This is a genomic window from Methylobacterium sp. C25 (assembly GCF_021352225.1).
In the GTDB taxonomy this organism is placed as follows: Bacteria; Pseudomonadota; Alphaproteobacteria; order Rhizobiales; family Beijerinckiaceae; genus Methylobacterium.
The window spans coordinates 113613-170056 of record NZ_JAAUVI010000003.1; the positions used below are offsets into that span (position 1 = coordinate 113613).

General features: G+C 67.0%; 51 protein-coding genes and 1 tRNA gene (1 of these 52 only partly in view). 15 read left to right on the forward strand and 37 right to left on the reverse strand.

Annotation, left to right across the window (positions count from 1 at the left end; genetic code table 11):
- Positions 1-397: 397 nt before the first annotated feature.
- Together HCU64_RS10375 and gshB are read left to right on the forward strand one after the other, a co-directional pair.
- The gene (locus HCU64_RS10375; protein WP_233383786.1) at positions 398-694 is read left to right on the forward strand and encodes a hypothetical protein; all 297 of its coding nucleotides are present in this window, start codon (positions 398-400) and stop codon (positions 692-694) included.
- 53 nt (positions 695-747) lie between these two features.
- The gene (gene gshB / locus HCU64_RS10380; protein ID WP_233383787.1) at positions 748-1695 is read left to right on the forward strand and encodes a glutathione synthase; all 948 of its coding nucleotides are present in this window, start codon (positions 748-750) and stop codon (positions 1693-1695) included.
- A gap of 6 nt (positions 1696-1701) precedes the next feature.
- Here gshB and HCU64_RS10385 read toward each other — a convergent pair whose 3' ends face one another.
- The 5 genes from HCU64_RS10385 to HCU64_RS10405 form a co-directional block, all read right to left on the reverse strand.
- Entirely contained in the window at positions 1702-3303 is a 1602-nt protein-coding gene (locus HCU64_RS10385) for a Na+/H+ antiporter (protein ID WP_233383788.1), read from the reverse strand.
- A gap of 80 nt (positions 3304-3383) precedes the next feature.
- Positions 3384-5006 carry a cation:proton antiporter gene (locus HCU64_RS10390; RefSeq protein ID WP_233383789.1) on the reverse strand — a complete coding sequence of 541 codons (1623 nt, stop codon included), beginning with the start codon at positions 5004-5006 and terminating at the stop codon, positions 3384-3386.
- A 96-nt stretch (positions 5007-5102) separates the two neighbouring features.
- The gene (locus HCU64_RS10395) at positions 5103-5558 is read right to left on the reverse strand and encodes a hypothetical protein (RefSeq protein ID WP_233383791.1); all 456 of its coding nucleotides are present in this window, start codon (positions 5556-5558) and stop codon (positions 5103-5105) included.
- 134 nt (positions 5559-5692) lie between these two features.
- Entirely contained in the window at positions 5693-6094 is a 402-nt protein-coding gene (locus HCU64_RS10400; protein WP_233384265.1) for a DUF2147 domain-containing protein, read from the reverse strand.
- A 125-nt stretch (positions 6095-6219) separates the two neighbouring features.
- Positions 6220-6867, reverse strand: coding sequence for a hypothetical protein (locus tag HCU64_RS10405; protein ID WP_233383792.1), 648 nt, complete (start codon positions 6865-6867; stop codon positions 6220-6222).
- Between the two features lie 204 nt (positions 6868-7071).
- Here HCU64_RS10405 and lexA point away from each other — a divergent pair, with 204 nt between their 5' ends.
- Positions 7072-7800, forward strand: coding sequence for a transcriptional repressor LexA (gene lexA, locus HCU64_RS10410; RefSeq protein ID WP_233383794.1), 729 nt, complete (start codon positions 7072-7074; stop codon positions 7798-7800).
- Here the strand turns inward: lexA and HCU64_RS10415 are convergent.
- Complete coding sequence (locus HCU64_RS10415) at positions 7797-10082, reverse strand: ComEC/Rec2 family competence protein (protein WP_233383795.1); 2286 nt, start codon at positions 10080-10082, stop codon at positions 7797-7799. The genes lexA and HCU64_RS10415 overlap by 4 nt on opposite strands.
- Before the next feature lie 163 nt (positions 10083-10245).
- Between HCU64_RS10415 and gltX the strand changes: the two genes are divergently transcribed.
- From gltX to HCU64_RS10435, 4 genes are all read left to right on the forward strand, one after another.
- Complete coding sequence (gene gltX, locus HCU64_RS10420; RefSeq protein WP_233383796.1) at positions 10246-11643, forward strand: glutamate--tRNA ligase; 1398 nt, start codon at positions 10246-10248, stop codon at positions 11641-11643.
- A 199-nt stretch (positions 11644-11842) separates the two neighbouring features.
- The gene (locus tag HCU64_RS10425; protein WP_233383797.1) at positions 11843-13132 is read left to right on the forward strand and encodes a citrate synthase; all 1290 of its coding nucleotides are present in this window, start codon (positions 11843-11845) and stop codon (positions 13130-13132) included.
- A gap of 794 nt (positions 13133-13926) precedes the next feature.
- Positions 13927-14340 carry a hypothetical protein gene (locus HCU64_RS10430; RefSeq protein ID WP_233383798.1) on the forward strand — a complete coding sequence of 138 codons (414 nt, stop codon included), beginning with the start codon at positions 13927-13929 and terminating at the stop codon, positions 14338-14340.
- Positions 14341-14479: 139 nt separating this feature from the next.
- Positions 14480-14884: a VOC family protein gene (locus HCU64_RS10435; RefSeq protein WP_233383799.1), complete on the forward strand. Its 405-nt coding sequence runs from the start codon at positions 14480-14482 to the stop codon at positions 14882-14884.
- Positions 14885-15041: 157 nt separating this feature from the next.
- Here the strand turns inward: HCU64_RS10435 and dnaE are convergent, their stop codons facing one another.
- Positions 15042-18563 carry a DNA polymerase III subunit alpha gene (dnaE, locus tag HCU64_RS10440; protein ID WP_233383800.1) on the reverse strand — a complete coding sequence of 1174 codons (3522 nt, stop codon included), beginning with the start codon at positions 18561-18563 and terminating at the stop codon, positions 15042-15044.
- 883 nt (positions 18564-19446) lie between these two features.
- On the opposite strand from dnaE, the gene HCU64_RS10445 reads away from it, so the two are divergent.
- The 3 genes from HCU64_RS10445 (at position 19447) to HCU64_RS10455 (ending at position 21335) form a co-directional block, all read left to right on the forward strand.
- A complete protein-coding gene (locus tag HCU64_RS10445) occupies positions 19447-20022 on the forward strand; it encodes a hypothetical protein (RefSeq protein WP_233383802.1) in 576 nt (191 codons plus the stop codon).
- Between the two features lie 60 nt (positions 20023-20082).
- Entirely contained in the window at positions 20083-20676 is a 594-nt protein-coding gene (locus tag HCU64_RS10450) for a PAS domain-containing protein (RefSeq protein ID WP_233383803.1), read from the forward strand.
- A 419-nt stretch (positions 20677-21095) separates the two neighbouring features.
- A complete protein-coding gene (locus HCU64_RS10455) occupies positions 21096-21335 on the forward strand; it encodes a hypothetical protein (RefSeq protein ID WP_233383804.1) in 240 nt (79 codons plus the stop codon).
- A 63-nt stretch (positions 21336-21398) separates the two neighbouring features.
- Here HCU64_RS10455 and HCU64_RS10460 read toward each other — a convergent pair whose 3' ends face one another.
- The 22 genes from HCU64_RS10460 to HCU64_RS10565 form a co-directional block, all read right to left on the reverse strand.
- The gene (locus HCU64_RS10460; protein ID WP_233383805.1) at positions 21399-22109 is read right to left on the reverse strand and encodes an ABC transporter ATP-binding protein; all 711 of its coding nucleotides are present in this window, start codon (positions 22107-22109) and stop codon (positions 21399-21401) included.
- Positions 22110-22125: 16 nt separating this feature from the next.
- Positions 22126-23337: a lipoprotein-releasing ABC transporter permease subunit gene (locus tag HCU64_RS10465; RefSeq protein WP_233384266.1), complete on the reverse strand. Its 1212-nt coding sequence runs from the start codon at positions 23335-23337 to the stop codon at positions 22126-22128.
- Between the two features lie 359 nt (positions 23338-23696).
- Complete coding sequence (gene proS / locus HCU64_RS10470) at positions 23697-25022, reverse strand: proline--tRNA ligase (RefSeq protein ID WP_233383806.1); 1326 nt, start codon at positions 25020-25022, stop codon at positions 23697-23699.
- 431 nt (positions 25023-25453) lie between these two features.
- Positions 25454-26785 carry a sugar MFS transporter gene (locus HCU64_RS10475; RefSeq protein ID WP_233383807.1) on the reverse strand — a complete coding sequence of 444 codons (1332 nt, stop codon included), beginning with the start codon at positions 26783-26785 and terminating at the stop codon, positions 25454-25456.
- A gap of 248 nt (positions 26786-27033) precedes the next feature.
- Positions 27034-27378 carry a DUF1467 family protein gene (locus HCU64_RS10480; protein ID WP_442785949.1) on the reverse strand — a complete coding sequence of 115 codons (345 nt, stop codon included), beginning with the start codon at positions 27376-27378 and terminating at the stop codon, positions 27034-27036.
- Positions 27375-27779, reverse strand: a complete 405-nt coding sequence (mce, locus tag HCU64_RS10485) for a methylmalonyl-CoA epimerase (RefSeq protein WP_233383808.1) — start codon at positions 27777-27779, stop codon at positions 27375-27377. The genes HCU64_RS10480 and mce overlap by 4 nt, the downstream gene beginning before the upstream one ends.
- 111 nt (positions 27780-27890) lie before the next feature.
- Positions 27891-29564: a ribonuclease J gene (locus HCU64_RS10490; protein WP_233383809.1), complete on the reverse strand. Its 1674-nt coding sequence runs from the start codon at positions 29562-29564 to the stop codon at positions 27891-27893.
- Positions 29565-29582: 18 nt separating this feature from the next.
- Positions 29583-30362: a biotin--[acetyl-CoA-carboxylase] ligase gene (locus tag HCU64_RS10495; RefSeq protein ID WP_233383810.1), complete on the reverse strand. Its 780-nt coding sequence runs from the start codon at positions 30360-30362 to the stop codon at positions 29583-29585.
- A gap of 4 nt (positions 30363-30366) precedes the next feature.
- Complete coding sequence (nuoN, locus tag HCU64_RS10500) at positions 30367-31809, reverse strand: NADH-quinone oxidoreductase subunit NuoN (RefSeq protein WP_233383812.1); 1443 nt, start codon at positions 31807-31809, stop codon at positions 30367-30369.
- Positions 31806-33341, reverse strand: a complete 1536-nt coding sequence (locus HCU64_RS10505; RefSeq protein ID WP_233383814.1) for an NADH-quinone oxidoreductase subunit M — start codon at positions 33339-33341, stop codon at positions 31806-31808. Before HCU64_RS10505 ends, nuoN begins: the two co-directional genes overlap by 4 nt.
- Entirely contained in the window at positions 33341-35398 is a 2058-nt protein-coding gene (nuoL, locus tag HCU64_RS10510; RefSeq protein WP_233383816.1) for an NADH-quinone oxidoreductase subunit L, read from the reverse strand. Before nuoL ends, HCU64_RS10505 begins: the two co-directional genes overlap by 1 nt.
- 49 nt (positions 35399-35447) lie before the next feature.
- Complete coding sequence (nuoK, locus tag HCU64_RS10515; protein ID WP_183503545.1) at positions 35448-35756, reverse strand: NADH-quinone oxidoreductase subunit NuoK; 309 nt, start codon at positions 35754-35756, stop codon at positions 35448-35450.
- A gap of 2 nt (positions 35757-35758) precedes the next feature.
- Positions 35759-36379: an NADH-quinone oxidoreductase subunit J gene (locus HCU64_RS10520; RefSeq protein ID WP_183502728.1), complete on the reverse strand. Its 621-nt coding sequence runs from the start codon at positions 36377-36379 to the stop codon at positions 35759-35761.
- A gap of 120 nt (positions 36380-36499) precedes the next feature.
- A complete protein-coding gene (gene nuoI, locus HCU64_RS10525; protein WP_183502730.1) occupies positions 36500-36988 on the reverse strand; it encodes an NADH-quinone oxidoreductase subunit NuoI in 489 nt (162 codons plus the stop codon).
- Positions 36989-37013: 25 nt separating this feature from the next.
- Positions 37014-38036 (reverse strand): NADH-quinone oxidoreductase subunit NuoH, encoded by a 1023-nt coding sequence (nuoH, locus tag HCU64_RS10530; protein WP_183502732.1) that lies wholly within the window; start codon positions 38034-38036, stop codon positions 37014-37016.
- A gap of 7 nt (positions 38037-38043) precedes the next feature.
- A complete protein-coding gene (gene nuoG / locus HCU64_RS10535) occupies positions 38044-40125 on the reverse strand; it encodes an NADH-quinone oxidoreductase subunit NuoG (protein ID WP_233383818.1) in 2082 nt (693 codons plus the stop codon).
- Positions 40126-40159: 34 nt separating this feature from the next.
- Positions 40160-41461 (reverse strand): NADH-quinone oxidoreductase subunit NuoF, encoded by a 1302-nt coding sequence (nuoF, locus tag HCU64_RS10540; protein WP_233383819.1) that lies wholly within the window; start codon positions 41459-41461, stop codon positions 40160-40162.
- A 4-nt stretch (positions 41462-41465) separates the two neighbouring features.
- Positions 41466-42764, reverse strand: a complete 1299-nt coding sequence (nuoE, locus tag HCU64_RS10545; protein WP_233383820.1) for an NADH-quinone oxidoreductase subunit NuoE — start codon at positions 42762-42764, stop codon at positions 41466-41468.
- Between the two features lie 18 nt (positions 42765-42782).
- On the reverse strand, positions 42783-43973 hold the full coding sequence (locus HCU64_RS10550; protein WP_233383821.1) for an NADH-quinone oxidoreductase subunit D: 1191 nt from the start codon (positions 43971-43973) through the stop codon (positions 42783-42785).
- A gap of 9 nt (positions 43974-43982) precedes the next feature.
- Positions 43983-44645 (reverse strand): NADH-quinone oxidoreductase subunit C, encoded by a 663-nt coding sequence (locus HCU64_RS10555; protein ID WP_233383822.1) that lies wholly within the window; start codon positions 44643-44645, stop codon positions 43983-43985.
- A 5-nt stretch (positions 44646-44650) separates the two neighbouring features.
- Entirely contained in the window at positions 44651-45238 is a 588-nt protein-coding gene (locus tag HCU64_RS10560; protein ID WP_233383823.1) for a NuoB/complex I 20 kDa subunit family protein, read from the reverse strand.
- Between the two features lie 37 nt (positions 45239-45275).
- Positions 45276-45641 (reverse strand): NADH-quinone oxidoreductase subunit A, encoded by a 366-nt coding sequence (locus HCU64_RS10565; protein WP_147044803.1) that lies wholly within the window; start codon positions 45639-45641, stop codon positions 45276-45278.
- Between the two features lie 368 nt (positions 45642-46009).
- Here HCU64_RS10565 and HCU64_RS10570 point away from each other — a divergent pair.
- Together HCU64_RS10570 and HCU64_RS10575 are read left to right on the forward strand one after the other, a co-directional pair.
- Positions 46010-46086 (forward strand) — tRNA-Asp (locus HCU64_RS10570).
- Between the two features lie 211 nt (positions 46087-46297).
- Positions 46298-46801, forward strand: a complete 504-nt coding sequence (locus tag HCU64_RS10575) for a CAP domain-containing protein (RefSeq protein WP_233383824.1) — start codon at positions 46298-46300, stop codon at positions 46799-46801.
- A gap of 81 nt (positions 46802-46882) precedes the next feature.
- Here HCU64_RS10575 and HCU64_RS10580 read toward each other — a convergent pair whose 3' ends face one another.
- The 6 genes from HCU64_RS10580 to HCU64_RS10605 all read right to left on the reverse strand — a co-directional run bounded on the left by HCU64_RS10580 (position 46883) and on the right by HCU64_RS10605 (position 51739).
- Positions 46883-47527: a DedA family protein gene (locus tag HCU64_RS10580; protein ID WP_233383825.1), complete on the reverse strand. Its 645-nt coding sequence runs from the start codon at positions 47525-47527 to the stop codon at positions 46883-46885.
- 70 nt (positions 47528-47597) lie between these two features.
- On the reverse strand, positions 47598-47804 hold the full coding sequence (locus HCU64_RS10585) for a hypothetical protein (protein WP_233383826.1): 207 nt from the start codon (positions 47802-47804) through the stop codon (positions 47598-47600).
- A 306-nt stretch (positions 47805-48110) separates the two neighbouring features.
- A complete protein-coding gene (locus HCU64_RS10590) occupies positions 48111-48911 on the reverse strand; it encodes an ATP12 family chaperone protein (protein ID WP_233383827.1) in 801 nt (266 codons plus the stop codon).
- Between the two features lie 40 nt (positions 48912-48951).
- A complete protein-coding gene (locus HCU64_RS10595; protein ID WP_233383828.1) occupies positions 48952-49650 on the reverse strand; it encodes an HAD-IA family hydrolase in 699 nt (232 codons plus the stop codon).
- A 34-nt stretch (positions 49651-49684) separates the two neighbouring features.
- Positions 49685-50161, reverse strand: a complete 477-nt coding sequence (locus HCU64_RS10600) for a hypothetical protein (protein WP_233383829.1) — start codon at positions 50159-50161, stop codon at positions 49685-49687.
- Positions 50162-50317: 156 nt separating this feature from the next.
- Complete coding sequence (locus HCU64_RS10605) at positions 50318-51739, reverse strand: RluA family pseudouridine synthase (protein WP_233383830.1); 1422 nt, start codon at positions 51737-51739, stop codon at positions 50318-50320.
- 148 nt (positions 51740-51887) lie between these two features.
- Here HCU64_RS10605 and HCU64_RS10610 point away from each other — a divergent pair, with 148 nt between their 5' ends.
- Entirely contained in the window at positions 51888-52349 is a 462-nt protein-coding gene (locus HCU64_RS10610) for a VOC family protein (protein ID WP_233383831.1), read from the forward strand.
- 3 nt (positions 52350-52352) lie between these two features.
- On the opposite strand, the gene HCU64_RS10615 is transcribed toward HCU64_RS10610, so the two are convergent.
- Positions 52353-53633: an Hsp70 family protein gene (locus HCU64_RS10615; protein WP_233383832.1), complete on the reverse strand. Its 1281-nt coding sequence runs from the start codon at positions 53631-53633 to the stop codon at positions 52353-52355.
- A gap of 90 nt (positions 53634-53723) precedes the next feature.
- Complete coding sequence (locus HCU64_RS10620; RefSeq protein WP_233383833.1) at positions 53724-55229, reverse strand: carboxypeptidase M32; 1506 nt, start codon at positions 55227-55229, stop codon at positions 53724-53726.
- Between the two features lie 168 nt (positions 55230-55397).
- Between HCU64_RS10620 and HCU64_RS10625 the strand changes: the two genes are divergently transcribed.
- Both HCU64_RS10625 and HCU64_RS10630 read left to right on the forward strand, forming a co-directional pair.
- Positions 55398-55871 carry a nuclear transport factor 2 family protein gene (locus HCU64_RS10625; RefSeq protein ID WP_233383835.1) on the forward strand — a complete coding sequence of 158 codons (474 nt, stop codon included), beginning with the start codon at positions 55398-55400 and terminating at the stop codon, positions 55869-55871.
- 11 nt (positions 55872-55882) lie between these two features.
- Positions 55883-56444, forward strand: the 5' portion of a protein-coding gene (locus HCU64_RS10630; RefSeq protein WP_233383837.1) for a TetR/AcrR family transcriptional regulator. 5 nt of this gene lie beyond the right edge of the window; only the first 562 of its 567 coding nucleotides appear in the window; the start codon lies at positions 55883-55885; its stop codon lies beyond the right edge, outside the window.

A 56444-nucleotide genomic window follows, 5' to 3' on the forward strand; every position in this document is an offset into this window, starting at 1 on the left:
GCCAGATCAGCACGGCATCGTTAACGGAGAGTTTCCAAGCCGAAATCGAGTCTGTCCCGGCACATGTCTGCAACAGGGGGCGGATGCCCTGCTCGACCGCTGCGATACCGACGATGCAAGCTGCCTCATGTCCTGAAACGGAACGGCCGCGCTGCTCGGCCCGTCTCTTGCATCGCTTAGTTTGCCCAAGGCGGGCGTTTCCTCCCTTCCACTTCGGCCCCGCTTCCCCAGAGCGGGGCCTTTTCGTATCGGCAGAAGCCTGACGATGTGTGTTGCCTGCAAGAGACCCATGCCGCCGATCCGACGTATCCGGCGATCTGGCGTGCTTGCTAACGTCGGGCGGCGCCCGATATGCCGTCTCGAAACGCCATGAGCGCAAGCGCATGAGGACATCAGTATGAATTCGGATCCGGCACGATTCACGAGGCCGACGAAGGGCCTGTCGACGGTTCTGACGATTGCACCACTTGCCTTGCTCCTCGCCGCTACCGGACCTGCCCTCGCGCAGCGCGACGATCCGGGTCTCCAGCTCAACTGCGCGAACGACTTCTTCCGCCTCTGCGCCGGCGTCGATCCGAACAGCTCCGAGGCCGACGACTGCATGAATCGCAACCGTCCCCGTCTCTCAGCCGAGTGCAAGGCAGCCATCGGCGACTATGATCGCAAGTCGTCCGGCAAGCCCGGCAGACGCTAACGCTTCACTCACGGCCGGAGGGGGCCACCTCCCACCAACGACCGAGGATACCCATGGCCCTCACCGTCGCGGTCCAGATGGACCCGATCCAGGCGATCCGCATCGCCGGAGACACGACCTTCGCACTGATGCTCGAGGCTCAGGCGCGGGGGCATCGCCTGCTCTACTACACGCCCGACCGGCTCTCGATGCAGGGGCGGCGCGTCGTCGCCCGCGTCGAGCCGGTGACGGTGCAGGACGTCGAGGGCGCGCATGCCGTGCTCGGGCCGATCGAACGGATCGAGCTGACGCAGGCGGACGTGGTGCTGATGCGCCAGGACCCGCCCTTCGACATGGCTTACATCACGGCGACGCACATGCTGGAGGCGATCACCAGCGAGACGCTGGTGGTCAACAACCCGGCCGAGGTGCGCAACGCGCCGGAGAAGCTGTTCGTCCTCGATTTCCCCGAGCTGATGCCGCCCACCCTGATCTCGCGCGACAGGGCCGAGATCGAGGCCTTCCGCAAGGAGCACGGCACCATCGCGATGAAGCCGCTGCACGGGCATGGCGGCGCCGCCGTGTTCCGGGTGACGGAGGACGATCCGAACTTCGGCTCGATGTTCGATCTGTTCTCTGTGACCTTCCGCGAGCAATGGGTGGTGCAGCGCTTCCTCGACAAGGTTTCCGAGGGCGACAAGCGCATCATCCTGGTCGACGGTGAGCCGATGGGCGCGATCAATCGCGTCCCGGCCAAGGGCGACATCCGCTCCAACATGGTGCGCGGCGGGGCGGCCGGCGCCTCAGACCTCACCGATCGCGAGCGCGAAATCTGCGCGACGATCGGACCGGAGCTGAAGCGCCGCGGCCTGATCCTCGTCGGCATCGACGTGATCGATGGGCATCTGACCGAGATCAACGTCACCTCGCCCACCGGCATCCGCGCCATCAAGCGGCTCGGCGGCCCGGATCTGGCGGTCTCGGTCTGGGATGCGATCGAGGGACGTCTCGGCCGCAGCTGACCGCCGTCAGTGGCCGCCGACTCCCACGGTCGCCAGGCGCTTCAATCGCAGCTCTTCGAGATCCAGCTCGCTTTCGAGTGATCGCAGGACCGAGACGTGAATCTGGTTCTCGCGATGAAGCTTGATCAGCGCATTGCGTCCCGCGCGGTGCGCCAGCAGCGCCGCCTCGAAATGCGCATCGCGGTCGGCCAACCGGCCGATCCCTTCGTCGCGGGTCCAGGTCATGGCGCGGACGCGTTTGCGATACTCCTCGGTGAGCTTGGGATGCAGCAACTCGTCCGAGCCTGCGATCCGGGTCGCCTCGAGCGCATCGAGGCCCGCCTGGGCCACGACGACACGCGCGCCGACGAGATCGAGCGGCTCTGCCGTCGCGCCGCTCGCGGTTTCGAGCTTCAGCAGCTTGATCAGCGGCCCGAGCGTCAGGCCCTGAACCAGTACCGTGAACAGGATGACGGCGAAGGAGGCGAGCAGCACCGCGTCGCGGCCGGGAAATTCGAGCGGCAGCGCCAGTGCCGCGGCGAGACTGACGACGCCGCGCATGCCGGCCCAGCCGATGATGATCGGCATCGCGAGCGGCGGTGAGGGATCGCGCTCGCGCAGGGACCGCGACAGCCATCGCGGCAGATAGGTCGCCGGAAACACCCAGACGAAGCGTGAAACCACGACCACGGCCGAGACGGCGAGAGCCAGCGGCAACGCCTGCCGGAACACCTCGCCCTCGCTCATCCGCTCCAGCACGCCGCGGAGCGCCAGACCGATGAGCACGAAGACGAGCGCCTCCAGCACGTAGACGACGAAGCCCCAGACGGCGACGGCCTGCATCCGCACCTGAGCGCCGAGCAATTCATGCTCGCGCGAGCCCATCACCAATCCGCAGGCGACCACGGCAAGCACGCCGGAGGCATGCACCCGCTCGGCCAGGATGTAGCTCGCCCAGGCGACGAGGAAGGTCAGCACGATCAGGATCAGTCCGTCCGTGATGCGTCGGAAGAGCCAGTTCATGACGAGACCGATCAGAACGCCGATACCGATGCCGCCGACGGCCAGCCACAGGAAACTGGCACCGGCCTCGACCGCGCTGAAGGCGCCGGTCAGCGCGGCTGCGACCGCGAAGCGGTAGAGCACGAGACCCGAGGCATCATTCACGAGGCTCTCGCCTTCGAGGATCGTGGTGAGCCTGCGGGGAAGCGTCAGATGTTCGAGCACGGCCTTGGCGGCGACGGCATCGGGCGGTGACACGATCGCTCCAAGCGCGAAACAGGCCCCCCAGGGCAGCGACGGCATCACGAGATGAGCGACCACGCCGACCGCGAAAGTGGTGAAGGCTACGGCGCCCACCGAGAGCATCAAGATCGGCCGGAGCTCGGCCTTGAAGTCCCGCCACACCGTGAACCAGGCAGAGGATTGCAGGAGCGGCGGCAGGAACAGGACCATGATCAGGTCCGGGTCGAGCTGGACGGCCGGAAGGTGCGGAACGAGCGCCAGCGCCATCCCGCCAATCACGAGCGCCACGGCCGGGGGCAGCCGGAGCCGCGCGGCGGCCAGCGACAGCACCACCGCCAGACCGACGAGGACGAGCACGAGTTCGAGAAGCGCGACGGGGGTCATTGAGACGAGTCTTCCGCTGGCCCCGAGAAGCCGACACGACGCAAAAGCCCATCTGAAATTGCTACGTCAACCGGCCAAGCTCAGGTTTCGGCCCGCGGCGTCGCGCTCAATTCAGTCCAGTCGAACTCCTCCTCCAGGACGAAGAAGGCGTCGTCGCCGATCTCGCCCGCCCGGCGCAGGGCGAGGATGCGCTCACGGGCGGCCTGGATCGCCCGGCGGCGGGCGTCGTCGGCAGGCAGCTTTTCGGGCGCGAGGCCTTCCTCGTGCTCCTCCGCCTCCTCGACCACGAGACGGAACTCCCGCCGAAGCGCCTCGGCGATCTCGGATTCATCACCCTCCAGGCTGAGGATCGCCGCGCCATAGGCCTCCGCCCGGCCCCAGCCGATCTCGTGCCCGACGGGATCGCTGTCCTCCAGCTTCAGCCAGCCGAGCAGCGGGCGCAGTGTCAGCCCCTGGATCACCAGCGCGCCGAGCACCACGGCGAAGGCCGTCAGCACGATCAGGTCGCGGTAGGGAAAGCCGCCATTCGGGCCGCCCTCCGGCAGCGCCAGGGCGCCGGCGATGGTGACGAGGCCGCGCATTCCCGCCCAGGACACCGCGAAGCCGGCGCCCGGCCCGAGATCCGGCGGCTCGCGCCCACCGGCGGCGATCCCCTTCCGGAAGGCCGTCCCGAGATCGAGCACGGAGCTTTCCCGTGAGCGCGACTCCGCCGAGAAGCCGATCCGGCGAATGCCGCTCGCGGGCAAGACCCAGGCGATGCGGACCAGGATCACGGTGAGCAGCACGGAGCCGGCGACGAGGGCGAAGGACAGGTGCTGGGCTGCATGCAGCCGTTCGAGGATCGGGCCGATCTGGTTGCCGATCAGCACGAAGGCCAGCACGTTCAGCACGAAAATCGCCGTGTCCCAGACCGCGTAGGACAGAATGCGCGGACGCGGCGAGGTCCGCTCGGGCGTGTAGCGCGCCACGGTGACCGCGAAGCTGACGACGGTCAGCACGCCGGACAGTTCCACGGCTTCGGCGGCGATCCACACGCCGAAGGCGGCGGCGAATTGCAGGACGATGCTGCTCGCGGGGTCGCGCACCCAGCGCATCGCAAAAAGATAGATCCGGGCGACGAGCGGCCCGGCGATCAGGCTGCCGATCACGCCGAGCAGGAAAGCCGGCGCGACCTCGGACAGGCTGAACTGGCCGGTGACCGCCGCAGTGACGCCGAGCCGGTAAATGAGCAGAGAGGCAGCGTCGTTGAGCAGGCTCTCGCCACGCAGGATCGTGGTGAGCCGATGCGGCAGCGGAACATGTGCCAGCACCGAGAGGGCCGCGACGGCATCCGGCGGCGCCACGATCGCACCGAGGACGATCGCCGCCGAGAGCGGCATCTCCGGAACCAGCAGCTTGACCACGATCGCCACCGCCGCCGTGGTCACCGCCACTGCACCGACGGCGAGCCCGGCAATCGGCCGCCAGTTGATGCGCATGTCGCGCAGCGAGGTCGCATAGCCCGCATCGACCAGGACCGGGGCAAGGAACAGCGCCAGCGCGAGTTCCGGATCGAGCCGCAGGTTCGGGAAGCCCGGCACCAGGGCGAGCACGACCCCGCCGAGGGCGAGGAAGGCCGGGTATGGCGCACCAATGCGCCGCGCCAAACCCGCCAACAGCACGGCACCGACCAGAACCGCGACGATCCATTCGAACACAAACATGTCGAACGGCAGATAGAGCAGTGCAGCCCGCCCGGGAGACGAATCCTTATGTCGCGCACCGCTTCCGGACCGACCTCGATCGGTCCGGCTCTGTGGCTACTTGGCCGGTGCGGCGTCAGGGGCCTTGGCGTCGGGGGCCTTGGCGGGTAGAGCCGCCGGCGGCGCCTCTCCTGCCGCAACCGGCTGAAGCACGTTCTTGGCGATGTTGCCCTCCGGGCCGTACTCGCCGGCCACGGCGATGCAGGACTGCTCGCGATGCAGGGCCATGTCGTTCGACATCATCGTGAACATGCCTTGGATATGGGCCCCGAAAGCCCCGCGCGGCGCGACATCCTCCGCCTTGACGTTCATTTTGGAGAGCAGCGCGTCGAACTCCGGCACACCGATCCGGTAACCGCAGACGTTCGAGGCGGCATAGACATAGGCGGCAAGCGTGAGGGCCTGTGGCGCCGGCGCGTTTCGAATGGGCTTCGGGGGGGCCGCATCCTCCGCCGCCGCAGGAACCACAGCGCCCGCAAGCACGCCGGCGATCAGGAGGTATCGAAGCATCATCGTGGGCTTTCCTCACATCGGGCGGCTTCTTATGAGCCGCTCACAATGCGCCGGACATAGCCCGTGCGCTCGCCGTCCTCCAAGGGACAAGAGCGCGCAGATCGAAGCTCCCCGAGTGGACTGGCGCTCTAGCCCTACTTCACCCGCGTCCAGGTCTGGCTTTTGCACAGCACGCGCAGCACGCAGCCCGAGACCGACAAGCGAACCGCCCCCTTCGGCGTGAGCGATCCCGAATACGTCTTCCCGTCGTTTGGATTGTAGAGTGAACCGCCGAACCCGTCGCCGGTCGGGGTCGTGGCCGTGAGGATCTGAACGCCGACGAGCTTGCGGCTCTTGAGCGCCGGATCGGGGTTGTTGACGTCGAGCCCGGAACCGCTGGTGCTGGCGAGTGTCCCGCAATAGCCCCCGCCGCAGCGCGCGACCCGGACCTTCGCGCCGGACTCGGTAAGCCAGGTGCCGCTCGGATCGCCGCTCGGCTGCGCGAAGGCAGGGTGGATCGCGGTCAGCGAGAGGAGCGCGAGAACGGGGACACGCATGGCGTGACGGGCGATCATGGTTCCTCCTCGGGCCGCATCATATGCGTTGCTCTTGGAGGTATCGGTAGCCCGCACGAACACAGGCATGCAAGCCGGCGCCAGCTCGCCACCGGAGCGGTCGCCGCTCAGCGGTCGCCGCGGGCCAGAACCGCGCCGGTATAGGTCTCGGCCACTTCACAAAAGGGAACACCAGCCGCCGTCGACAGGACGGCCTCGACGTAGAAAAGCTTCCTGTCCGGTCCCGGCATTTCGATATCGGTCGGCGTCCAGAGCATCTTCAGCGATAGATTGCGCCGGCTCGGAGCCAGGGGATGGACGACGCGGCCGAACGGCGTCTGGGTAGTCTCCAGAACCGTGTTCATCTCCGGCGTCAGGCGGCTCGGCACATACCAGTTGTCGGCTTCCGATAGAACATGCTCTCCGCAGGTCAGGCGCACGCGGCGATAGCGGACGGCCTCGTCCGCCCCGATCGCCAGCCTCTCGCGCTGGACGCCGGAGAGCGGCTTGTCCGGCCCCGGAACGCGGACGGCCGTCAGATGCGGATCGATCGCGAGGCCGCGCTCGGCGCACCAGGCCTCCAGGACGGCGGTCGCGCTGTGGGCAGCGAGCAGGCGGGCACTCAGGGTTTCGATCAAGCGCTCGGTCCCGGCCCTCTCGTCGGATGGACGGACCGCGGCGGGCTCCTTGGCGAGGGTGGCCGGCGCGATCGCGGCTCCGCCGACGGACGCCGCGAGGGCTAGCACCGCGATCCGCTTGCCCCGCTCGGCTCTCATGATCCCGTCGGCATCCGCATCCATTGCGCGCCGCAATACGGCGTCCGGCCCGAAACGTCCATCTGCGACGGGGACGCAGCAATGCTCATCGAACAAGCAAACACAGGCGCATAGCCTTGCGGAACACTTGAGGAACGTTTACCGTGTTCGTGGTTTGTTTCGGCGATTTCGCGCTCCGCGATCGCCCTCTCCCAGGTGGCTCGCATGTTGACGCGCAAACAGCTGGAGCTGCTCCAGTTCATCCAGCAGAGATTGAGCGAAAGTGGTGTTCCCCCCTCGTTCGACGAGATGAAGGACGCGCTCGATCTCCGCTCGAAATCCGGCATTCACCGGCTGATCACGGCGTTGGAAGAGCGCGGCTTCCTGCGTCGCCTGCCCAACCGGGCGCGGGCCATCGAAATCATCCGGATTCCCGAGGTCGTCGCGAGCAAGCCGCAGCCTACACATCAGGCGGAGGTGCGCCGGTTCACGCCGAGCGTAGTCGAGGGTGGCCGTTCCAAGGCCATGCCGCCGAAGCCGGCAAACACCCAGATCTTCGATGAGGATGGCCGCTCGGTCATGGTTCCCGTCATGGGCCGGATCGCTGCCGGCACGCCGATCTCGGCCATTCAGAACGAGAGCCATTCGGTCGCGATGTCGCCGGACTTTCTCGCTGGCGGCGAACATTACGCGCTGGAAGTGCGCGGCGACTCGATGGTCGATGCCGGCATCCTGGATGGAGACCTCGTCGTCATCCGCAAGCAGGACACGGCACAGACGGGCGACATCATCGTCGCCCTGATCGACGACGAGGAGGCGACCTTGAAGCGCCTGCGCCGCCGCGGCTCTTCAATCGCGCTGGAAGCAGCCAACCCCGCCTACGAGACCCGCGTGCTCGGTCCTGACCGGGTCCAAATCCAGGGCCGCCTCGTGAGCCTCGTGCGCCGCTACTAAAGCGGTTCGACGGGCGCATCGTCGGTCGCCGGCTCGGACTTGTCGGATGGCTTCTTCGCCCAAGCGGCGAAGCCAGTGGGCGGGTCGGGTGTGGCAGCGGCCGGCTCGGCTGGCGGCTTGACCGTCGAAGCCGCCCGCCATGGCGGTGGCGGGCCGGGTTTTCGGACCGTGTCGAGGACCGGCCCGGTGGGATCGAGCCGGATCGTCACCGCGCCGTGCTCGACGAGAAACGTTCGGTCGATAATCAGCGCGGCCGCGCAGCCCGGCGGAGCGTCCCGGCGGCTGATCAGGATGTCGGCGCGGGCGCAGTCCTCGTACAAGGCCCGCTTGTCCTTGGTAAGCGCGAGTGAACGTCCGTCCACCGTGCGGATGGTGCAGCCGAGCCGGTCGCAGTGCTCGCCCTCCCCCGCGGCCACCTGATCGGGGCGGCGCCCGTCACCATCGGCTTTCAGCCACTGCTCCAGCACAAAATTCGGTGGCTTTCCGAGCACCGCGAGCCGACCGTCGGCACCGCGGACGGCGGCGCCCGCACCCTCTCGATCGATGAAGACATCGTACCGCATCGGCGCCGCCGCGAGCGCCAATCCGGCTAAAGCCGGGACAAGGGCGAGCCAGCGCAGGCGGGACACCGAGAGCGTCGCCACGAGCAGGGCGCAGGCCAGCAGAGACAGGGCAGTTGGGCCGAAGGCCGGCACCACGAGATTCGCCTGGCCGAAGCCAGCGATCCAGCCCGAGATCGCCAGCATGCCGCGCACCGCCTGCCCCATCAGCCACCAGACCGGCTGATCCAGGGCGAAGGGATAGGCGAGAATCCCGACGACCGCGGACGGCATCACCACCAGCGAGACGAGCGGCAGCGTCAGCGCATTGCCGACGATGCCGAAGGGTTGGACGGTCTGGAAGTGGAAGGTCGAGAACGGCGCGGTGGCGATCTGTGCGACCAGGGTCGTCGCCAGCGTCCCGACCACCGCGGTCGCCGCGAAAGACAGGCCGCGGCCGACCCGGCCGAGCCGCTCCCCAGCGAAAAGACGGGCGCTCAGCAGCGGCGAGCAGGCGATCAGACCGGCTACGGCCCCGAACGACATCTGGAAGCTCGGGCCGAGCAGCGCCTCCGGCTCGCGGGCCAGCGCGATCATCGCCGCCAGCGCGAGGTTGCGCATGCTCAGCGCCGGACGATCGACGAGGATCGCGCCAAGCATCACCAGCGTCATGATCCAGGAGCGCTCGGCGGCGACGTCCCAGCCCGAGAAGACGCAATAGGCGGTGACTCCTACCATCGCCGCGCCCGCCGCGATCTTCTTGATCGGCCATGTCAGTGCGAGGATCGGCACCAGGGCCAGGAGCGCCCGGACCAGCCAGAACACCACCCCGGCGGCGAGCACCATGTGCAGGCCGGAGATGGAGACGACGTGATAGATCCCGGCCGCGCGCAGAACGTCGTTGGTCGGGGACGAGATCAGTCCGCGCTTGCCGGTCACCAGGGCAGCGGCAACGGCTCCGGCCTGTCCCCCGGTGGCGTCGGTGATGCGACGGGTGAGCGCGTTGCGCGCGTCGTCGACGGCGGCCGCGAGGCGCAAGCTCCAGGGCAGCGGCTCGGTCGAGGAGATCACGTCGATCCGGCCGGTCAGCGATCCGACGGCGCCGATGCCACGGAAATACGCGTCGCGGGCGAAGTCGTAGCCGCCCGGCCGCGCGGCCTCGGGCGGCGGCAGAAGGCGGGCACTGGCGCTGATCCGATCGCCGGGCCGGATCGCCTGCGCCTTGCGGTAGGAGACGCGCACCCGCGTCGGCCGCGCACCCTCCTCCAGCGAGCCGAGGGCGATGACCTGTACGATGAGCCGCGCGCCTTGCTCTCGCTCGTCGAGCGCCTCGACGAGGCCGGTGATTGGCGCGATCGTGGTGCGTGCGAGGATCGGGCTCGCCACGCTGGAGACGCGATAGGCCGCAGCCGCGAAGCCGAGGAAGACGGCCGCGATGCCGAGCATGAGCGCGAGCGCCGCCGGCCGGGCACGCAGGGCGACCGTCGATGCCAGGGCGAGGCCGGCGCACGCCAGCGGTGCGGCGAGATTCGGCTGCCCCTGCGTTGCGGTGAGCTCGACGAGGATGCCGGCACCGAAGGCGACGGCGAGCCATGGAAACAGCCGCCGCTGGCCGGCCTCCAGGGCGATGGCGCCGGTAAAGCCCTCGCGAAGGTCGCGCAGGATGAGCGAGGGACCCGGCAGTCGGCCGGCGACGTGAGCCGGAAGGCTCCCCGTCGCCGCTGCCGCGCGCTCCCCCGCCATGACATCGTTCCGTCGCGGTCTGAAAGGAGCGCGTGAGGTTTTCTTAACGCATCGGCCCGCGCGTGCTACAGGCGCGAGCCGGATCGGGCTAAGCCCCCCGCCAGATGGCGTGGTCGATCCACAGGTCCGGCCACTTCACCCCTTCCAACAGTCAGCTTTCTCGATGCCGTCCAACGTCGTCACGCGCTTCGCGCCCTCGCCCACGGGCTACCTGCATATCGGCGGGGCGCGCACGGCCCTGTTCAACTGGCTCTACGCGCGCCGCTTCGGCGGCCAGATGCTGCTGCGCATCGAGGACACCGACCGGGAGCGCTCGACCCAGGGCGCCATCGACGCGATCCTCGACGGCATGCGCTGGCTCGGACTCGATTGGGACGGCGAGCCGGTCTTCCAGTTCTCCCGCGCGGAGCGGCATCGCGAGGCTGCGGAATCGCTGCTCGCCGCCGGCCACGCCTATCGCTGCTTCGCGAGCGCAGAAGAGCTGCAGCAGATGCGCGACCTGGCCCGCGCCGAGGGCCGCGCCCCGCGCTACGACGGTCGCTGGCGCGACCGGGACCCGTCCGAGGCACCGGCCGGCGCGAAATCGGTGATCCGCCTGCGCGCGCCGATCGAGGGCGAGACCGTGGTCGACGACGCCGTCCAGGGCCGTGTGACCTGGCAGAACAAGGATCTCGACGATCTCGTCCTGCTGCGGTCCGACGGCACCCCGACCTACATGCTCGCGGTCGTGGTCGACGACCACGACATGGGCGTCACCCAGATCATCCGCGGCGACGATCACCTCACCAACGCCGCCCGCCAGGCGCAGATCTACAAGGCGCTCGGCTGGGACGTGCCGGCCATGGCGCATATCCCGCTGATCCACGGCGCGGACGGCGCCAAGCTGTCGAAGCGCCACGGAGCGCTGGGCGTCGAGGCCTATCGCGACCTCGGCTACCTGCCCGCAGCGCTCCGCAACTATCTCGTGCGCCTCGGCTGGAGCCATGGCGACCAGGAGGTTTTCTCCACCGAGGAGATGGTGGCCGCGTTCGACCTCAAGGCGATCGGCCGCTCGCCGGCGCGGTTCGACTTCGCCAAGCTCGAGAACCTCAACGGTCGCTACATCCGCGAGAGCGGCGATGCCGCCCTGGTCGACGCGATCGAGCGGATCACACCGGAGCCGAACGCGGCCGACCTGCGCGAAAAATTGATCGCGGCGATGCCGGGGCTGAAGGAGCGCGCCAAGACCCTCGTCGAGCTGATCGACAGCGCCTATTACCTCACCGCCGCCCGGCCACTGGCGCTCGACGAGAAGGCGAAGGGCCTGCTCGGCGACGACGCCCGGGAGCGTCTGCGTCTCGCGCTTCCGGCGCTGGAAGCGCTGGCCGAGTGGACCGCTTCGGCCACGGAAGGCGCGATCCGCCAGCTCGCCGAGGCGCAGGGCCTCAAGCTCGGTCAGCTCGCCCAGCCGTTGCGCGCGGCCCTGACCGGACGGGCCACCTCGCCGCCGCTCTTCGACGTCATGGCGGTGCTCGGCCGGGACGAATCGCTGTCGCGCCTGCGGGACCAGATCGGGCAGTGACAATCTTCTCCGATCGTAAAGGTTTCGCAGCGCAACAGACCAGCAGTGCCCTCAGCCCCGTTGCTGGCCGCCGATCGATCCGCTAACCGGGGTCTTCAGTGAGCAACTGCAGCATGGCTGCGGTTCCGCTTCTGTCTGGATCGCCGCAGGCCGGCCTCCGGGCCGGTGCTGCCCGTCGTGAGAAAGGGTCCGCGCGTCCATGAGCGTTTCCGCTAGCTCCATCACCGTCGGCGACAAGAACGTCGAACTTCCCGTCAAATCCGGCACGATCGGGCCGAACGTCGTCGATATCGGCAAGCTCTACGGCCAGACCGGCGCCTTCACCTTCGATCCCGGCTTCACCTCCACCGCCTCCTGCGAGTCGTCGATCACCTATATCGACGGCGACGAGGGCGTCCTGCTCTATCGCGGCTATCCGATCGAGCAGCTGGCCGAGCAGGGCGATTTCCTCGAAACCGCCTATCTGATGCTGTTCGGCGAACTGCCGACGCCCGCCCAGAAGGCCGATTTCGACTACCGGGTCACGCGCCACACCATGGTGCACGACCAGATGAACCGCTTCTTCCAGGGCTTCCGCCGTGACGCGCACCCGATGGCGATCATGGTCGCCTGCGTCGGCGCGCTCTCGGCCTTCTATCACGACTCGACCGACATCTCGGACGAGAACCAGCGGATGATCGCCAGCTTGCGCATGATCGCCAAGATGCCGACCCTGGCGGCGATGGCCTACAAATACTCGATCGGCCAGCCCTTCGTGTATCCGAAGAACGACCTCGACTACACCTCGAACTTCCTGCGGATGTGCTTCGCGGTTCCGTGCGAGGAGTTCCAGGTCAACCCGATCTACGCCCGCGCGCTGGACAAGATCTTCATCCTGCACGCCGACCACGAACAGAACGCCTCGACCTCGACGGTGCGTCTGGCCGGCTCCTCGGGCGCCAATCCCTTCGCCTGTATCGCGGCCGGCATCGCCTGCCTGTGGGGCCCCGCCCATGGCGGCGCCAACGAGGCGGCGCTGAAGATGCTGATGGAGATCGGCACGCCGGACAACGTCGCCAAATACGTTGCCAAGGCCAAGGACAAGAACGATCCGTTCCGCCTGATGGGCTTCGGCCACCGCGTCTACAAAAACTACGATCCGCGCGCGCGCATCATGCAGAAGACCACGCATGAGGTGCTCAAGGAGCTCAACATCAAGGACGACCTGCTCGAGGTCGCCGTGCAGCTCGAGAAGATCGCCCTCGAGGACGAGTACTTCATCGAGAAGAAGCTCTACCCGAACATCGACTTCTACTCGGGCATCACCCTGAAGGCGCTGGGTTTCCCGACCTCGATGTTCACGGTGCTGTTCGCCGTTGCGCGCACCACCGGCTGGATCGCCCAGTGGGCGGAGATGATCCAGGACCCGGCCCAGAAGATCGGCCGTCCGCGCCAGCTCTATGTCGGCCCGGCCCAGCGGGAATACGTGGCGATCGGCCAGCGCGACTGAGGCTGACCGCCGCTTTTTAAGCCCATCTCCCCTCATCCCGAGGGGGTGTGGCTGGGAGGGGCATGCGCTCTCGTCTCCGCGCGAAAAAACGCCGGAGGCATGAATGGGGTGACGCGGGACGCCGCGGAACCTCTTCGACACGCGTGTGATCACGGACACGACCAGGTTCCCCGGCGTCCCGCGGTCCGGAAGCCTTCGTGAAGGGCTGCCGGACCGGCTTTACGTCACGATGTCTTGTCGGTGGTGTCGACCTGTCGCTCAACGATCCCGGGTGTCGGGCTCCGTGAGAAGCCCCCATCCCCAAGCCGTTGCGTGGCACCTCCTTCCGTGCGCGCCGCCTCATAGTGGACGGCGCCGACAGCATCTCGGTGTCGCCCAGGAGGGGTCGGCCAAAGCCCGGCGCATTTCCTCGCCGAACCCCGCCACGACCCGGGCAGACCTTGCGTCGATCCCCCGCCCGAGGCGGCAGCGGCTGAGACCACCGACGCGGGCATCGCTCCACCTCCCTAAGCACCGCGCCCAACCCTGCGATGCCTCCCCGATGGTTCCGGGAAGCGGATTGCGGGAAATGATCACAGAATAGGATTTTTGTCAAGCTGGACGACATGCGTCCCGTCGTTCCTTGGCCAGCGAGATCACGCGCGAACACGGCCACGCCTCCGACGCGGGGCCTCGCCCCTCCCCTGAGCCGTCGAAACTGTGGATATGCCCAGAGCCGAGCCGGTTGTGTCGGCCCGGCACTCTTCGCCTCCAGCGCGTATGGCTACGCTTCGGTTCCGGAGGCGAACTTCGCGATGGACACCAACCGATCCTGTTCACGGGCCGTCCTTGCAATCGGTCTCGCCGTCATCGCGCTTCAGGCCGGCGGCTGCACCAGGGAAACCGCGTCGGCCTCCCCACCCGCCACAGCCGGAACCCCGCGCGAACGCATCGCGGTGCTGGCCCTCAAGCAGGTCGATTTCGGCTCGGTCTCGCTGATCCCGGTGCGCTTCGAGAAGAGCCGCATCGCCGGGCCGTTCGAGGATGGCGGGCGCACACTCTATTGCGTGACCAGCCACATGAAGGGCCGCAGCTTCGGAAAGGGCGAGCGCCCGAAGGCGGTGATCCGCGATGAGGGCGGCGTGCTGAAGATCCTCAGCGACGAGGACGAAGTCTGCGAAGGCCACCGGACAGAGCCGTTCACGGAGCTCGATTCCGCGAAGGGTTGAGTTCGCCCTTCTCCGACTTCCCCCCAATACCCTTCATCCTGAGGATGTGGGTAGGAACGCCGGGTGACGGTCCTCTACCCATCCGGCCAGAGCAGCCCTAATTCCGCGATCACTCCGCCATCGAGACCCGGACACGCGCATGACCGACACGCCGAAGCTGATCCATTCCATGATCCGCATCCGCGACGAGGCGCGCTCGCTCGACTTCTATCGGAAGGCCTTCGGACTCGAGATCGCCGACCGGCTCGATTTCGAGACGTTCACGCTGATCTACCTGTCAAACGCCGCCTCGGGCTTCGAGCTGGAGCTGACGGTCAACAAGAGCCAGAGCGAGGCCTACGATCTCGGCAACGGCTACGGCCACATCGCCTTCTCGGTTGCCGACCTCGACTCCACGCATGAGCGGATCAAGGCCGAGGGCCTGGCGCCGAAGGACATCAAGGAACTCGCCCATTCCAGCGGCGGCAAGGCCCGGTTCTTCTTCATCGAGGACCCGGACGGGTACAAGATCGAGGTGCTGCAGCGGGGGTGGCGGTTCAAGTAAGCACCGCCGTCATTCCGGGGCTCGCCTTGAGGCGAGAACCCGGAATCCAGAAACGCTGACCGATCAAAGTATTGCGGGTCATTTCCGGAGCGTCGGCGGTTCTGGATTCCGGGTTCCGCTGCGCGGCCCCGGAATGACGGTGAAAGGCGCGAGCCCCTCAACTCACCTCCACCTGCACCACCCCAGGCACTGCCCTGAGCGCGCCGGCCACCTGCGGACCGGCCTGATACTTCCCCTCCAGCTTCACCTCGACCTCGCGCTCGCCGTTGTCGAGGATGAGGATCAGCGAGACTTCGCCCTCGCCGCGCATGGTGAGGCGCTGCTTCACCGAGCCCAGCGCCCGGTCGTCGCGCAGGAAGATCCGCATGCCCTTCTGGTGCTTGGCCACCGCCGCATCGAGGGGCTCGGCCGTGGTGATGCGGGCACGCACCTCCTCGCCTTCGAGATTGGCCTGCAGCGTCAGCACCAGCGGCTTTCCGGGCTCCAGGATGTCCCGGTACTGGATCAGCCCCTCCTGAAAGATGATCGCCTCGAAATGGCCGGTGCGGTCCGAGAGCGTGACGATGCCCATCTTGTTGCCGCTTTTGGTGCGGCGCTCGGCCCGGTCGAGCACCGAGGCCGCGACCTTGCCGAAGCCGCCGCCGTTCTGGCGCACCGAGGCGCAGAACTCGGCCCAGCTCTGCACGCGCAGCTTCTGCAAGAGCTCGCCGTACTCGTCGAGCGGGTGGCCCGAGAGGAAGAAGCCGATGGCGTCGTATTCGCGCTTGAGCGTGTCCGACATCGGCCAGAGCTCATGGCTCGGGATGCGCAAAGCGACGCCGGTCGCCGCGACGCCGCCGAACATGTCCTCGATGCCGGTGGTCTCGGCCTCGGCCGCTCCTTGAGCCATCTTCATCATCGGCTCGACGGCGGCCCAGGCATGGGACCGGTCCGGCTCGATGCAGTCGAGCGCGCCACCGGCGATCAGCGCCTCCAGGGTGCGCTTGTTGACGAAGCGCGGGTTCATGCGCCGGGCGAGGCAGGCGAGGTCCTTGAAGGGCGTGTCGCCGCGCGCCTCGACCAGGGACTCGACGGCCGCGCGGCCGACGCCCTTGATCGCGGCCAGTGCGTAATAGATCCGGCCCTCGCGCACCTCGAAGGTCACGCCAGACTCGTTGATCGAGGGCGGCACCACGGTGATCTTGAGCCGCTGCGCGTCCTGCCGGAACTCGGCGAGCTTGTCGGTGACGTCCATGTCGAGGTTCATCGCAGCGGCGAGGAACTCGACAGGGTAGTTCGCCTTGAGGTAGCCGGTCTGGTAGGTCAGCAGCGCGTAGGCCGCCGCGTGGCTCTTATTGAAGCCGTAATCGGCGAACTTGGCGAGCAGATCGAAGATCTCGTTCGCCTTGGCCTTGGTCAGTTCGCGCTCGATGCAGCCCTTCACGAAGCGCTCGCGCTGCGCGTCCATCTCCGAGCGGATTTTTTTACCCATCGCGCGGCGGAGCATGTCGGCCTCGCCGAGCGAGTAGCCGGCAAGTACCTTGGCGATTTCCATCACCTGCTCTTGGTAGACGATGATGCCAAAAGTCTCCTTCAGCACCGGCGCGATCTTTTCGTGCGGGTACCAGGCTGACTCGTTGCCGGCATCGCGGCCGAGCTTGCGCTCGCAATAGACCGGGATGTTGGCCATCGGGCCCGGCCGGTAGAGCGCGACCAGGGCGATGATGTCCTCGAACCGGTCGGCCTGCATCTCGACCAGCGCCTTGCGCATGCCCGCGGATTCCACCTGGAACACGCCGACCGTCTCGCCCCGGCCCATCGGCACGTAGGTGCCCTTGTCGTCGAGCGGCAGCGAGGCGAGGTCGATGTGGATGTCGCGCTGCTTCAGGAGATCGGTGCAGCACCGAAGCATCGTCAGGGTCTTGAGGCCGAGGAAGTCGAACTTCACGAGGCCGGCCTGCTCGACCCACTTCATGTTGAACTGGGTGACCCGCATGCCCGTCTTCGGGTCTCGGTAGAGCGGGACGAGTTGCTCCAGCGGCCGGTCGCCGATCACCACGCCGGCGGCGTGGGTCGAGGCGTGGCGGTGCAGGCCCTCGAGCTTCTTCGAAATCTCCATGAGGCGGCCGACGATCGGCTCCTCCTCGATCGCCTGCTGGAGCTTCGGCTCGCCCTCGATGGCCTGGGCCAGCGTCACCGGATTGGCCGGGTTCTGGGGCACGAGCTTCGTGAGCTTGTCGACCTGGCCGTAGGGCATCTCCAGCACGCGGCCGACATCGCGCAGCACGCCGCGGGCGAGCAGCGTACCGAAGGTGATGATCTGCGCGACCTGACCCTCGCCGTAGCGCTCCTGCACGTAGCGGATGACGCGCTCGCGGCCCTCGACGCAGAAGTCGATGTCGAAATCCGGCATCGAGACGCGTTCGGGGTTGAGGAAGCGCTCGAACAGGAGCCCGAACCGCAAAGGGTCGAGATCGGTGATGAGCAGCGACCAGGCCACCACCGAGCCGGCGCCCGAGCCGCGGCCCGGTCCGACGGGAATGTCGTGGTCCTTCGCCCACTTGATGAAGTCGGAGACGATCAGGAAGTAGCCCGGAAACTTCATCCGGGTGATGACGTCGAGCTCGAAGGCGAGGCGCGCGCGGTAATCGTCCTCCGAAAAGCCCGGCGCGGTGCCGTGCTGTTTCAGGCGCAGCTCCAGCCCGGCCTCGGCCTGCCGGCGCAGCTCGGTCGGCTCGTCGGCGGCGACTTCTTGCGGGACGCCGTCGGCCGCTTCGGCGACGGCCTCCGCCATGTTCGGCGTCTCGCCGGCCCCCACCCGCGAAAAGTTCGGCAGGATCGGCTTCTGCGTGCGCACGCGGACCGCGCAGCGCATGGCGATCTCCACCGTCGCGGTCAGCGCGTCCGGCAGATCCGCGAACAGCGCCTTCATGTCCCCGCGCGACAGGAAGGCGTGCTTCGGGGTCAGCCGGCGGCGGCGCTCGTCCGAGACCAGGCGTCCCTCGGCAATGGCGAGCAGCGCGTCATGCGCGTCGTAATCGCCGGATTTCGAGAAGAACGGCTCGTTGGCCGCGACCAGCCCGAGGCCGTGCCGGTCGGCAAGGCCGATCAGCTCGCGCTCGACGGCGCGCTCGTCGGCAAGGCCGTGACGCTGCAGCTCGACATAGAGGTTCTCCTCGCCGAAGGCCGCCTTGAGCAGGTTGAGGCGGCGCAACGCCAGATCCGTCTTGCCGGCCCGCAGGGCGGAATCGAGCGGGCCGGTCCCGCCGCCGGTCAGCGCGATCATGCCGGCGCCCGCTTCTCGCAAAACCTCGGCCGCGACGCGCGGCGGCTCACCGAGCGGCACGTCGAAATAGGCGCGGCTCGCGAGCCGCAGCAGGTTGCCGTAGCCGGTGGCGTCCTGGGCCAGCAGGACGAGGTTGCCCATGCCCGCGGTCGAGCCGCGCACCTTCGGGTCCGGCTCCTCGAAACAGACCGTGAGTTGCATTCCCGCGATCGGCTGCAGACCCGATCCAGCGGCCTTCTCCGAGAATTCGAGCGCCCCGAACAGATTGTTGGTGTCGGTGAGCGCGAGCGCTGGCTGCTGGTCGGCGACCGCCGCCTTGACCAGATCGCCGACCTTCAGCGCGCCTTCGAGGAGGGAATAGGAGGAGTGGACATGGAGGTGGACGAAGCCGACCTCCTTCAACACACGCGCCATGGGATGCCTTCGTTGCGGCCCGCCACCATCGGCGAGTCTGCCGCTCGGGTCGAGGCTGGCGAGCGGGACGGCGGCGATATCCACCGCGCGTGCCTCGTCCGCATCAGGTCGCGGACCCGGGTCGCTGGCGGAACCAGCGGCGCGATCGCATTCCGCTGTGGACGGATCGCCGGTCGAGGCCGCTGGAAACCATCGCTCAGTGGATCGGCATCAAGGCTACAGCCCAGAGACCGATCGCTCCCGAGAAGAGCCCGAACGCCGTGAATTCGACCAGGCTGGTGAGAAGCTTGTTCCGAACCATGTCTGCGCTTGCTCCCGTTGATGAGCCATCTTTGTTCTTGTTTTGTTCTGTGTAAAGCCTGTGGGTGACGCGACGTTCGGCTGTGGTTAACGGCAAGGGAACCGGCTGATCCGCTGGTCCCGTCGATCCGGATGCGGACTTTCGTCGATGAAGCCGCGGCGCCCCCAACAGGGCAGTCCTCGACCCGTGTACACGCACACAAAAAGCCGAATTGGTCTTCGCACTACGTTCGCGGACAGGTTCCGACCCCAAGATCCACAATGAAACGGCGCCATCAGCACGCGCTCATCAACAAACCGAAGGCGACCATCGGGCAGTAATTGCGACATCAACAAATGTTAATGTCGGAACTTCAGCCCACGCCGCTGCCTGCTTTTTGTCCGTTCAATGTTTCGTCAGTCGCGAAGGCCTCGCATTGACCATCTGATGGTCCGCGCCAAATACCGATGGAATTAGAAGTTGCGAATGCGGTCGCGCGGATCGCTGCCGTGAGGTGGTGCGGTCTCGTATAGGTCGACGGCTGATCGTCGAGGTCATGCCGAACGACGTCACTGGGTCGGGACGTTTGGGAACGGCCGTTCAATGTTTGATATCGATAAGCGAAGCGATCTTACCGTCGCGAGGTCCGACATCCTCGCCGCGCACATGGTCGGCACCTGGCAGTGGGACATCGTGCACGACCGTGTCACCTGCGATCTCACGAATGCGGGTCTGCTCGGCCTCACGCCGCGAGAAGCGAGCCGAGGTGTTCGGTCGCAGCGGATCGTTCAGGCGGTCCATCCGGACGACCGCGACCGGCTGAAGACAGCGACCGCGCCCGCGCGCAGTGCGGGAGGCATGGTCGATCTCGTCCTCCGCACGACCCCGGCACCCGACGTCGTCCGTCGGGTAAACCTTCGCGGCCTGTACGAACCGGATGAGCACGGGGTGATGGTGCGCGGCTACGGGCTTCTGATCGACGTAACGAGCCCACCGGCCGTCGCGGCTCTGCCGGAGGAGGAACCATCCTCGACCCCGGACGAGCCGGTCGCGCGGTCAGCCGCACTCTGCCGCTCGGCCCGCCAGGTGGTTGCCGAGAATGGCACGTTCCGGCTTCGCACGCTGCTCGACATGGTGCTGCTGGAATACGGGCAGATCCTCAAACGCAACGCCAGGTAGCCTCCCGGGGCCAACGGGCGTAGAATTGTCATCTCGCACGAGCGACAGAAAGCGTCTCTCATGGCAGTCACTCTGAAACCCGCGAGAGCGGTCGATCCGGCTCTTCAATCCGCTCTGAACGCGTGCGGCTTCGTCGGCACGTGGGAGACCGATCTCGAAACCAAGACGGTCTATCCGTCCGGAGCCTTCGCCACCTTGATCGGTGTCGACGAGGAGGCTGCACGCGCCGGCATCTCGCTGAACACCTTCCTGGATGGTGTACATCCCAGCGACCGGGAGCGGGTGCACGAGGCCGTGAAGGTCGCCCACAGCACCGCCGGGCGCTTCGAATCCGAGTTCCGCATGGTTGGCGGCACCGGATCCTATCGGTGGGTTGCGGCACGTGGACAGGTCGAGAAGGACGCGCAGGGTCGAGGCTTCCGATGCCTCGGTGTCGCGGTCGATGTCACGGATACGAGAAACGCCGAGAGTCTGCGCGGACCGGACGCCGTCAACATCGTCAATCATTTGGTGGATGCGATGGTGGCCGCACGGGCCCTGATCGGCACGCTCGGCACGCCGATCCTCAAGAACTTGATCGACATGCTGCTGATCGAATTGCAGCGTGAGCTTCGGCGCAGGACGCTGCCGGAGGGTAACAGGCGGCTGCAATAGTCATTTCCGGCACCGCGGATCCGCTAGCGTTCACACGCAAACTCTCGTGCACTCACTGGTTCCGCGGTAGAATATTTTATTCCTTTCCATCCTCAAATCGGATAGTACTTCCAAGTAGTGGCCTTTCCTCGCGAGTTTCATCTAATCTGCTGCCGCCGAAGCATGCGATCGGCGCGACGTTTCGATGGCTTGCGGGCGGAGCGTCACCGGTTCACGACCGAGTCTTCCCGGCCGTCTGCGTTCACGAATGCACGATCAATGGCACCCGACGTGCCCTTGATGTGGTTTTCCGTCGTGAGGGCGGTTCGGGAAACGGTCGTTCAGCGTGCGTTGGATACGAGCCCGGCGACCACTCGCATTTCGGTTGCACAAGATTGAATTTCAGGCAATTGCGATCGCCCATTGTGTAGGAGTCCCGGATGACCGGTGGGAATGGCAAGACCTCACTCGATCGGATCGTGCGTTCGGATTGGACGCGCCCTGAGCCCGATCGCATGAGCATCGGGCCTACGGCAGCGAATGACGGCGACATGGCCTTCTCGCAGGATGCGCGGATGGCTCACGAACTCATCTCGCTGTTTCTGTCGATCGACGACCAGGGCGCGCGCGAGCGCTGCCTGACCTTCGTGCGCGAACAGGCCGAAGGCGGCGAGGAGTGATCGCGGCCTCCGCTTAGCGGCAGAGGAACCCGCTTCGGCGCGCGAAACCCGGCGCGCCCATCGTCAATCCATCTGCTCGATCAGGCCGTCCCGAATCGTCACCCGGCGGTCCATGCGCGAGGCGAGATCCATGTTGTGGGTCGCGATCAGCGCCGCGAGGCCCGAGGCCCGCACCAGCGATAACAGAATTCCAAAAACATGACTGGCGGTGTGCGGGTCGAGGTTGCCGGTCGGCTCGTCGGCCAGCAGCAGGCGCGGTCCATTGGCCACAGCGCGGGCGATGGCGACGCGCTGCTGCTCGCCGCCAGACAGCTCCGCCGGGCGATGGGTCACGCGTTCGGCAAGGCCGAGGAAGCTCAGGAGTTCGGAAGCACGCGCCTTCGCCTCGCCGCGGCCGAGACCACGGATCAGCTGGGGCATCACCACGTTCTCCAGCGCCGAGAATTCGGGCAGCAGATGGTGGAACTGGTAGACGAAGCCCATCTCCTCGCGCCGGATCCGGGTGCGATCGGAATCCGACATCGCCGAGGTCGGCCGGCCGCCGATGAAGACCTCGCCGCCGTCCGGCCGCTCCAGCAGGCCGGCGACGTGCAGCAGCGTCGACTTGCCCGTGCCCGACGGCGCCACCAGCGCGACGAGCTCCCCCGGCCAGATCGCCATGTCGGCACCTCGAAGAATCTCGAGTGCACCCTTGGCCTGCGCGTAGCGGCGCTCGACGCGCGCAAAGAACAGTGCCGGCACCGGCTGCGTGCCGGCTGCCCCTTCGGTGGCCATCGTCGTCGATCCGTGTTCAGCCATACCGCAGCGCCTGCACCGGGTCAGTCCGGGCGGCGCGCCAGGAGGGATAGAGGGTCGCCACCAGCGCCAGGGCGATCGATGTCAGCACGATCGTCGTGACCTCGCCGGTATTCATCTCGGCCGGGATCTCGGCGAGGAAGCGCACCGTCGGATCCCATGCGCCCGGAAAGAGCGTGCGCTGGATCGGCTTGATGTTCAGCGTGAAGACCACCCCGAGCACGAGCCCGGCGAGGCTGCCGACAATGCCGATCAGCGCACCGTTCAAGAGGAACACGCGCATGATTGTGCCGGGTGTCGCGCCCATGGTGCGCAGGATGGCGATGTCGCTCGACTTGTCCTTCACCAGCAGGATCAGGCCGGAGATGATGTTCAACGTCGCCACGATGACGATGAGGTTGAGGATCAGGAACATCACGTTCCGCTCGACCTCCAGCGCGCCGAAGAAGGTCTTGTTGCGCTGACGCCAGTCGGTGAGCAGCACGGGGCGCTCGGCCGCCATTTCCAGGTCGCCGCGCAGTTCGCCGACGGAATCCGCATTGTCGAGATAGATCTCGATATGGCTGACGTCGCCCTCGCGGTTGAAGAAGGCCTGGGACTCGGTGAGCGGCATGAAGACGAAGGTCTGGTCGAACTCGGTCATGCCGATCTCGAAGACCGCCTTCACCGTGTAGGTCTTCTGGCGCGGTGCCGTGCCGAAGGGCGTCGTTGCGCCCTTGGGTGTCGAGAGGGTGATCTGGTCGCCGGATTGCAGGCCGAGGCTGTCTGCGAGCCGCGCACCGATGGCGACGCCGGTGCCATCGTCGAAGCCCACGAGCGTTCCGCTCTTCAGGCTCTTCGAGACGGCGGCGATCTTGTCGAGGTCGGGCGCGCGCACGCCCCTGACCAGCACACCGCTGCCACCGTAGGGCGAGGACGCGAAGGCCTGTCCTTCGACCAGCGGGATGGCCGAACGCACGCCCGCCACCTTCTCGAGGCGGTCGGCCAGATCGCTGTAATCGGTGAGCGCCCGGTCGACCGGCGTGACGAAGACGTGGCCGTTGAGGCCGACGATCTTCGAGAGCAATTCCGAGCGGAAGCCGTTCATCACCGAGAGCACGATGATGAGATTGGCGACGCCGAGTGCGATGCCGATCACCGAGAACAGCGCCACCACGGAAACGCCGCCGCCGCGACGGCGCGCGCGCAGGTAGCGCAGCGCGATCATCCACTCGAAGCCGCAGAAGGGCAGCGTCGCTCCCTTTCCGAGCGAGCCGGCGAACCGCTTCGCCCGCTCGGCGAGACCCGCCGCCCCCTCCATCGTCAATCCCGCCACGTGATGATCCGTCTCGTCCTGGTCGTGAGAGCCGTCATCCGAGGCGGCAAGGTTCGGCATCGGCTCCGCCGATCCGTGATTCAGGATAGGGGAAACCCCGCAATATTGTGGCCGACGGGGACGAAACTGTTGTTTTCGTCACCGTGGGGCAGTCCTGCCACCTTCGCCGCGGCTGATGACGAGGCGCTCGCGAAGCAAGAGACCGATGGTGTTTGCCAAGCCCCCTCGCCAAACGCCGGTCGATGCCGGGTTCAGATGCGCTTGAGTCGCGAGAGCAGGTCGACCGGTGCGATCAGCTCGCGCTCGCCGGTGGCGCGCCGCTTGAGCTCGACCTTGCCGTCGGCGAGGCCCTTCGGCCCGACGATCACCTGCCAGGGCAGTCCGATCAGATCGGCCGTGGCGAATTTCGCACCGGGGCGATCGTCGCGGTCGTCGTAGAGCACGCTGAGCCCGGCGCCCTGGAGTTCGCTCTCGATCTCGGCGCAAGCAGCATCGACCGCGTCATCGCCGACTTTGAGGTTGATCAGGGCGACGTCGAAGGGCGCGACGGAATCCGGCCAGATGATGCCGGCTTCGTCGTGGCTCGCCTCGATGATGGCGGGCACCAGCCGGCTCGGGCCGATGCCGTAGGAGCCCATATGCACGGGCACCTCCTTGCCGTCCGGGCCGGTGACGACGGCCTTCATCGGCTCGGAATATTTGGTGCCGAAATAGAAGATGTGCCCGACCTCGATGCCGCGGGCCGACATGCGCGCCTCCTCCGGCACCTCGGCGAAGACCGCCTCGTCGTGCATCTCGTCGGTGGCCGCGTAATGCGAAGTCCAGGAATCCACCGTGCCCTGCAGGCCGGCGATGTCGTCGAAATCGATGTTCACTGCCGGGATCTCGAAATCGAGATAGGCGCGGTCGCAGAACACCTCGCTCTCGCCGGTCTGAGCAAGGATGATGAATTCGTGGCTGAGGTCGCCGCCGATCGGGCCGGTATCGGCACGCATCGGGATGGCGCGCAGGCCCATCGCCGCGAAGGTGCGCAGGTAGGCGACGAACATCTTGTTGTAGGCGTGCCGGGCGCCGGCCTGGTCGAGGTCGAAGGAATAGGCGTCCTTCATCAGGAATTCGCGCGAGCGCATGGTGCCGAAGCGCGGACGCACCTCGTCGCGGAACTTCCAGGAGATCTGGTAGAGGTTCTTCGGCAGGTCCTTGTAGGAGCGCGCGCTCGCCCGGAAGATCTCGGTGACGACCTCTTCGGCGGTCGGTCCGTACAGGATCTCGCGATCGTGCCGGTCCTTGATGCGCAGCATCTCCTTTCCGTAGGCGTCGTAGCGTCCGGACTCGCGCCAGAGATCGGCCGACTGGATCGTCGGCATCAGGATCTCGATGGCGCCCGAGCGGTTCTGCTCCTCGCGGATGATCGCGCAGACCTTCTCGAGCACGCGCAGGCCGAGCGGCAGCCACGCATAGATGCCGGCCGCTTCCTGGCGGATCAGGCCGGCGCGCAGCATCAGGCGGTGAGAGACGATCTCGGCTTCCTTGGGCGTCTCGCGGAGCGTCGGCAGGAAGTAGCGGGTCAGACGCATCGAAGGCCTATGATGTGCGGTCGGAACGCCGGGCCCTGGCCCGATACGCGCGAGCGCACACAACACATTGCGCCCTGAAAACACAAGCGTTCCGGGGCTACGCAGCCGCGCGGAAGACCATCAGCCGCCTCTCCGATCGTTGATCTTCGGCCCGGCGCATGGCGGCCGAGAACATTCTGTCGCGGTTTGAGCAAAAAAACGCAGCATAACGCTCTAACCCACGTGACAGACGGAAATCTTCTTCCTATAAGCACCGCCGTGATGGTCGCCGCCCAACTTGTGGCAGCGCACGGTCCGAGTCTCGGGAGGAACAAGCAGCCGCCACGTCGCTAGAAGAACGTGAGAGAATATAGGCTGGAATACTTCATATTGCTTAAAGCAAGGCTCAGTGCCTTGCTTTTTTATTTGGGCTGACCTTTGCGGCCGCGCATTCAGGCCGCCAGCGGCTTCGGGGCAGCCCGCTCCCCGGCCAACTCGCCACGCAGATTGCCGAACGCGTAGCCGGCGATGCAGAGATAGCAGGCGACCGGAGCAAACAGCGCCAGGCCGAGGCCGACATGGTCGGCCAGGAAGCCCGTCACCACCGGCACCACCGCACCTCCGACGATCGCCACGCAGACGATCCCCGCGCCCTGTGCCGTCCGCTTGCCGAGACCATCGATGGCCATGGCGAAGATCGTCGGGAACATGATCGAGTTGGCCAGGCCGACCGCGATCAGCGTCACGGCGGCGAGGGTGCCGTGCGACAGGCCGGAGATCGTCGCGAGCGTACCGGCAGCGATGGCACAGCACCCGAGGATCAGCCCGGCCCGCGCGTAACGCAGGACGATGCTGCCGACGATGCGGCCGACGAGGGCGCCCCCCCAATAGAAGCTCAGGAGCCTGCCGGCATGTTCGGGCGTCGCGCCCAATACGTGTGGCTGCTCCAGGTAGCTCACCATCAGCGTGCCGATGGAGACTTCCGCGCCGACATAGAGGAAGATCGCCAGCGCCCCGAGGGCGAGTTTCGGGCGCTTGAGCAGGTCGAGGCCGAGGCCGCGGGTCTCCGTCGCTGCATCTGACTTCGCGGACTCGGTGACCCAGGAGCGCACGATCCAGAAGAAGATCGCCAGGGCGCCGAGTCCGGCGGCGATCACCAGGAACGGCGTCTGCAGCACCGCGGCCTCGGCCTGGCGCGCGCTGGCCAATGCCTCGGCGGAGAGGCTGGCAGGGTCCTTCACCTCGGGCACGTGCGAGAGGATCGCCCAGGCACCGATCACCGGCCCGACCGTGGTGCCAAGCGAGTTGAAGGTCTGCGCCAGCGTCAGCCGGCTGGGAGCCTGCGCCGCGGGGCCGAGCTTGGTCACGAGCGGATTGGCTGCGACCTGGAGGATCGCGATGCCGGAGGCCATCACGAAGAGCGCGAGCAGGAAGATCGGAAACAGGCCCAGCCGCGCCGCTGGCGCGAAGAGCAGGCAGCCGCAGGCCATGACCAGCAGTCCGACCACAAGGCCCCGCATGTAGCCGATCCGCCCCACCAGCACGCCGGCCGGCAGCGAGATCACCGCATAGGCGAAGAAGAAGCAGAACTGCGTCAGCGTGGCCTGGGTGTAGCTGAGATCGAACAGGCTCTTCAGCTTCGGCGTGACGATGTCGACGAGGACGGTGGCGAGGCCCCAGGTGAAGAACAGGGCCAGCATGCAGGGCAGCAAATAATGGTGGCCCACGCTGCCCTCGGGCTCGTCCCCGGCAGGCGTGCTCGCGGCACCCGGCATCGCGGCCATGATCGTCTCCCTACGGCGCGGCCGCGTTCTCCCGACAAAGGGGCGCAACCGTCCGTGGAAGTGTCGAAGTCGGTACCGATCCTGTCAATCAACGATTGAGCGAGCGCCGGTGGCGCTCGTCAGTCCGCGATCGAGGGCTTGCGCAGGCAGGCCGCGATGGCGGCGGCCGATCCTGGGGTGAACCCTCGCGTGAGAGTTGCGGGCTGCCAGGCCGCGATGTCGCCATCGCGCCGCCCGAGTTCGACGCGCTAGAGCCGCGCGAGCGGGAAGACGACGATGGCGATGAAGAAGGCGACGGCGGCAGCCGCCGTCGTGATGAGCGCCTTCTCCCGCAGCCGCGGACTCGCAGGGGCGCCCGGATCCTGTCCCGGCACGATCCGCTCTGGATCGCTCTCGGCGTGGTTTCCGAGCGGCAGGACCGCGAACAGGAAGGTCCACCACAGCACGAAGTACAGGGCCAGCGCGCCGAACACCGTCAGGTCGAAGCCCTTCACGGCCACCAGGACGATGGCCGCGATGGCGACGACGAGGACGACGAGCGTCCTCAGCGTCGAGGCAGTGACCGACAGGAACAAGGCCTTCACGGGGTTCAGACCTGCTCGAGCTCGACCAGGGTGCCGAGGAAATCCTTCGGGTGCAGGAAGATCACCGGCTTGCCGTGGGCGCCGATCTTCGGCTCGCCCGTGCCAAGCACGCGCGCTCCCTGCGCCTTCATCTTGTCGCGGGCGGCGATGATGTCCTCGACCTCGTAGCAGACATGGTGGATGCCGCCGGCCGGGTTCTTGTCGACGAAGCCCTGGATCGTCGAGTTCTCGCCGAGGGGCGACATCAGCTCGACCTTGGAATTCGGCAGCTCGACGAAGACCACTGTGACGCCGTGCTCCGGCTGCGGCAGCGGCTCGGTGACCTTGGCGCCGAGCGTGTCGCGGTAGATCGCCGTCGCCGCGTCGAGATCCTTCACCGCGATGGCCACGTGGTTGAGCCGGCCGATCATCGTCTTTCTCCCTCTCAAGAATTCAGCGGAACCTACAGCCCCTCTCTCCTGTGCGGGAGAGGCTGGCCCGCGAGGCCCCCTCCCCCGATAGGGGGAAGGGTCGATGCCGGGTCAGACCTCCACCACCTGCACGTGGCAGGCGGGCTTCTTGCCCCAGACGTCGTTGAGCGCCGAGCGGATCGCGCGGTCGACGGCGTTCTCGACCGCCTCGGAGTCGCGGCGCTTGCCAGCCGGCAGCCCCGAGAGGGTGCGCGCGACGGTGTCCACCACCGTGTCAATCAGCGGCTCGCCATCGCGGCCACGGTTGGGCATGCCCATGATGTCGACGGCCGGCGTGCCGAGGACCGTGCCACGGGCATCGATCGCGATGGCCACCGAGACGACACCGGCCTGGGCGAGCTTGCGGCGCTCGGGGACGGCGCGGTCCTTCGCATCGATCAGGACGTTGGCGTCCTTGTACAGGCGGCCGGCCCGGACATGCTCGATCACCTCGGGCTTGCCGGGAGCGAGGCGGATCAGGCTGCCGTTGCGGGCCTTCACCACCGTGTCGACGCCCTGGGCGCGAGCGAAGCGGGCATGCTCGTCGAGGTGCAGCGCCTCGCCATGCACCGGGATCGCGGCCTTCGGCCGGGTCCAGGCATACATCGCGGCCATCTCGTCGCGGCGCGGGTGGCCGGAGACGTGGACGAGTTCGGTGCGGTCGGTGATGACCTCGACGCCCATCTCGATCAGGTCGTTGATGATGGCGCCGACATCGCGCTCGTTGCCCGGGATCGCGCGCGAAGAGAAGATCACGCGATCGCCTGCCGTCAGCGAGACGGCGGGATGATCCTCGCGGGAGACGCGGGACATCGCGGCGCGCGGCTCGCCCTGCGAGCCGGTGAGCAGGCAGACCACCTTCTCGCGGGGCAGGTGGCTGAAAGAATCGCCGGGGAGAATGTCCGGCAGGCCGTCGAGGTAGCCGCATTCCTTCGCGACATCGATGACCCGGTCCATGGCTCGGCCCACCGCCAGAACCTGACGGCCACAGGCCTGCGCGGCCTCAGCGACGGCGCGGATGCGGGCGACGTTGGAGGCGAAGGTCGTCACCGCGACGCGATGCGGTGCTTCCTCGATCAGGCGCTTGAGGGTCGCCGCGACCTCGGCTTCGCTCGGGGAGCGGCCCTCACGCACGACGTTCGTGGAGTCGCAGATGATCGCCAGGATGCCCTCGTCGCCGAGCGCGCGGAAGGCGTCGGGCGAGGTGATGTCGCCGGCGACCGGCGTGTCATCGAGCTTCCAGTCGCCTGTGTGCAGCACGAGGCCGTGCTCGGTGCGGATGGCGATGGCATTCGACTCGGGGATCGAGTGCGAGACCGGCACGAACTCGATCTCGAACGGACCGACCGTCACGCGCTGGCCTGGCGTGATCTGCTTGAGCGTCACCTTAGGCGCGCCGGGCTCGGAGAGGCGGCGCGTCTCGAGAAGCTGCTTGGCGAAGCGCGTCGCATAGACCGGCGCCTTCAGCTTCGGCCACAGCTCGGCGATGGCGCCGATATGGTCCTCGTGGGCGTGAGTGATGAAGATGCCGAGCAGATCCTGGCGGCGCTCCTCGATGAAGGTGAGGTCCGGATACATCAGCTCGATGCCCGGCAGGCCTTCCTCGCCGGCGAAGCCCATGCCGCAATCGACCATGATCCATTTGCGGCTCTTCTCGGGTCCGATCCCGTAGAGTGCCGCGTTCATGCCGATCTCGCCCACGCCGCCGAGCGGCACGAAGACGAGCTCGTCCTGCCGTGAAGTCATATTCCTGTCAGTCCAACATCAGGCCGCCGTCGCGGCACTTCCAAAGTGCACCTCACCCGCCGTCACGGTATGCGTCTGTCCATCCGGGGCGAGGATGATGAGCCGCCCCCCCTCATCGATTCCGTCGTGAAGACCATGAAGCGTCCCGTCGGGCAGGCGCACCGTCACGGGCGCCCCGATCCCGGCCGCGCGCTGTAGCCAGCGCTGCCGGACGCTCGAAAATCCGTGCCCCTTGTTCCAGATCCGGGCCGCTTCCACAAACCGACGTGACAGCGCAGCCAAGAGGTCGGCGGCGTCCGCATCACAACCCAGCGAAGCAAGGGATGTCGCCGCATACGGCAATCCGTCCGGCGCCGCCAGCACGTTGACGCCGAAACCGACGACCACCGCGCGCTTGCCCGCAGCTTCCAGCAGGATGCCGGCGAGTTTTTCGTTGTTTGCCAGGACGTCGTTCGGCCATTTGAGGCGAAACGTGTCTTCGCTCGCATGCGACGCCGCGACGTCATCGAGCGCGTTCACCAGCGCCAGCCCGGCGACGAACCCGAGCGTCGCGACCTGCTCGGGAGCGATGCCGGCGACTGGCCAGAGCAAGCTCGCGGCGAGATTGCCCTCGCGGGAGACCCAGGCCGCCCCGCGTCTTCCCCTGCCCTCGCTCTGGCGTTGCGCGACGATCCAGAGCGGCCCGGCCTCGCCGGCCTCGGCCTGGGCCAAGGCCTCGGAATTGGTCGAGCCGAGGGTGTCGTGGGCGTGCAGCCGATGCCCCGCCTCACGCGCCTCGGGGCTCAGGCGGAACCCCATCCGCTCAGAACAGTGACTTCGCAGCCGCACCCGCAGCGGCCACGAGGGGCGCCGGCACCAGGAAGAACAGCACCACGAGGGCGCTCGACAGGCCGAGCACGATGCGGATGCCCGGAGGCATCGGCTCGTAGGCGTCGCGCGGCTCGTCGAAGTACATCACCTTGACGACGCGCAGGTAGTAGAAGGCGCCGACCACGCTCGTCACCACGCCGATCACCGCCGTCGTCACGAGCCCCGCCTTGATGGCGGCGGCGAACACGTAGAACTTCCCGAAGAAGCCCGCGAGCGGCGGGACGCCGGCCAGCGAGAACATCATCGCGGCGAGGCAGAAGGCCAGCCAGGGATGGGTACGCGAGAGGCCCGACAGGTCGTCGATCGTCTCGAACATCTGGTTCTTGCGACGCAGCGCGAGCAGCACCGCGAAACCGCCCAGCGTCATCGCCAGATAGATCAGCATGTAGACGATGACGCCGCGCACGCCCTCCTCGGTGCCGGCCGCGAGACCGATCAGCGCGTAGCCGACATTGCCGATGGAGGAATAGGCGAGCAGTCGCTTGATGTTCTTCTGGCCGATCGCGGCGAAGGAGCCGAGCGCCATCGAGGCAATCGAGACGAAGATGATGATCTGCTGCCAGATCGCGGTGACGTCCGGGAAGGCGCCGATGAAGACGCGCACCGTCATGGCCATGGCGGCCATCTTCGGTGCCGAGGCGAAGAAGGCCGTCACCGGTGTCGGCGAGCCCTCGTAGACGTCGGGCGTCCACATGTGGAACGGCACGGCGGCGAGCTTGAAGCAGACACCGGCCGCGATGAACACGATGCCGAGCACGATGCCGAGGCCCGTCGAGTCGCTGCTCAGCGCGGTGACGATGCCCGGGAAGGAGACGGTGCCGGTGAAGCCGTAGACCAGCGAAGCGCCATAGAGCAGCATGCCTGAGGACAGAGCGCCGAGCACAAAGTACTTCAGGCCGGCTTCGGTCGACTTCACGTCGTCGCGGTGGAAGGCGGCGATGACGTAGGCGGCCAGCGACTGCAGCTCGAGGCCGAGATAGAGCGAGATCAGGTCGTTGGCCGAGGCCATGACCATCATGCCGATCGTGCAAAGCAGGATCATCACCGGATATTCGAACCGGTCGATGCGCTCGCGCTGGAAGTAGTCGCGCGACAGCAGGATCGTCGCGGCCGATCCGATCAGGATCAACGCCTTCATGATCCGCGAGAAGTTGTCGGAGATGAACGCGCCCGACAGCGTCGTGATCTTGCCGTGGCCGGAGACAACCACGAAGAAGGTCAGGATCAGCAGGATCAAGGCGCCGACATTCACGCCCTCGGTCGAGCGCTCGCCGCGGAAGGCGCCGTACATCAGGAGCGCCATCGCCCCGAGAGCCATCATGATCTCGGGCAGCAGCGGGCCGATGGTCGGCATCACGGAATGAAGATGGGTCATCGCGCGGCGATCTCGGCCTTGCCCGCGGCCGCGCGCTCGGCGGCCTGCGTGTTGGACAGGGATGTCTTCATGCTGGTCATCAGCGCCTCGGTAGAGGGCGCGAAGGCGTCGAGCACGGGCGAGGGATGAACGCCGTACCAGATCGTCAGCGCGACCAGCGGCGCGATGATGATCTTTTCGCGCAGATCCAGATCCAGGATGCCCTGGAGGTTCGGCTTCTCGAGCTTCCCGTAGATCACGCGGGCATAGAGCCAGAGCGCGTAGCCGGCCGAGAGGATGATGCCGAAGACCGAGAAGAAGGCGACCATCGGGTTGGCCTTGAAGGCACCCATCATCGACAGGAACTCGCCGACGAAGCCCGACGTGCCCGGCAGGCCGACATTGGCCATGGTGAAGACCATCATCGCCGCCGCGTAGAGCGGCATGCGCTTCACGAGGCCGCCATAGGCCGCGATCTCGCGGGTGTGCATCCGGTCGTAGACCACGCCGACGCAGAGGAAGAGCGCGCCCGACACGATGCCGTGCGAGATCATCAGGAACAGGGCGCCCTGGATGCCCTGCTCGTTCAGCGTGAACAGGCCGAGCGTCACGAAGCCCATATGCGCCACGGACGAGTAGGCGATCAGCTTCTTGATGTCGGTCTGCATCATCGCGGTGAGCGAGGTGAAGATGATCGCGATCACCGAGAGGGCGAATACGAAGTTCGCGAAATAGGCCGAGGCATCCGGCAGCATCGGCAGCGAGATCCGGATGAAGCCGTATCCGCCCATCTTCAGCAGGATGCCGGCCAGGATCACCGAGCCCGCCGTCGGCGCCTCGACGTGCGCGTCGGGCAGCCAGGTATGAACCGGCCACATCGGCATCTTCACCGCGAAGGAGGCGAAGAAGGCGAGCCACAGCCAGGTCTGCATGTGGACCGGGAAACGGTGCGTCAGCAGCGTCGGAATGTCGGTGGTGCCGGCCTGCCAGTACATCGCCATGATGGCGAGCAGCATCAGCACCGAGCCGAGCAGCGTGTAGAGGAAGAACTTGAAGCTCGCGTAGATGCGCCGCTTGCCGCCCCAGATGCCGATGATCAGGAACATCGGGATCAGGCCTGCCTCGAAGAACAGGTAGAACAGCACCAGGTCGAGGGCGCAGAACACGCCGATCATCGTCGTCTCGAGGACGAGGAAGGCGACAAAATATTCCTTCACGCGGGTGTCGATCGAGCGCCACGACGCCCCGATGCAGAACGGCATCAGGAAGGTCGTCAGCAGGATCAGCGGCATCGAGAAGCCGTCGACGCCGAGCTTGAACTTGATGGTCTCGGCGAGCCAGCCGTGGGTCTCGACGAGCTGGAAGCTCGGGCTCGCGATGTCGTAGCGCGACCAGGCAGCCAGCGAGAGCAGGAAGGTGACGATCGTCGTGATCAGCGCGGCCCAGCGGGCATTGCGCTTCACGGCTTCGGTCTCCTCACCGAGGGTGAGGATGAAGGCCGCGCCGCAGAGCGGGACGATCAGGAGGCCGGAGAGGATCCCGAGGCCGAGCATCAATGGGCTCCCCCGGCAACGCCGGTCAGCATGTACCAAGTGATGAGGCCGGCGACGCCGACCAGCATGACGAAGGCGTAGTGGTAGACGTAGCCGGTCTGCAGCCGCACGACGCCGCGGGTGACGTCGACGACGCGAGCCGAGATGCCGTCGGGGCCCATCCCGTCGATGATCCGGCCGTCACCTTCCTTCCAGAGGAAGAGACCGAACTTCTTGGCCGGGCGGACGAAGATCGCGTCGTAGATCTCGTCGAAGTACCACTTGTTGAGCAGGAATTGGTACAGAGTCGGCTGCTGCTTGGCCAACTGACCAGGCAGTTCCGGCCGGCGGATATACATCCAGAAAGCCAGCACGAAGCCCAAGGTCAGCATGATGGCCGGCGAGAGCGAGACCCAGGTCGGCGCCTCGTGGATCTTGTGCATGATGTGGTCTGCGGAATGCGCCAGGGCATGTCCCCAGAACGCGTCCATGTCGTGCCCGATGAAGCGATCCTTGAAGATCAGGCCGGCGAAGAGCGCGCCGAAGGCGAGGATCGCCAGCGGCAGCGTCATCACGATCGGGCTCTCGTGCGGCGTGTGATCGTGACCATGGCCGTGATCGTCATGGGCATGGTCATCATGCGCAGCGGCTGCGTGACCATGCGCATCGGCGTGAGCATGGTCGTCATGGGCGTGGTCGTCATGCCCATGGGCGCCGTGCTGCGTGGCCCAGCGCGCGGGGCCTTCGAAGGTCATGAAGAACAGGCGCCAGGAGTAGAACGAGGTCATCAGCGCGGCGATCACGGTGGCGAGGAACGCCAGAACGTGGCCCGGGCGGTCGGACATGTAGGCCGCCTCGATGATCGCATCCTTCGAGTAGTAGCCTGCCGTGAAGGGGAAGCCGATCAGCGCGAGGGTGCCGATCGTCATCATCGCCGTGGTGAAGGGGATGAATTTCCGCAGCGCCCCCATGTGCCGCATGTCCTGCTCGTGGTGCATCGCGTGGATGACCGAGCCGGCTCCGAGGAACAGCAGCGCCTTGAAGAAGGCGTGGGTGAAGAGGTGGAACACGCCGGCCGAATAGGCGCCAACGCCAAGCGCCACGAACATGTAGCCGAGCTGCGAGCAGGTCGAATAAGCAATGACCCGCTTGATGTCGTTCTGCACGAGGCCGACGGTCGCCGCGAAGAAAGCGGTGATGCCGCCGATCACCGTCACCACCGAGAGGGCGACGGGCGCCAGCTCGAAGAGCGGCGAGAGCCGGGCGACCATGAACACGCCGGCCGTCACCATGGTGGCGGCATGGATGAGCGCGGAGACCGGGGTCGGGCCTTCCATCGCGTCCGGCAGCCAGGTGTGCAGCAGGAACTGCGCCGACTTGCCCATGGCGCCCATGAAGAGCAGCAGGCAGGTCAGCGTCAGGGCGTTCCAGTCGTAGCCGAGGAAGTGGAAGGTCGCGTCCTTCAGCTCCGGCGCGTTCGCGAAGATCGCATCGAAGGAGACCGAGCCAGTCAGCACGAAGACCAGGAAGATGCCGAGCGAGAAGCCGAAATCGCCGACGCGGTTGACGATGAAGGCCTTCATCGCGGCGGCATTGGCAGAAGGCTTTTCGTACCAGAAGCCGATCAGCAGGTAGGAGGCGAGACCGACACCCTCCCAGCCGAAGAACATCTGAACGAGGTTGTCGGCCGTCACCAGCATCAGCATGGCGAAGGTAAACAGCGACAGGTAGGCGAAGAAGCGCGGCCGGTGCGGATCCTCCTCCATGTAGCCGACAGAGTAGAGGTGCACGAGCGTCGAGACGGTGGTGACAACGACCAGCATCACGCAGGTCAGCGTATCGACCTTGAAGGCCCAGTCGACGGTGAGATCACCGGCCGAGAACCACTGCGCGACCTGCACACGCTCGGCATGACCATGGTCGCCGGTCACCAGGAAGAACGCGCCCCAGGCGAGCAGGCAGGCGAAGGCGAGACAGCTCGTCGTCACGTACTCGCTGAGCCGCGCGCCGATATAGCGGCCGAACAGGCCGGCGATGATGGCGCCGATCAGGGGGAAGAAGACGATGGCGTGATACATGGTTCTGTGCGGCCTCGCAGCAGGCGGACGAAGGGGCGACCGGGGCGGGTCAGCCTTTCATCATGCTCACGTCCTCGACGGCGATGGAGCCGCGGTTCCGGAAGAAGACGACCAGGATGGCCAGGCCGATGGCGGCCTCCGCCGCGGCCACGGTCAGCACGAACAGCGCGAAGACCTGGCCGGTGATGTCGTCGAGATGGGTCGAGAACGCCACCAGGTTGATGTTCACGGCGAGCAGGATCAGCTCGACCGACATCAGAATGACGATGACGTTCTTGCGATTGATGAAGATGCCGAGCACGCCGAGCGTGAACAGGATCGCGGCAACCGTGAGGTAGTGGCTGAGGCCGATCATGATGCTTAGACCTCCACGCCCTGACGGGAGGGCACCTTGCGCGTCTCCACGGCCATGGCCTGCGTGCGTGCGTTCTGGACGGCGATATTCTGGCGCTTGACGCCCGGCCGGTCGCGCAGGGTCAGCACGATGGCGCCGATCATCGCGACGAGCAGCACCAGCCCGGCGATCTGAAAGAAGTAGGCGTAATCGGTGTAGAGCACGCGGCCGAGCGCCTGGGTGTTGGTCAGGCCCTCGCTCGCGGCAGTCTGGCCGATCGGGGTGCGCACGATGCCCGGATCGATCGCCCAGGAACCGACCACCAGAATCAGCTCGATGGCGAAGATGGCGCCGATCAATCCGCCGATCGGCAGGTATTGCTGGAAGCCCTGACGAAGCGCCGCGAAATCCACGTCGAGCATCATCACGACGAACAGGAAGAGAACCGCGACCGCGCCGACGTAGACGACCACCAGGATCATCGCGAGGAACTCGGCGCCCATCAGCACGAAGAGCCCCGCCGCGTTCACGAAGGCGAGGATCAGGAACAGCACCGAGGTCACGGGATTGCGCGCGGCGATCACCATGAATCCGCTGGCGATCGCGAAGCCTGCGAACAGGTAGAAGAAGGCGGCGGCTGCAGTCATGCGGTGATCAGGTCAGCCGCTGAAACAGCGGCTCCTTCTGCCTTGAAGCCAACGGCCTGCGGGAAGCGGGCCGTCTATAAAACTCGGGTCTGCGGCGCACAACCGGCGCGCCGCCATGCATCAGCGGTAAGGCGCGTCGATCGCGATGTTGCGCGCGATCTCGCGCTCCCAGCGATCGCCGTTATCGAGGAGCTTCTGCTTGTCGTAGAGCAGCTCCTCGCGGGTCTCGACGGAGAACTCGGAGTTCGGACCCTCGACGATGGCGTCCACCGGGCAGGCCTCCTGGCACATGCCGCAATAGATGCACTTCACCATATCGATGTCGTAACGGGTGGTGCGGCGCGTGCCGTCGTTGCGGCGCGGGCCAGCCTCGATGGTGATGGCCTGGGCCGGGCAGATCGCCTCGCAGAGCTTGCAGGCGATGCAGCGCTCCTCGCCGTTGGGGTAGCGGCGCAGGGCGTGCTCCCCCCGGAAGCGAGGGCCGCGATGGCCCATCTCGAACGGGTAGTTGATCGTGGCCTTCGGCTTGAAGAAGTACTTCATGGCGAGGATGAACCCCGACACGAACTCCCTCAGCAGGAGACCTCTGGCGACCTGATCGAGCTTCATGCTCGGATCTCCAATACTTCTGCGGTCATGCCCCCGGCGCGAGGCCGGTGAGCTTGAGGACGAAGGCGACGACGACGACCGAGACGAGCGAGAGCGGAAGGAAGACCTTCCAGCCGAGCCGCATGAGCTGGTCGTAGCGGTAGCGGGGCACCATGGCCTTCACCATGGCGATCATGAAGAACAGGAAGCTCGCCTTCAGCGCGAACCAGATCAGGCCCGGCACCCAGGTGAAGGGCGCGAAGGGAATCGGCGAGAGCCAGCCGCCGAGGAACAGCACGGTTCCGAGCGCGCACATGGTCATGATCGCCACGTACTCGCCGAGCATGAACAGCAGGTAGGGCGTCGAGGAGTACTCGACCATGTAACCGGCCACGAGCTCCGATTCGGCTTCGGGCAGGTCGAAGGGCGGGCGGTTCGTCTCGGCCAAAGCCGAGATGAAGAACACCACGAACATCGGGAACAGCCAGAACCAGTACCAGCCGAACAGGCCGAGTGAGGTGTCCTGCGCCATGACGATGCGCGAGAGGTTCAACGAGCCGGCGCAGAGCAGCACGCAGATGATCACGAAGCCGAGCGAGACCTCGTAGGAGATCATCTGCGCGGCCGAGCGCAGGGCGCCGAGGAAGGCGTATTTCGAGTTCGACGCCCAGCCGCCCATGATGACGCCGTACACGCCGAGCGACGAGATCGCGAAGATGTAGGTGATGCCGACATTGATGTCGGCGATGGCCCAGCCATCGGCGAGCGGGATCACCGCCCAGCTCGCCAGCGCCAGGGTGGCGAAGACCATCGGCGCGAGCAGGAAGATCGCCTTGTTGGCGCCGGCCGGGATTACCGGCTCCTTGATCACGAACTTGATCAGGTCGGCGAAGGACTGGAACAGGCCGAAGGGGCCGACGACGTTCGGGCCGCGGCGGAGCTGCACCGCCGCCCAGATCTTGCGGTCGGCGAGCAGCGCGTAGGCGATGAAGACCAGCAGCGCCGAGAGCAGAACGAGGCTCTTCAGCGCGGTCAGGGCGACGAGGCCGACGGTTTCCCAGAAGGTCATGGGGTCCTCACTCGGCCGCCTGGAGCGTGCGCCCGTGGGCGACGCTCGAACATTCCGCCATCACGCGCGAGGCGCGGGCGATGGGGTTCGTCATGAAGAAGTCGGCGAAGGCAGGACCGAAGGCATCCTTGCCGAGGCTTCCGCCGAGTCCGGCCAGCGCATCGACCGCCTTCACGACGTCGGCCGTCTCGACCGCATCGACTCCAGCAAGATGCGGATGCGCGGCGTAGAGCGCGCGGCGCAGGGCAACGAGCGAGTCGAAGGGCAGCTTGTGGCCGAGCACGTCCGACAGGGCGCGCAGGATCGCCCAGTCCTCGCGAGCATCGCCCGGCGGGAAGCCGGCGCGGTTGGTCATCTGCACGCGGCCTTCCGTGTTCACGTAGGTCGCGGATTTCTCGGTATAGGCGGCGCCCGGCAGGATCACGTCGGCACGCATCGCGCCACGGTCGCCATGCGTGCCCTGGTAGATCACGAAGGCCCCTGCCCCGACCTCGACTTCGTCGGCGCCGAGGTTGAACACCACGTCGAGGGCGCCCGGCGCAGTGATGCCGGCGAAGTCGAGACCGCCCTCGCCCGGCACGAAGCCGAGATCGAGCGCGCCGACGCGAGCGGCAGCCGAATGCAGGACGGCGAAGCCGTTCCACTCGGGCTTCACCGCGCCGACGCTCTTGGCCAGCGCGGCGGCGGCGGCGAGGACCGCGGCACCATCGGCGCGCGACAGGGCGGCGCTGCCGATGATGACGAGCGGCCGCTCGGCCTTCGACAGGGTCTCGGCGAAGCTGTGCTTGCCGGCGGCGAGGTCTGACAGCGTCTCCGGCCCGGCGCCGAGATAGAGGTGCGGATAGGTCAGATCGACCTCTTCTCCGATGACGCCAACCGCGAGCGGCGCCATGCGCCAGCGCTTGCGGATACGGACGTTCAGAAGCGAGGCCTCAAGGCGCGGATTGGTGCCGACGAGCAGGATCGCGTCGGCCTCTTCGATGCCCGGAATGGTCGGGTTGAAGGTGTATGCGGCGCGGCCCCAGACGGGATCGATCTTTTCGCCACCCTGGCGGCTATCGATATTCGGCGTGCCCAGCGAGCCCATCAGCTCCTTGAGTGCGAAGATCTCCTCGACACCGGCGAGATCGCCGACGACGGCGCCGATCTTCTTCGGGTCGGCGTCCTTCATCTTGGCGGCGATGGCCGAGAAGGCCTCACCCCATGAGGCCGGGCGCAGGCGGCCGTTCTCGCGCACGAAGGGACGATCGAGGCGCTGCATGCGCAGGCCGTCGACGATCTGACGGGTCTTGTCGGAGATCCACTCCTCGTTGATCTCTTCGTTGACGCGCGGATTGATCTGCATGACCTCGCGGCCGCGCACGTCCACGCGGATCGCCGAGCCGACGGCATCCATCACGTCGATGGAATCGGTCTTGGTCAGCTCCCAGGGGCGGTTGTTGTAGCTCTGGGGCTTCGGCACCAGCGCGCCCACGGGGCAGAGGTCGGCGACGTTGCCCTGGAGCTCCGAGCCCATGGCGTTCTCGAGGTAGCTCGTGATCTCCATGTCCTCGCCGCGGCCGATGGCGCCGAGATCCGGCACGCCGGCGACTTCCGCAAGGAAGCGCACGCAGCGGGTGCAGTGGATGCAGCGGTTCATCGCCGTGCGCACCAGCGGGCCGATGTACTTCTCTTCGACCGCGCGCTTGTTTTCCTTGTAGCGCGTCGAGTCGACGCCGTAGGCCATGGCCTGGTCCTGCAGGTCGCAATGGCCGCCCTGGTCGCAGATCGGGCAATCGAGCGGGTGGTTGATGAGGAGGAACTCCATCACCCCCTCGCGGGCCTTCTTGGTGAGGCCGGAGCGCGTCAGCACCTCCGGCGGCTCACCGTTCGGGCCAGGACGGCAATCCTTCACCGCATAGGCACAGGAGGCGACGGGCTTCGGCGCGCCCTTCAGCTCGACGAGGCACATCCGGCAATTGCCGGCGATGGACAGGCGCTCGTGGAAGCAGAAGCGCGGGATCTCCGCACCCGCGACCTCACAGGCCTGCAGGAGGGTGAATTCGGCCGGAACATCGACCTCGGTGCCGTCGACGAGAAGCTTTGTCATCGGGTCATCTCGGAATGGTCGCGCAGCATCGTCCTCACTCCGCCGCCATCGGGACGGCATCGGAATGCGGGTTGGCGCTGTACTGGTCGATGCGCTTCTCGATCTCGGGGCGGAAATGCCGGATCAGGCCCTGGACGGGCCAGGCCGCGGCATCGCCGAGCGCGCAGATCGTGTGTCCCTCGATCTGCTTGGTGACCTCGAACAGCATGTCGATCTCGCGCTTCTGAGCGCGGCCGGCGGACATGCGCTGCAGGACGCGCCACATCCAACCGGTGCCCTCGCGGCACGGCGTGCACTGGCCGCAGCTCTCGTGCTTGTAGAAGTACGAGATGCGCGTGATCGCCGAGACGATGTCGGTGGACTTGTCGAGCACGATCACTGCCGCGGTGCCGAGGCCGGAGCCGAGGTTGCGCAGGGTGTCGAAATCCATCTTGGCGTCGATGATCTGCTCGGCCGGCACCAGCGGCACCGAGGAGCCACCGGGGATCGAGCAGAGCAGGTTGTCCCAGCCGCCGCGCATGCCGCCGCAATGCTTGTCGATGAGCTCACGGAAGGTGATGCCCATCTCCTCTTCGACGTTGCACGGCGTGTTGACGTGCCCCGAGACGCAGAACAGCTTGGTGCCGGTGTTGTTCTTGCCGCCGAGGCCCGCAAACCAGGCGCCGCCACGACGCAGGATGGTCCCGGCGACGGCGATCGACTCGACATTGTTGACGGTCGTGGGGCAGCCGTACAGGCCCATATTGGCCGGGAATGGCGGCTTCAGCCGCGGCATGCCCTTCTTGCCCTCGAGGCTCTCGATCAGCGCCGTCTCTTCCCCGCAGATGTAGGCGCCGGCACCGTGATGGACGTAGATGTCGAACGGATAGCCGTGGATGTTGTCCTTGCCGACGAGCCGGGCCTCGTAGGCCTCGTCCACCGCGCGCTGCAGCGCGAACTTCTCGGCGACGTATTCACCTCGCAGATAGACGTAGCAGGCATGGGCGCCCATCGCGAAGGAGGCAAGCATGCAGCCCTCGATCAGGAGATGCGGGTCGTGCCGCATGATCTCCCGGTCCTTGCAGGTGCCCGGCTCGGACTCGTCGGCATTGACGACGAGGTAGTGCGGGCGCCCATCGGACTTCTTGGGCATGAAGGACCACTTGAGGCCGGTCGGGAAGCCCGCGCCGCCTCGACCGCGCAGACCCGAACCCTTCATCTCGTCGATGATCCAGTCCCGGCCCATTTCGAGCAGGAACTTGGTGCCGTCCCAGGCGCCACGCTTCTTCGCCGCGTCGAGATCCGGCGAGTGCAGGCCGTAGAGGTTGGTGAAGATGCGATCCTGATCGGAGAGCATGGCCTCAGCCCTTCTTTCCGGCGAGAACGGCCGCCTGGCCGACCCAGTCTTCGCGGTCGATGCGGCCCGGGAAGGCGAGATACGCGCCGACCCAGGCGATCTCCGGCGCGGACCACGCTGCGATCTGGTCGAAATGCCAGACGCCGAGATCGTTCAGGCGGCGGTTGTTCACGGGGCCGATGCCCTTGATCTTGGTGAGGTCGTCGGGCCGGTTGTCGCGCGCCGCCTCGATGCCCGTGGGACGCGTGCCGGCCGCATTGGCCCGCTCCTCGGGGCTCTGCTCTTCGTGCACCGCATCGTCCGCGCCGGAAGCGACCGGCTGTTGCGGCGGCTCGGTGCGCAGCGTGACGTCGTCCTCGACCGCTTCCTTGTCGGCAGCGGTCTTGGCGGCGCCGTCGGAGATCTTCGGGGCGCCGACCTGATCGGCGACCTGCGGCGAGGCCGGCGAGACGCCGGGGGTGCCTTTGCCATCGGCCTTGACGGGGGTCTCGCCGCCAGCCGCGCGTTGAGCGGGAGCGTCGACGGCCGGGCTCTCGGTGGCGCGGCCCGCATCCGGCTGCGCCGGCTTGGGATCGTCCTTGGCGCGGGCTTCCGTCGAGGCGGCCTCGTCCTTCTTGACCGCCGCGTCGCCCTTGTCGTCGCCACCCTGAGTCTGCTCGAAGCGCTTGCGCCACGCGCCGACGCGCGATCCGTCGAACAGGGTCGGATCGGTCAGGGTGTTGATCGAATCCTTGGGCTCCGAGGAGGTGCGGCCGGTCTGCGACCCGATCTTCACCGGGCGACCCGCGGCGAGATCGTCCATCAGCGTGTTGAGGCTCTGAGGGGTCAGGTCCTCATAGTAGTCCTGGTTGATCTGGACCATCGGCGCATTGCAGCAGGCGCCGAGGCACTCGACTTCGAGCCAGGAGAAATTGCCGTCCGCCGAGACATGGCCCTGCGGCCCGAGGCGGTCATGCAGGGTCTGCTTGAGCTCACGCGCGCCGCAGCTGTCGCACGGCACCGTGCCACAGAGCTGGATCCAGAACCGGCCGACCGGCTCCAGGGCGAACATCGTGTAGAAGGTCGCGACCTCGAGCACGCGGATATGCGGCATGCCGAGCTGGTCGGCGACGGCCTCGATGGCCTTCTGCGGGAGCCAGCCGCCATTCTGCTCCTGCGCCTTCCAGAGCAGCGGAATCACGGCCGAGGCCTGGCGGCCTTCCGGATACTTCTCGATCTGGCCGCGGGCCCAATCCGCGTTCTCGGGAGAGAACGCGAAGCTCTCGGGCTGTTCGGCGGCGGGGGCTAGCCTGCGGTTCGCCATGACGTCTCGGCTGTCCTCTCAGCGGTCCACTTCGCCGAACACGATGTCGAGCGTGCCGAGCACGCAGGACACGTCGGCGAGGAGGTGGCCGCGGCACATCCAGTCCATCGCCTGAAGGTGGGCGAAGCCTGGAGCGCGGATCTTGCAGCGGTAGGGTTTGTTGGTGCCGTCGGCGACGAGATAGACGCCGAACTCGCCCTTGGGCGCCTCGACCGCGGCGTAGACCTCGCCGGCCGGCACGTGGAAGCCCTCGGTGTAGAGCTTGAAGTGGTGGATGAGCGCTTCCATCGAGCGCTTCATCTCCCGGCGCGGCGGCGGCGCGAACTTGCCGTCGACGGCGGCGATCGAGCCCTGCCCGGCCGGCTCACGCAGCTTGGCCACGCACTGCTTCATGATCTTCACGGATTCCCGCATCTCTTCCATGCGGATGACCTGGCGATCGTAGGTGTCGCCGTTCTTTCCCACGGGGATGTCGAAATCCATCTCGTCGTAGCACTCGTAGGGCTGCGACTTGCGCAGGTCCCACGGAATCCCCGAGCCGCGCACCATCACGCCCGAGAAGCCCCAGGCCATGGCCTCGTCCTGCGTGACGATGCCGATATCGACGTTGCGCTGCTTGAAGATGCGGTTGGCCATGACGAGGTCGTCGAGATCGTCGACCACCTGCAGGAACGGGTCGCAGAACGCCTCGATGTCGTCGATCAGCGCCGGCGGCAGGTCCTGGTGAACGCCGCCCGGGCGGAAGTAGTTGGCATGCAGACGAGCGCCGGATGCGCGCTCGTAGAAGATCATCAGCTTCTCGCGCTCCTCGAAGCCCCAGAGTGGAGGCGTGAGCGCGCCGACGTCCATCGCCTGCGTGGTGACGTTGAGGAGGTGCGAGAGCAGCCGCCCGATCTCACAGAACAGGACGCGGATCAGTTGCGCCCGGCGCGGCACGGTGATGCCGGCCAGCCGCTCGATCGCGAGGCAGAAGGCGTGCTCCTGGTTCATCGGCGCGACGTAGTCGAGCCGGTCGAAATAGGGCGTCGCCTGCAGGTAGGTCTTGTGCTCGATCAGCTTCTCGGTGCCGCGATGGAGCAGGCCGATATGCGGGTCGACGCGCTCGACCACCTCGCCATCGAGCTCCAGCACCAGGCGCAGCACGCCGTGCGCGGCCGGGTGCTGCGGGCCGAAGTTGATCGCGAAATTGCGGATGTTGTGCTCAGCCATCCTGCGACCTCAGCTCGACTTCTTCTCGTCCCCCGGCAGCACGTAGTCGGTGCCCTCCCAGGGAGACAGGAAGTCGAAATTGCGGAACTCCTGCACGAGCTTGACCGGCTCGTAGACCACGCGGCCCTCGTCCTGGTCGTAGCGGACCTCGACGAAGCCGGTGAGCGGGAAGTCCTTGCGGAGCGGGTGCCCCTCGAAGCCGTAATCGGTCAGCATCCGGCGCAGGTCCGGATGGCCCGAGAACAGGATGCCGTAGAGGTCGTAGGTCTCGCGCTCGTACCAGTTCGCGGACGGGAAGACCGAGATCACCGAGGGCACCGGCGTGGTCTCGTCGGTCAGCACCTTCACGCGGATGCGCGCGTTATGGCGCAGCGAGAGCAGGTGATAGACGACGTCGAACCGGCGATCGCGCTCGGGATAGTCCGCGCCGCAGATGTCGATGAAGCAGCGGAACGAGCAGTTCGGATCGTCGCGCAGATAGGTCAGCGCGTAGGCGATGTCCGAGCCCTGCACGGTCAGCGTCAGCTCGCCGAAGGCGATCTTGGCCTCCGTGACGGCGGGGCCGAGAGCCGCGCCGATGCGCTCGGCCATGGCCTTCAGCGCCGCGTCACCCTGCGCGACCTCGATGGTCGAGCGCAGCGTGATGCCGTTGGTGGTGACGGGCTCTGCCATGCTGCTCACCGCTCGATCGTGCCGAGACGGCGGATCTTCTTCTGGAGAAGAAGCACGCCGTAGAGCAGCGCCTCGGCCGTGGGCGGGCAGCCCGGCACGTAGATGTCGACCGGGACGACCCGGTCACAGCCGCGCACAACCGAGTAGGAATAGTGATAGTAGCCGCCGCCATTGGCGCACGAGCCCATCGAGATGACGTAGCGCGGCTCCGGCATCTGGTCGTAGACCTTGCGGAGGGCGGGAGCCATCTTGTTGGTGAGCGTGCCGGCGACGATCATCACGTCGGACTGGCGCGGCGAGCCGCGCGGCGCGAAGCCGAAGCGCTCGCAATCGTAGCGCGGCATCGACATCTGCATCATCTCGACGGCGCAGCAGGCCAGGCCGAAGGTCATCCACATCAGCGAGCCGGTGCGGGCCCAGTTGATGAGCTCGTCGGCCGAGGTGACGATGAAGCCGCGATCGGCCAGCTCGTCGTTGATCGACAGGAAGGTCGGATCGTTCGCGCCGATCGGACGGCCGGTATTGGGATCGATGATCCCCTTCGGCGCCGGCGCGACTTCCGGGACGCGGTCGAATGTCGGGTTCAGGGCCATGTGCGCCTCTGATCGTGATGCGGATACGGGCGGTCGCTCAGTCCCACTCGAGCGCTCCCTTCCGCCATTCGTAGATGAAGCCGACGGTGAGCACGCCGAGGAACACCATCATCGACCAGAACCCGAACCAGCCGAGTTCGCCGAACGTGATCGCCCAGGGGAACAGGAAGGCGACTTCGAGATCGAAGATGATGAACAGGATCGCGACGAGGTAGAACCGCACGTCGAACTTCATGCGGGCGTCGTCGAAGGCGTTGAAGCCGCACTCGTAGGCCGAGAGCTTCTCCGGGTCGGGGGCCGAGTAGGCCACCAGGAACGGTGCCACGAGCAGCGCGACGGCGATGAACAGCGAGACGCCGATGAAGACGATGAGCGGCAGATAATCCGCCAGCAGCCCCGTCATGCGACACCTCCGAATCCCGGCGAAACCGACTTTGCTCACCCCGCGCGGGCGCGGCGCTCTGGAATTGATCAATTCCAGTCTGAGCACGGCGGAGGCTTAGACGAGCCCCCCCGGTGAAACAAGGGCGTTCCGCGCCGCACAAACGAAAGGTGATGGATGTAACCTGTGTCAGTGCCCGCAGGGGTCAGTGGGGCGAAACGGCACACGCGCAACGGGCGTAGAGTCGGCTCCTGCTGTCGCCATGCGTGGCCGACAAAGCGTCCCGTCAAAAACTCTCTCCACTCCGGCTCGGAGCGCCTTGACAGCAACGGTCGCGCGCCCCTAAACCCCGGCCGTCGCCGAGCAGCAGATGCGCCGGCGTGCCTTACGCGGGCGTAGCTCAGTTGGTTAGAGTGCCGGCCTGTCACGCCGGAGGTCGCGGGTTCGAGCCCCGTCGCCCGCGCCAGAGTTTTATCCTTCTCACTGTTGGAATGCATGCCAGACCTGCTCGGAGCAGGTCCGATGGACGCATTTGGCGGACCATCTCTCGACATTCCAAAGCGTGACTCAACCGTCACACCCGCATCGCAAGTCACGCTCAGCCGCCTTGCGCCCCGCTTTCGCCTCACCCTGACACGACTGCCTGCGCTGCGATTCCCCTTTCCGCGCAAGCCGTCATGCCTCTTTCGAAAACTGCCCGCTCGCTCGCCGCCGTGACGGCGCTGGCCACCCTCGCGCTCGCCGGCTGCGGCACCGGGACACCGATGCTCGACGGCGTCGGACCGGTCAGCCCCGTCATCCTCAACGAACAGGCCGCCGCGGCCGCGATTTCGAGCTATCGCGCGCAGCATGGCCTCGGCCCGGTCGTGCTCGATTCCAGCCTGATCAAGGCCGCTTCCTACGAGGCCGCCGCGAATGCGCGAGCGGGCCAGCTCAGCCACGAGAACGGCGGCAGCTTCGAATCGCGCATGGCGAGCGCTGGGTTCGGCCGCCGCTATGCCGCAGAGAATCTCAGCGCCGGGTCGGAAACCTTCGACCAGGTGCTCGGCCGCTGGAAGGCGTCGCCGGCGCATAACAGCAACATGCTGATGCCCCAGGCTCGGCGCATCGGCATCGCCCGCGTCGACGCGCCGGGCAGCCGCTACAAGCGCTATTGGGCACTGGTGCTGGCCGGCGACTGAACCGCCGAGCATCCCTCAAATGCAGAAAGGCCCGCCGCATCCCTGCGGCGGGCCTTTCTTATTCCGTGGGTCGATGAAGGCTCAGGCGGTGAGCGGACCGGGGATGGCTGCTTCGGCCTTCACCAGCAGCCGCTGCTCGTGGCGGCGCATGAACAGCCAGAGCGCGAGACCTCCGAAGATCACGAAGGCAAGGAGCGCGAGGCCGATCGGGCCAACGATGTGCTCGATCGAGCGCCCGCAGGAATAGGCGCCGAACCCCATGATCGAGGCCCAGGCCACGCCGCCGAGACCGTTCCAGATCATGAAGCGGCGCGCATCGAGCTTGTTCACGCCGGCGAGCACGGCCGCATAGGCACGCAGCATCGCGGTAAAGCGGCCGAAGAACACGATCGCGCCGCCATGCTCGCGGAACAGGTACTGCCCGAGCTTCAGCCGGCCATGGTCGAGCGCGATCATATGGCCGTGCTTGAGCAACAGCGGCATGCCCCAGCGACGACCGACCCAATAGCCGAGATTGTCGCCGATGATGGCGGCGGCTGCAGCAGCCGACACGATCAGAACGATGTTCAGGTTGCCCGTGCTTCCGGCATAGACCGCCGACGAGATCAGAATCGTCTCGCCCGGCAGCGGAACGCCGGCGCTTTCGAGCATGATGACGAAGAAAATTGCGAGGTAGCCGTAGGACGCGATGAGTTCCGTCACCGGCAACTCGTGGAGAAAAGACATGCAGGGCGACTCTGTGGTTCCGGTACGGCCAGTCTCGCGAAAAATGGGGCCATAGCGCGGCGCCGGCCCTTCACCCGGCTTTCGTGGCCTCCGTCGTGCCCTCGGACGATGCCTCCACAGACTCGGCAGCCGACGTCGTCTCCGCCGCTTGATCCTCGGTCGTGGCGGCCGGCGCGATCAGCGGGAACAGCTTGGCGATCGCTTCTGCAATCCCGTGCAGGACGGGGTTGGAGCGCGGGCCGCGATCCGGCGGGAGAAGGTGGCGCGTGTCGATCATCGTCGTCTAGCTCACGGCAGCGTATGCTTACGCTTGCCTGCCGGAAGATAAGTCGCGACGTCGCCGCAAGTTTCATCGACAAATCTCCCGAAGTGCGCCGCAGCACGCGCTTCAGTCTTCCCGACAAATCACAACGACATTGAACCGCAATCCAGTTCGAAACGTTGTCTGGAATCTGGAGGAGGCTCCCATGGCTCCACATACCGAGACCGTCGATACTGTCCCCGACGTCAGCAGCCCGAGATTATTCGGCCTCGCCCTGGTCGGCTCATTGGCGACGGTCGCGATGTATTGGGTGCTCGTCAGCTAGGACAGAGTAGCTGTTGCAGCCGCGGCCTCGAATTCGGCCTTCCTCGCCTGAAGCCGTGCCTCTGCATCCGCGTCCTGTCCCCAGACGCTCGCCTGGAAGATCTCGTCGACATGGGCGGCAGCCCAGGCCTGCTCGGCCGTGAGCCGCCCGTGCAGGACGGCGAGCGCGATGAGCAGTGAGCCCGTCAGCGTCGTCATGGTGTGGAGCGCCGCGAGCCGGAACGGCCCGTCGACTTTGCCGATCTGCGCACGCAAGGCAGCGATCGTCTCCTCCGGCTGGGTGACGTGCATCACACCCTCGGACAGCACCAGGCGGACACCGAGGTTGTCCCGCGCCCAGGCGACGATCGGATCCCAGGCTTCCGCCTGCGCAACGACGAGGCGCGGCGGATCGCCCGCGCGATAGGCGACGAGATCGGTTCCTGCATAGGCACCGAGATCCTCGGCGACCTCCTCGCGGCGGTCGGCCACACCGTCGATCGCGGAATTGGCGAGCCGCGTCAGCGGCATCCGCGCCGGATCGATCACCTCGGCCTGCGCCTGCCATTCGGCAGCGACACGCTCGGCCAGCGCCCGGATCGGCAACAGCAGGAGATTTCGCGCCGGGGTTCGGGCCGGGCGGCCGTCGAGAGTGAGACGGAAGCCGCCTTCGGCCTCGTCGAAGCCGGCCTTCTTGTAGAAGCGCTTCGGCAGGGTGGGCTTGCCGTGCCCGCGGGCGATCGCGTGCGGGTCGGGCGGCCGTACCTCGCCGGGCTCGCCGAGCCAGTCCCGGGTGACGTCGTTCTTCGGGTCGGTCATGGGCCGCCCTTAGGCGAATTCGTAGCTCGGCGCCACGCCGTCAGTGGTCCGCGATCTGATCGGCCAGGGAGCGCGAGGATTGATCGAGGGGCCGCGCGATGAGGTCGGCGAGGGCCGCCGCGCTCTCCACAACGGTGACGGCGCCTGCACCGAACAGCGCCCCCGTCGGGTGGTAGCCCCAGGCGACCCCGATCGCCGCGACACCCGCGCTCTTGGCCATGATCATGTCGTAGGTGGTATCGCCGATCATCACCGTTCGACTCGGGCTGGTATCGGCCTCCGCCATGGCGAGCCGCAGCATCGCCGGATCGGGCTTCGAGGGAGCGTCGTCGGCGGTCTGGATGGTGGTGAACCAGTCGTTCCAGCCATGCTTGTCGACGAGGTGGTCCACCCCGCGCCGCGACTTCCCCGTGGCGATCCCGAGTCTGACATCGGCGCGCGCATGCAGCGCCTCGACCAGTTCCCCCATGCCGGGAAACAGGGGCTCCTCGTAGGCCGGGTCGATCCGCAGGGCCTGGAACGCCCGCCGGTAGCTGTCGGACAGGGCCTCGATCGGCCCCGCCTCACCCACTAGCCTCTTGAACGCCTCAGGCAGGGACAGCCCGACGACCGAGAGCGCCTCCTTGCGGTTCGGTGCGATCAGCCCGTGCTCGGCGAAGGCGCGGGCCTGGGCCTCGACGATGAGGTGCTGGCTGTCGACGAGCGTCCCGTCGACATCGAAAACGACGAGCGTCACCACGGCGGCGCCGCGCCCGATCTCGCCAGGTCGAGTGTCATGGCCGCTTCACCGGCTGTTGCGGCTGAGTCTGCGGCTGCGGCGCAGCGGGCTTTGCCGGCGCCTGGTTCTGCGGCGGGTTGGGACGCGCCATCGGCTGGGGCGGCGTCTGCGGCTGTGCGGCCTGGCCCGTCGGCGCCTGCCCCGGACGGCGACGCTCGTAGCCGAGCTTGCATCGGATGAGGAAGCGGCGGCGCGCGCCTCCGCGCAGGCTGCGGTTATGCGATTCCCGGTTGCAGCTCGCATAGGACCGGCGGCGCTTCTCCGCGCCCCGGAGACCCGGGGACGCGCCGGCCCGGGCCGCCGTGGTCGGAGCGACGGGGGCGGTACCGGGCTGAGTCGCGGCGGCGCCCCCCTGCTGAGTGGGCGTGGATTGTGGCTGCGCGCTCGTTCCGCGCGCGAGAACCGGCGTACCGAAACCGCCAACGCCGACGAGCCCGGCGAGGGCGAGGCACATCAAGGTCACAACCCTCATCGATACGGCTCTTCCGGTGCGGCTACGCTGGCCAACCCACGCGGGTGCGGCGGCAGGGCCGGCGCACCGCTGTCGATCGGGCCATCAGAGAATAAGCCCCAAGCCGCCTTTGCCAAGGCGCAAGCGAGGTCGGAGCGGCCTCACGGTTCCCTATGCTCAGCTTTCGGGAGCCTCGACGATCGGATCGTAGCGTCCGGTCTCGAAGCCGAGGAGGTTCCAGCTTTGCGACATGTGCGGCGGCAGCGGCGCACTGACGTCCACCGGCACCCCCGTGCGCGGATGCGGGATGACGATCCGGCGAGCGAGCAGATGCAGCCGGTTCTGGATGCCGCCGGGCAGCTCCCAGTTCTCGACATCGAAATATTTCGGGTCGCCGACGATGGGGTGGCCGATATGGGCGGCATGCGCGCGCAACTGGTGCGTCCGTCCGGTCACTGGCTTCAGCGAGAGCCAGGCGAGCTTCTGCGCCGCCTGGTCGACGACGGCATAGTAGGTCAGCGCATGGCTCGCCCCGTCATCACCGTGGCTGACCACCTTCATGCGGGCATCCGCATCGGTGGGCTCGTCCTTGGCGAGGTAGGTCGAGATGCGTCCCTGGCGGGTGCGCGGCACACCGGCGGCGAGCGCCCAGTAGATCTTCCGGGCTGCGCGCGAGCGGAAGCTCTTCGCGAGCGTGGCCGCCGCGAGCCGCGTCTTGGCGATGATCAGGCAGCCGGCCGTGTCCTTGTCGAGCCGGTGGACGAGGCGCGGCTTCTGCCCGTCCTTGCCCGTCAGCGCCTCGAGCAGGCCGTCGACGTGACGCACGGTGCCGGAGCCGCCCTGCACCGCGAGGCCGATCGGCTTGTTCAGGATCATCATGTCCGCATCCTCGTAGAGGATCAGCGAACGCAGGAACTCGGCATCGTTCGCCTCGCGGGCCGCATTGCGCGGACGCTCGGTCGGCTCCTCGAGCTTGAGCGGCGGAACCCGGACGTTCATGCCGGGCTCGAGCCGGTCGTTCGGCTTCATCCGCTTTCCGTCGACACGAAGTTCGCCCTTGCGGACGATGCTCTGCACGCGGGTGAAGGGCAGTTGGGGGAACCGCGTGGTCAGGAAGCGGTCGATCCGCATCCCGGCCTCGTCCTCCTCGACCGTCAGGGTCTGCACACCGGAGGCGAGCGTCGCGGAGGCAGCGGCCCGCTGCTCGCGGCGTGTCGGACCCTCCGCAGGAGGCGCGGACGGGCGACTGCCGGCATCGGCTTTCTTGCGCGTGACGGGTTCGGCGAAGCTGCCGGGACCGGCCTTGGCCAGCGGCCGTTGAGTAGAGGTGCGGGGCTTCGCCGGCGCGGCGGCTGACTTCGCAAAGCCGGAGATCGGCTTGGGGGGCGCTTTCGCGGGCTTGGCGGCCTCGGCCGGGCCATCCCAAGGCGAGCGCTCGGAGGCGTCCTCCCCGCGATTGCGCGCAGCGCGGCGCGCCGCATCGAGCGCCGAGGTGCGCGGGCCTGTGCCCTCGCGCTTCGGCCATGCGGTGCCGGGGCGAGGGCCGCGGTTGCCCGCGCCCTTACCGGCCCCGCCGCGTTGTGGAGGTCTTCCCGTCATCGCTCGCTGCTAGCATCCCCTCGCGGGTGCGGGAAGCGATCAGCGCGCGGCAACGCGTTCCGAGCACCCGCGAAAATTCGCGCTGCCCCATGTCGGCAGCGGTTAAGTTCGCGCGTCCTCGGCAGGGAAACACCCGAGGGAGCCCGTCATGCCCACCATTACGCCGTGTCTCTGGTTCGATTCCCAAGCCGAGGAGGCCATGGCCTTCTACTGCTCGGTCTTTGCCAATTCGAAGAGCGGGCATCGAATGATGGTCGGCGACGAACCCAAGCGAAAGGCGCTCGCCACCTCGTGGGAGCTCGAAGGCCAGCGCTTCACCGCGATCAATGGCGGCCCGCATTTCAAGTTCACCGAGGCCGTCTCGTTCATGGTGACCTGCGACGACCAGGCCGAGGTCGACGATCTCTGGGACAAGCTCCTCGACGGCGGCCAGGCCTCGCGCTGCGGCTGGCTGAAGGATCGCTACGGCCTCTCCTGGCAGATCGTGCCGGCCCGGATGTTCGAGTTGTTCGATGATCCCGATCGCGCCAAGGCCAAGCGCGCGATGGATGCGATGATGGGCATGGTGAAGCTCGACATCGCCGCGCTGGAACGCGCCGCGGCCGGCTGAGGCTCAGCCCACGGCCGCGCGCGACTTGGCCTTCACCGGCCCGAACTGCCGCGCCGCCTCGATCGCCAGACCGACGCCCACCGAGCCGAAGGTGTCGCCGTCGACGACGCGCGCCTCTGGCACGCAGGCGCAGAGCGCGGCGCGCACATGCGGCAGGCCAGTCGAGCCGCCGGTGAGGAAGATCGCGTCGATGTCGCCCGCGGCGAGCCCGGCCTGGATCAGGCAGCGCGCGATCCGCGCGGCGATGCGCTCGGCCAGCTCGCTGGTGTGACGCGCCAGACCGCCACGGTCGACGTCGACCGCGAGCCCCGACTCGATCCAGGCGAGATCGATGGTGCCGGAATCCGTGTCCGACGCGGCGATCTTTGCTCCCTCCACGGCAATGGCGAGGCTGTGGCCGCGCTCCGCCTCGACCACATGGCGCAGCCGCTCGATCAGCTCCGGCCGCGCCGCGTCGCGCGCGACCTCGTCGAGCTCGCGCAGCACCTTGCGGTCGTAGAGCCGGTTGATGGACGACCAGGTGGCGAGGTCGTGGAAATAGCTGGTCGGGACCAGGAGATCGGCGCGCTTCATTTGGGTGCCGAGGCCCATCAGCGGCATCACCGTGCCGAGGCTCAGCCTCCGATCGAAATCCGTGCCGCCGATGCGCACGCCGTCATTGGCCAGGATGTCCTCGGCACGCTCGGTCCGGCGGTGGCGCTCCGGCGAAAGCCGGACGATGGAAAAGTCCGAAGTGCCGCCGCCGATATCGGCGATCAGCGCGATCTCCTCGCGCACGACGGATTGCTCGTAATCGAGGGCCGCGGCGATCGGCTCGTACTGGAAGCGGACGTGGCGGAAGCCGACCTCTCCGGCGATGGCGCGCAGGGTGTCTTCGGCCTTGCGGTCGCCGGCCTCGTCGCCGTCGACGAAGTGGACCGGACGGCCATGCACCACCGTGTCGAGTTCGACGCCGCCGGCCGCTTCGGCCCGCGCTTTCACTGCGGCGAGATAGCGGGCGATGACTTCACGGAAGCGCAGGCGCTCGCGACCGACCGGTGTGCTCTCCTCGATCAGGCTGGAGCCCAGCACCGATTTCAGGCTGCGCATCAGCCGGCCCGGCGTGCCCTCGACATAGGCCTCGATGGCCGCGCGGCCGATGACGGCCTCGTGGCGCGGGCTGAAGAAGATCGCACTCGGGATGGTCCGATGCGCGCCTTCGAGCGGCAGCAGCGAGGGACGCCCGGCCGAGGCGAGGCCGAGCGTGGTGTTGGACGTGCCGAAATCGAGGCCGCAGGCTGCCATGCGCGAAGGGTCTCAGGCCGGTTTCTCGGGAGGGCCGGCTGCGTACAAGCAACCGCCCTGCCGGTCCACCGCCAAGAGACCTCCAGGACGTCAGGCCACGGCAGCGTCGGCGGCATAGCGCCGCTCGAGATGCGCCAGAAAATCCTCGGCGCCGAGCGGCTTGCCGGTGGCGGCGACGAACAATTCGTCGGTTTGGAGCAGGCTGCCCTTGGCGTGGACATTCTCGCGCAGCCAGCCGCACAGCCCCGAAAAATCGCCCTGTGCCAAGGCCGGCCGGATGCCGGGCAGCGCCTCGCAGGCCGCCGCGAAGAGCTGCGCCGCGCCCATCGCACCGAGGGTGTAGGTCGGGAAATAGCCGAAGCTGCCGCCGGGCCAGTGGATGTCCTGCAGGCAGCCTTCCCGGTCGTTCGTCACGGTGAGGCCGAGCAGCCGTTTCATGCCCTCGTTGAAGGCACCCGGCAGGTCGGCCACCGTGAGATCGCCCGCGACCATCGCCGTCTCGAGCTCGTAGCGGAGCAGGATGTGGGCTGGGTAGGTCACTTCGTCGGCGTCGACGCGGATGAAGCCCGGCTCGACCCGCGTGTAGAGGCGATAGACGTTGTCGGCCTCCCAGGCGGCCCCGTCGCCGCCGAAGGCCTCGCGCAGGCGCGGCGCCAGGAAGTCCACGAACTCGCGGCTGCGGCAGGCCTGCATCTCGATGAGCAGCGACTGGCTCTCATGCAGGCTCATGCCGCGAGCCTGGCTCACCGGCTGATGGCGCCAGGCAGCGGGACGGCCCTGCTCGTAGAGTGCATGGCCGGTCTCATGCATCACGCCCATCAGGGCGCGAGTGGCGTCGGCCTCGTCGTAGCGGGTGGTGATGCGGACATCGTCGGTGGCACCTCCGCAGAACGGGTGCAGGCTGACATCGAGCCGGCCGCGCTCGAAATCGAAGCCCGCCGCCCGCATCAGCGTCAGTCCGAGCTGCTTCTGGCTCTCCACCGGGAATCGGCCGGGCAGCGGCACCGCCGGAGCCAGCGCGGCCTGCCGCGCCTGCACCCGCGCGAGGAGATCCGGCAGCGTGGCGCGCAACGTCGCGAAGAGCGCGTCGATCCGGGCCTGGCGCATGCCGGGATCGTAGCCGTCGAGCAGGGCATCGTAGGGCGACAGGCCGAGCACGGCGCCCTTCGCCTCGCCGATCTGTCGCTGAAGCCGCAGCGTCTCGGCGAGGTGCGGGGCCAGCATGGCGAAGTCGCCCTGCTTGCGCGCCTCGCGCCAAGCCATTTCCGAGCGCGTCGCGGCCTTGGAGCTCGCCTCGACGAGATCCCCGGGCACGGCCGAGGCATGGATATAGGTGCGGCGCATCTCGCGCAGGTTCGCGCGCTCCCACTCGCCGAGCGCCGCCACCTCCTCCTCGGCCTCCGCAAGGGCGTCTGCGGTCTTCTGCGAGGTCAGAATCTCATGGGCGAGCACGCTCAGCGTGGCGAGCTGTTCTCCGCGCATGTCCGACGCGCCGTCCGGCATCAGCGTCTGCATGTCCCAGCCGAGGATGCCCGAGGCGTCCTCGATGGCGCCGAGCCGCGAGAACGTCGTGGCGGGAGAGCGATAGGCCTGCATCGAGCGCGGCTGTCCTTTTCCAGTCGTCCGGTCTGCGCCGACCTAACATGGCGCGGCACGGCCTGACGATGCGGGCCCTCGTAAGCCCGTTGACATCCGTGCGACTCGTCTGTACCGAACGGTACATGTTGTACTGATCGGTACAACAAACGCCGACAGGAGCCGACGATGTCCGAGAGCCGCCCTCCCCTTCCGCCCTTCACCTACGAATCTGCCGTCAAGAAGGTCCGCGCCGCCGAGGACGGATGGAACAGCTGCAACGCAGAGAAGGTCTCCCTGGCCTATACGGTCGACAGCCGTTGGCGGAACCGGTCGATGATCTTCCAGGGCCGCGAGGCCATCGTGAACTTCCTCAAGCGGAAATGGGAGCACGAGTTCGACTACCGCCTGATCAAGGAGATCTGGGCTCATTCCGAGAACCGCATCGCGGTACGCTTCGCCTACGAGTATCGGAGCGCGTCCGGCAGCTGGTTCCGCGCCTATGGCAACGAGAACTGGGAGTTCGACGAGAACGGCCTGATGCGGGTGCGCCATGCCAGCATCAACGACATCGCGATCCAGGAGAGCGAGCGGCTCTTCCACTGGGATCGCTCCGCACCGCGGCCGGCCGACCATCCCGGCCTGACCGAACTGGGGCTGTAAGCGAGCACGCAATGCCACGAACCGTGAAGGCCCGCGCGGACGTCTTGCCTGCGCTGGCCGAGGTCTTCCGAGAATACGGCTACGAGGGCGCGAGCCTGTCCCTGATCGGGCAGCGCACGGAGCTGGGCAAAGGCAGCCTCTACAACTTCTTCCCCGGAGGGAAGGAGGAGATGGCCAATGCCGTGCTCGACGAGATCGATGCATGGTTCGAGACGCGGATGTTCAAACCGCTGCGCGACGAGGCCGACGCCGCACAGGCGATCCGTGCGATGCTCGCGGACACCGTGACGTATTTCCGCTCGGGCCAGCGCGTCTGTCTCGTGGGCGCGCTGGCGCTCGGCGATGCGCGGGATCGCTTCGCCGAGCGGATCAACGTGTATTTCGCAGCCTGGCGCGACGCGCTGGCGTCGGCTCTGGAGCGCAGCGGCCTGTCCCCGGCCAACGCTGCGCCTCTGGCCGAAGACGCCGTCGCCATGATCCAGGGCGGTCTGGTGGCGACGCGCGCGATGCACGATCCGGCCCTGTTCGAACGCATCATCGCCCGGCTCGAAACACGCCTCCTGCCGACGGGAG

Bases quoted from the DNA above. Each gene is read 5' to 3' on its own strand.
- HCU64_RS10625 (WP_233383835.1), top strand. From the start codon at position 55,398: ATGTCCGAGAGCCGCCCTCCCCTTCCGCCCTTCACCTACGAATCTGCC.
- HCU64_RS10460 (WP_233383805.1), bottom strand. From the start codon at position 22,109: ATGGCCACCGAAGGGGCAGCCGGCACGCAGCCGGTGCCGGCACTGTTC.
- gshB (WP_233383787.1), top strand. From the start codon at position 748: ATGGCCCTCACCGTCGCGGTCCAGATGGACCCGATCCAGGCGATCCGC.
- nuoG (WP_233383818.1), bottom strand. From the start codon at position 40,125: ATGACAAAGCTTCTCGTCGACGGCACCGAGGTCGATGTTCCGGCCGAA.
- HCU64_RS10400 (WP_233384265.1), bottom strand. From the start codon at position 6,094: ATGCGTGTCCCCGTTCTCGCGCTCCTCTCGCTGACCGCGATCCACCCT.
- dnaE (WP_233383800.1), bottom strand. From the start codon at position 18,563: ATGGCGCGTGTGTTGAAGGAGGTCGGCTTCGTCCACCTCCATGTCCAC.
- HCU64_RS10465 (WP_233384266.1), bottom strand. From the start codon at position 23,337: ATGATCGCGCTGCGCTACCTGCGCGCGCGCCGTCGCGGCGGCGGCGTT.
- nuoE (WP_233383820.1), bottom strand. From the start codon at position 42,764: ATGGCGAACCGCAGGCTAGCCCCCGCCGCCGAACAGCCCGAGAGCTTC.
- HCU64_RS10385 (WP_233383788.1), bottom strand. From the start codon at position 3,303: ATGACCCCCGTCGCGCTTCTCGAACTCGTGCTCGTCCTCGTCGGTCTG.
- nuoH (WP_183502732.1), bottom strand. From the start codon at position 38,036: ATGACCTTCTGGGAAACCGTCGGCCTCGTCGCCCTGACCGCGCTGAAG.
- HCU64_RS10425 (WP_233383797.1), top strand. From the start codon at position 11,843: ATGAGCGTTTCCGCTAGCTCCATCACCGTCGGCGACAAGAACGTCGAA.
- HCU64_RS10435 (WP_233383799.1), top strand. From the start codon at position 14,480: ATGACCGACACGCCGAAGCTGATCCATTCCATGATCCGCATCCGCGAC.
- HCU64_RS10390 (WP_233383789.1), bottom strand. From the start codon at position 5,006: ATGTTTGTGTTCGAATGGATCGTCGCGGTTCTGGTCGGTGCCGTGCTG.
- HCU64_RS10375 (WP_233383786.1), top strand. From the start codon at position 398: ATGAATTCGGATCCGGCACGATTCACGAGGCCGACGAAGGGCCTGTCG.
- HCU64_RS10495 (WP_233383810.1), bottom strand. From the start codon at position 30,362: ATGGGGTTCCGCCTGAGCCCCGAGGCGCGTGAGGCGGGGCATCGGCTG.
- HCU64_RS10610 (WP_233383831.1), top strand. From the start codon at position 51,888: ATGCCCACCATTACGCCGTGTCTCTGGTTCGATTCCCAAGCCGAGGAG.
- HCU64_RS10415 (WP_233383795.1), bottom strand. From the start codon at position 10,082: ATGGCGGGGGAGCGCGCGGCAGCGGCGACGGGGAGCCTTCCGGCTCAC.
- HCU64_RS10580 (WP_233383825.1), bottom strand. From the start codon at position 47,527: ATGTCTTTTCTCCACGAGTTGCCGGTGACGGAACTCATCGCGTCCTAC.
- nuoF (WP_233383819.1), bottom strand. From the start codon at position 41,461: ATGCTCTCCGATCAGGATCGCATCTTCACCAACCTCTACGGCCTGCAC.
- HCU64_RS10575 (WP_233383824.1), top strand. From the start codon at position 46,298: ATGCCTCTTTCGAAAACTGCCCGCTCGCTCGCCGCCGTGACGGCGCTG.
- HCU64_RS10475 (WP_233383807.1), bottom strand. From the start codon at position 26,785: ATGGCCGCGATGCCGGGTGCCGCGAGCACGCCTGCCGGGGACGAGCCC.
- HCU64_RS10450 (WP_233383803.1), top strand. From the start codon at position 20,083: ATGGCAGTCACTCTGAAACCCGCGAGAGCGGTCGATCCGGCTCTTCAA.
- HCU64_RS10405 (WP_233383792.1), bottom strand. From the start codon at position 6,867: ATGAGAGCCGAGCGGGGCAAGCGGATCGCGGTGCTAGCCCTCGCGGCG.
- HCU64_RS10560 (WP_233383823.1), bottom strand. From the start codon at position 45,238: ATGGCCCTGAACCCGACATTCGACCGCGTCCCGGAAGTCGCGCCGGCG.
- nuoL (WP_233383816.1), bottom strand. From the start codon at position 35,398: ATGTATCACGCCATCGTCTTCTTCCCCCTGATCGGCGCCATCATCGCC.
- HCU64_RS10590 (WP_233383827.1), bottom strand. From the start codon at position 48,911: ATGACCGACCCGAAGAACGACGTCACCCGGGACTGGCTCGGCGAGCCC.
- HCU64_RS10445 (WP_233383802.1), top strand. From the start codon at position 19,447: ATGTTTGATATCGATAAGCGAAGCGATCTTACCGTCGCGAGGTCCGAC.
- HCU64_RS10555 (WP_233383822.1), bottom strand. From the start codon at position 44,645: ATGGCAGAGCCCGTCACCACCAACGGCATCACGCTGCGCTCGACCATC.
- mce (WP_233383808.1), bottom strand. From the start codon at position 27,779: ATGATCGGCCGGCTCAACCACGTGGCCATCGCGGTGAAGGATCTCGAC.
- lexA (WP_233383794.1), top strand. From the start codon at position 7,072: ATGTTGACGCGCAAACAGCTGGAGCTGCTCCAGTTCATCCAGCAGAGA.
- HCU64_RS10620 (WP_233383833.1), bottom strand. From the start codon at position 55,229: ATGCAGGCCTATCGCTCTCCCGCCACGACGTTCTCGCGGCTCGGCGCC.
- HCU64_RS10455 (WP_233383804.1), top strand. From the start codon at position 21,096: ATGACCGGTGGGAATGGCAAGACCTCACTCGATCGGATCGTGCGTTCG.
- nuoI (WP_183502730.1), bottom strand. From the start codon at position 36,988: ATGAAGCTCGATCAGGTCGCCAGAGGTCTCCTGCTGAGGGAGTTCGTG.
- HCU64_RS10565 (WP_147044803.1), bottom strand. From the start codon at position 45,641: ATGACGGGGCTGCTGGCGGATTATCTGCCGCTCATCGTCTTCATCGGC.
- gltX (WP_233383796.1), top strand. From the start codon at position 10,246: ATGCCGTCCAACGTCGTCACGCGCTTCGCGCCCTCGCCCACGGGCTAC.
- HCU64_RS10520 (WP_183502728.1), bottom strand. From the start codon at position 36,379: ATGACTGCAGCCGCCGCCTTCTTCTACCTGTTCGCAGGCTTCGCGATC.
- HCU64_RS10600 (WP_233383829.1), bottom strand. From the start codon at position 50,161: ATGAGGGTTGTGACCTTGATGTGCCTCGCCCTCGCCGGGCTCGTCGGC.
- HCU64_RS10505 (WP_233383814.1), bottom strand. From the start codon at position 33,341: ATGCTCGGCCTCGGGATCCTCTCCGGCCTCCTGATCGTCCCGCTCTGC.
- HCU64_RS10430 (WP_233383798.1), top strand. From the start codon at position 13,927: ATGGACACCAACCGATCCTGTTCACGGGCCGTCCTTGCAATCGGTCTC.
- nuoN (WP_233383812.1), bottom strand. From the start codon at position 31,809: ATGACCCATCTTCATTCCGTGATGCCGACCATCGGCCCGCTGCTGCCC.
- HCU64_RS10395 (WP_233383791.1), bottom strand. From the start codon at position 5,558: ATGATGCTTCGATACCTCCTGATCGCCGGCGTGCTTGCGGGCGCTGTG.
- HCU64_RS10585 (WP_233383826.1), bottom strand. From the start codon at position 47,804: ATGATCGACACGCGCCACCTTCTCCCGCCGGATCGCGGCCCGCGCTCC.
- proS (WP_233383806.1), bottom strand. From the start codon at position 25,022: ATGCGTCTGACCCGCTACTTCCTGCCGACGCTCCGCGAGACGCCCAAG.
- HCU64_RS10550 (WP_233383821.1), bottom strand. From the start codon at position 43,973: ATGGCTGAGCACAACATCCGCAATTTCGCGATCAACTTCGGCCCGCAG.
- HCU64_RS10615 (WP_233383832.1), bottom strand. From the start codon at position 53,633: ATGGCAGCCTGCGGCCTCGATTTCGGCACGTCCAACACCACGCTCGGC.
- HCU64_RS10605 (WP_233383830.1), bottom strand. From the start codon at position 51,739: ATGACGGGAAGACCTCCACAACGCGGCGGGGCCGGTAAGGGCGCGGGC.
- HCU64_RS10490 (WP_233383809.1), bottom strand. From the start codon at position 29,564: ATGACTTCACGGCAGGACGAGCTCGTCTTCGTGCCGCTCGGCGGCGTG.